49 protein-coding genes (2 of these 49 running past the window's edge) are annotated in these 57,671 nt (G+C 66.1%); 30 read left to right on the top strand and 19 right to left on the bottom strand.

Going from position 1 to position 57,671, the window contains the following annotated elements:
• Window positions 1–121: the final stretch of a HEAT repeat domain-containing protein gene (locus tag WG208_RS03860; RefSeq protein ID WP_337170005.1), read on the top strand. 1,292 nt of this gene lie to the left of the window's left edge; only the last 121 of its 1,413 coding nucleotides appear in the window; its start codon lies beyond the left edge, outside the window; its stop codon occupies window positions 119–121.
• On the opposite strand, the gene gltB is transcribed toward WG208_RS03860, so the two are convergent.
• On the bottom strand, window positions 56–4,687 hold the full coding sequence (gltB, locus tag WG208_RS03855) for a glutamate synthase large subunit (RefSeq protein ID WP_337170004.1): 4,632 nt from the start codon (window positions 4,685–4,687) through the stop codon (window positions 56–58). The two genes, WG208_RS03860 and gltB, sit on opposite strands and share 66 nt — an antisense overlap.
• Before the next feature lie 236 nt (window positions 4,688–4,923).
• Between gltB and WG208_RS03850 the strand changes: the two genes are divergently transcribed.
• The 3 genes from WG208_RS03850 to WG208_RS03840 all read left to right on the top strand — a co-directional run bounded on the left by WG208_RS03850 (window position 4,924) and on the right by WG208_RS03840 (window position 9,472).
• A complete protein-coding gene (locus WG208_RS03850) occupies window positions 4,924–7,422 on the top strand; it encodes an ABC transporter permease (RefSeq protein ID WP_337170003.1) in 2,499 nt (832 codons plus the stop codon).
• Between the two features lie 62 nt (window positions 7,423–7,484).
• The gene (locus tag WG208_RS03845; protein WP_337170002.1) at window positions 7,485–8,729 is read left to right on the top strand and encodes an HlyD family efflux transporter periplasmic adaptor subunit; all 1,245 of its coding nucleotides are present in this window, start codon (window positions 7,485–7,487) and stop codon (window positions 8,727–8,729) included.
• 14 nt (window positions 8,730–8,743) lie between these two features.
• Window positions 8,744–9,472, top strand: coding sequence for an ABC transporter ATP-binding protein (locus WG208_RS03840; RefSeq protein WP_337170001.1), 729 nt, complete (start codon window positions 8,744–8,746; stop codon window positions 9,470–9,472).
• A gap of 185 nt (window positions 9,473–9,657) precedes the next feature.
• On the opposite strand, the gene WG208_RS03835 is transcribed toward WG208_RS03840, so the two are convergent.
• Window positions 9,658–11,679, bottom strand: coding sequence for an EAL domain-containing protein (locus WG208_RS03835; protein WP_337170000.1), 2,022 nt, complete (start codon window positions 11,677–11,679; stop codon window positions 9,658–9,660).
• A gap of 373 nt (window positions 11,680–12,052) precedes the next feature.
• Between WG208_RS03835 and WG208_RS03830 the strand changes: the two genes are divergently transcribed.
• Window positions 12,053–13,321 (top strand): GGDEF domain-containing protein, encoded by a 1,269-nt coding sequence (locus WG208_RS03830; protein ID WP_337169999.1) that lies wholly within the window; start codon window positions 12,053–12,055, stop codon window positions 13,319–13,321.
• Between the two features lie 75 nt (window positions 13,322–13,396).
• On the opposite strand, the gene WG208_RS03825 is transcribed toward WG208_RS03830, so the two are convergent.
• Window positions 13,397–14,410: a PhzF family phenazine biosynthesis protein gene (locus WG208_RS03825; RefSeq protein ID WP_337169998.1), complete on the bottom strand. Its 1,014-nt coding sequence runs from the start codon at window positions 14,408–14,410 to the stop codon at window positions 13,397–13,399.
• 42 nt (window positions 14,411–14,452) lie between these two features.
• Window positions 14,453–16,087 (bottom strand): L-glutamate gamma-semialdehyde dehydrogenase, encoded by a 1,635-nt coding sequence (pruA, locus tag WG208_RS03820; protein WP_337169997.1) that lies wholly within the window; start codon window positions 16,085–16,087, stop codon window positions 14,453–14,455.
• Between the two features lie 85 nt (window positions 16,088–16,172).
• On the opposite strand from pruA, the gene WG208_RS03815 reads away from it, so the two are divergent.
• The 18 genes from WG208_RS03815 (at window position 16,173) to WG208_RS03730 (ending at window position 33,437) form a co-directional block, all read left to right on the top strand.
• Window positions 16,173–17,222: a hypothetical protein gene (locus WG208_RS03815; RefSeq protein ID WP_337169996.1), complete on the top strand. Its 1,050-nt coding sequence runs from the start codon at window positions 16,173–16,175 to the stop codon at window positions 17,220–17,222.
• Between the two features lie 403 nt (window positions 17,223–17,625).
• Window positions 17,626–18,525, top strand: coding sequence for a deoxyribonuclease IV (locus WG208_RS03810; RefSeq protein ID WP_337169995.1), 900 nt, complete (start codon window positions 17,626–17,628; stop codon window positions 18,523–18,525).
• Between the two features lie 312 nt (window positions 18,526–18,837).
• The gene (locus tag WG208_RS03805; RefSeq protein WP_337169994.1) at window positions 18,838–19,254 is read left to right on the top strand and encodes an SWIB/MDM2 domain-containing protein; all 417 of its coding nucleotides are present in this window, start codon (window positions 18,838–18,840) and stop codon (window positions 19,252–19,254) included.
• Window positions 19,255–19,368: 114 nt separating this feature from the next.
• Window positions 19,369–20,190, top strand: a complete 822-nt coding sequence (gene lepB, locus WG208_RS03800; RefSeq protein ID WP_337169993.1) for a signal peptidase I — start codon at window positions 19,369–19,371, stop codon at window positions 20,188–20,190.
• Between the two features lie 18 nt (window positions 20,191–20,208).
• Window positions 20,209–21,246, top strand: a complete 1,038-nt coding sequence (locus WG208_RS03795; RefSeq protein ID WP_337169992.1) for an alpha/beta hydrolase family protein — start codon at window positions 20,209–20,211, stop codon at window positions 21,244–21,246.
• A gap of 111 nt (window positions 21,247–21,357) precedes the next feature.
• The gene (locus WG208_RS03790) at window positions 21,358–21,870 is read left to right on the top strand and encodes a hypothetical protein (RefSeq protein WP_337169991.1); all 513 of its coding nucleotides are present in this window, start codon (window positions 21,358–21,360) and stop codon (window positions 21,868–21,870) included.
• A gap of 106 nt (window positions 21,871–21,976) precedes the next feature.
• Entirely contained in the window at window positions 21,977–23,449 is a 1,473-nt protein-coding gene (locus tag WG208_RS03785) for a M24 family metallopeptidase (protein ID WP_337169990.1), read from the top strand.
• Window positions 23,450–23,461: 12 nt separating this feature from the next.
• Window positions 23,462–23,854, top strand: coding sequence for a co-chaperone GroES family protein (locus WG208_RS03780; RefSeq protein WP_337169989.1), 393 nt, complete (start codon window positions 23,462–23,464; stop codon window positions 23,852–23,854).
• A gap of 47 nt (window positions 23,855–23,901) precedes the next feature.
• Window positions 23,902–24,318 (top strand): BrxA/BrxB family bacilliredoxin, encoded by a 417-nt coding sequence (locus WG208_RS03775; protein WP_337169988.1) that lies wholly within the window; start codon window positions 23,902–23,904, stop codon window positions 24,316–24,318.
• A 128-nt stretch (window positions 24,319–24,446) separates the two neighbouring features.
• Window positions 24,447–25,460, top strand: coding sequence for an SPFH domain-containing protein (locus WG208_RS03770; protein WP_337169987.1), 1,014 nt, complete (start codon window positions 24,447–24,449; stop codon window positions 25,458–25,460).
• Window positions 25,461–25,492: 32 nt separating this feature from the next.
• On the top strand, window positions 25,493–25,951 hold the full coding sequence (locus tag WG208_RS03765; protein ID WP_337169986.1) for an S-adenosylmethionine decarboxylase: 459 nt from the start codon (window positions 25,493–25,495) through the stop codon (window positions 25,949–25,951).
• Window positions 25,948–26,601: a DUF4178 domain-containing protein gene (locus WG208_RS03760; RefSeq protein WP_337169985.1), complete on the top strand. Its 654-nt coding sequence runs from the start codon at window positions 25,948–25,950 to the stop codon at window positions 26,599–26,601. The genes WG208_RS03765 and WG208_RS03760 overlap by 4 nt, the downstream gene beginning before the upstream one ends.
• Window positions 26,602–26,603: 2 nt before the next feature.
• Window positions 26,604–27,923 (top strand): DUF4178 domain-containing protein, encoded by a 1,320-nt coding sequence (locus tag WG208_RS03755; RefSeq protein WP_337169984.1) that lies wholly within the window; start codon window positions 26,604–26,606, stop codon window positions 27,921–27,923.
• 21 nt (window positions 27,924–27,944) lie between these two features.
• The gene (locus WG208_RS03750; protein WP_337169983.1) at window positions 27,945–28,130 is read left to right on the top strand and encodes a hypothetical protein; all 186 of its coding nucleotides are present in this window, start codon (window positions 27,945–27,947) and stop codon (window positions 28,128–28,130) included.
• 12 nt (window positions 28,131–28,142) lie between these two features.
• Complete coding sequence (locus WG208_RS03745) at window positions 28,143–28,352, top strand: DUF350 domain-containing protein (RefSeq protein ID WP_337169982.1); 210 nt, start codon at window positions 28,143–28,145, stop codon at window positions 28,350–28,352.
• 58 nt (window positions 28,353–28,410) lie between these two features.
• Window positions 28,411–29,907 (top strand): polyamine aminopropyltransferase, encoded by a 1,497-nt coding sequence (locus WG208_RS03740; RefSeq protein WP_337169981.1) that lies wholly within the window; start codon window positions 28,411–28,413, stop codon window positions 29,905–29,907.
• Window positions 29,908–29,910: 3 nt separating this feature from the next.
• Complete coding sequence (locus WG208_RS03735; RefSeq protein WP_337169980.1) at window positions 29,911–31,608, top strand: NAD(P)-binding protein; 1,698 nt, start codon at window positions 29,911–29,913, stop codon at window positions 31,606–31,608.
• Window positions 31,605–33,437: a serine/threonine-protein kinase gene (locus WG208_RS03730; protein WP_337169979.1), complete on the top strand. Its 1,833-nt coding sequence runs from the start codon at window positions 31,605–31,607 to the stop codon at window positions 33,435–33,437. Before WG208_RS03735 ends, WG208_RS03730 begins: the two co-directional genes overlap by 4 nt.
• Before the next feature lie 44 nt (window positions 33,438–33,481).
• Here the strand turns inward: WG208_RS03730 and WG208_RS03725 are convergent, their stop codons facing one another.
• Both WG208_RS03725 and WG208_RS03720 read right to left on the bottom strand, forming a co-directional pair.
• The gene (locus WG208_RS03725) at window positions 33,482–34,771 is read right to left on the bottom strand and encodes an ABC transporter permease (protein WP_337169978.1); all 1,290 of its coding nucleotides are present in this window, start codon (window positions 34,769–34,771) and stop codon (window positions 33,482–33,484) included.
• On the bottom strand, window positions 34,764–35,729 hold the full coding sequence (locus tag WG208_RS03720; protein WP_337169977.1) for an ATP-binding cassette domain-containing protein: 966 nt from the start codon (window positions 35,727–35,729) through the stop codon (window positions 34,764–34,766). Before WG208_RS03720 ends, WG208_RS03725 begins: the two co-directional genes overlap by 8 nt.
• A gap of 149 nt (window positions 35,730–35,878) precedes the next feature.
• Here WG208_RS03720 and WG208_RS03715 point away from each other — a divergent pair, with 149 nt between their 5' ends.
• Window positions 35,879–38,002, top strand: a complete 2,124-nt coding sequence (locus WG208_RS03715) for an MASE1 domain-containing protein (protein WP_337169976.1) — start codon at window positions 35,879–35,881, stop codon at window positions 38,000–38,002.
• 172 nt (window positions 38,003–38,174) lie between these two features.
• The gene (locus WG208_RS03710; RefSeq protein ID WP_337169975.1) at window positions 38,175–38,567 is read left to right on the top strand and encodes a hypothetical protein; all 393 of its coding nucleotides are present in this window, start codon (window positions 38,175–38,177) and stop codon (window positions 38,565–38,567) included.
• On the opposite strand, the gene WG208_RS03705 is transcribed toward WG208_RS03710, so the two are convergent.
• Complete coding sequence (locus tag WG208_RS03705) at window positions 38,545–41,406, bottom strand: VWA domain-containing protein (protein ID WP_337169974.1); 2,862 nt, start codon at window positions 41,404–41,406, stop codon at window positions 38,545–38,547. The genes WG208_RS03710 and WG208_RS03705 overlap by 23 nt on opposite strands.
• Window positions 41,396–41,941 (bottom strand): sigma-70 family RNA polymerase sigma factor, encoded by a 546-nt coding sequence (locus WG208_RS03700; protein ID WP_337169973.1) that lies wholly within the window; start codon window positions 41,939–41,941, stop codon window positions 41,396–41,398. The genes WG208_RS03705 and WG208_RS03700 overlap by 11 nt, the downstream gene beginning before the upstream one ends.
• A 180-nt stretch (window positions 41,942–42,121) precedes the next feature.
• Here WG208_RS03700 and WG208_RS03695 point away from each other — a divergent pair, with 180 nt between their 5' ends.
• The 3 genes from WG208_RS03695 to WG208_RS03685 all read left to right on the top strand — a co-directional run bounded on the left by WG208_RS03695 (window position 42,122) and on the right by WG208_RS03685 (window position 45,728).
• Window positions 42,122–44,650 (top strand): penicillin acylase family protein, encoded by a 2,529-nt coding sequence (locus tag WG208_RS03695; protein WP_337169972.1) that lies wholly within the window; start codon window positions 42,122–42,124, stop codon window positions 44,648–44,650.
• 23 nt (window positions 44,651–44,673) lie between these two features.
• Entirely contained in the window at window positions 44,674–45,018 is a 345-nt protein-coding gene (locus WG208_RS03690) for a hypothetical protein (protein WP_337169971.1), read from the top strand.
• A gap of 137 nt (window positions 45,019–45,155) precedes the next feature.
• Window positions 45,156–45,728, top strand: a complete 573-nt coding sequence (locus WG208_RS03685) for a hypothetical protein (protein WP_337169970.1) — start codon at window positions 45,156–45,158, stop codon at window positions 45,726–45,728.
• A gap of 119 nt (window positions 45,729–45,847) precedes the next feature.
• On the opposite strand, the gene WG208_RS03680 is transcribed toward WG208_RS03685, so the two are convergent.
• The 7 genes from WG208_RS03680 to WG208_RS03650 all read right to left on the bottom strand — a co-directional run bounded on the left by WG208_RS03680 (window position 45,848) and on the right by WG208_RS03650 (window position 52,151).
• Window positions 45,848–46,666, bottom strand: coding sequence for a PEP-CTERM sorting domain-containing protein (locus WG208_RS03680; protein WP_337169969.1), 819 nt, complete (start codon window positions 46,664–46,666; stop codon window positions 45,848–45,850).
• 230 nt (window positions 46,667–46,896) lie between these two features.
• Window positions 46,897–47,277: a hypothetical protein gene (locus WG208_RS03675; protein ID WP_337169968.1), complete on the bottom strand. Its 381-nt coding sequence runs from the start codon at window positions 47,275–47,277 to the stop codon at window positions 46,897–46,899.
• 240 nt (window positions 47,278–47,517) lie between these two features.
• Entirely contained in the window at window positions 47,518–48,537 is a 1,020-nt protein-coding gene (locus tag WG208_RS03670) for a carboxypeptidase regulatory-like domain-containing protein (RefSeq protein WP_337169967.1), read from the bottom strand.
• 63 nt (window positions 48,538–48,600) lie between these two features.
• A complete protein-coding gene (locus tag WG208_RS03665) occupies window positions 48,601–49,590 on the bottom strand; it encodes a hypothetical protein (RefSeq protein WP_337169966.1) in 990 nt (329 codons plus the stop codon).
• A gap of 122 nt (window positions 49,591–49,712) precedes the next feature.
• Window positions 49,713–50,936 (bottom strand): tRNA guanosine(34) transglycosylase Tgt, encoded by a 1,224-nt coding sequence (locus tag WG208_RS03660; RefSeq protein WP_337169965.1) that lies wholly within the window; start codon window positions 50,934–50,936, stop codon window positions 49,713–49,715.
• Window positions 50,933–51,559 carry an HD domain-containing protein gene (locus WG208_RS03655; RefSeq protein WP_337169964.1) on the bottom strand — a complete coding sequence of 209 codons (627 nt, stop codon included), beginning with the start codon at window positions 51,557–51,559 and terminating at the stop codon, window positions 50,933–50,935. The genes WG208_RS03660 and WG208_RS03655 overlap by 4 nt, the downstream gene beginning before the upstream one ends.
• A gap of 49 nt (window positions 51,560–51,608) precedes the next feature.
• The gene (locus WG208_RS03650; protein ID WP_337169963.1) at window positions 51,609–52,151 is read right to left on the bottom strand and encodes a VTT domain-containing protein; all 543 of its coding nucleotides are present in this window, start codon (window positions 52,149–52,151) and stop codon (window positions 51,609–51,611) included.
• Between the two features lie 81 nt (window positions 52,152–52,232).
• Here WG208_RS03650 and WG208_RS03645 point away from each other — a divergent pair, with 81 nt between their 5' ends.
• Both WG208_RS03645 and WG208_RS03640 read left to right on the top strand, forming a co-directional pair.
• Window positions 52,233–53,552, top strand: a complete 1,320-nt coding sequence (locus WG208_RS03645; RefSeq protein WP_337169962.1) for a phosphodiester glycosidase family protein — start codon at window positions 52,233–52,235, stop codon at window positions 53,550–53,552.
• A gap of 57 nt (window positions 53,553–53,609) precedes the next feature.
• Entirely contained in the window at window positions 53,610–55,733 is a 2,124-nt protein-coding gene (locus WG208_RS03640) for a M28 family peptidase (RefSeq protein ID WP_337169961.1), read from the top strand.
• Window positions 55,734–55,911: 178 nt separating this feature from the next.
• On the opposite strand, the gene WG208_RS03635 is transcribed toward WG208_RS03640, so the two are convergent.
• The 4 genes from WG208_RS03635 to WG208_RS03620 all read right to left on the bottom strand — a co-directional run.
• Complete coding sequence (locus WG208_RS03635) at window positions 55,912–56,205, bottom strand: YciI family protein (RefSeq protein WP_337169960.1); 294 nt, start codon at window positions 56,203–56,205, stop codon at window positions 55,912–55,914.
• 51 nt (window positions 56,206–56,256) lie between these two features.
• Window positions 56,257–57,078, bottom strand: a complete 822-nt coding sequence (locus tag WG208_RS03630) for a carboxypeptidase-like regulatory domain-containing protein (RefSeq protein WP_337169959.1) — start codon at window positions 57,076–57,078, stop codon at window positions 56,257–56,259.
• Between the two features lie 108 nt (window positions 57,079–57,186).
• Complete coding sequence (gene sufU / locus WG208_RS03625; protein WP_337169958.1) at window positions 57,187–57,636, bottom strand: Fe-S cluster assembly sulfur transfer protein SufU; 450 nt, start codon at window positions 57,634–57,636, stop codon at window positions 57,187–57,189.
• 9 nt (window positions 57,637–57,645) lie between these two features.
• Window positions 57,646–57,671 carry the 3' portion of a SufS family cysteine desulfurase gene (locus tag WG208_RS03620; RefSeq protein WP_337169957.1) on the bottom strand. 1,222 nt of this gene lie beyond the right edge of the window, so 26 of the gene's 1,248 nt are visible here — the last part of the coding sequence; the start codon falls outside the window, past its right edge; its stop codon occupies window positions 57,646–57,648.

The following is a 57,671-nucleotide window of genomic DNA, read 5'->3' as shown; positions in this document are numbered from 1 at the left end:
TCTCGCGGCCATGGCGGCTCTGGCGGCCGGACATCGCCCGGCCGCCGATCCGGTGTTACGAGGGCTGCTCGACGACCCGACTTCGACGATCGCCGAGCGCGCTGCCGCCTTGCTCGGCTGAGACCCGTGCGCGCAGGCGGGTGATCCACTGATCCCTGATGCGTGAGACATGCTCGGCGGCACCACGCGGCTTCACCTTGCGCCAGTGCACATGTTGATGATCCCAGTCGTCCAGCAGCCAGCGGGCCCGCGCGCTTTCCGTGCGGGCCAGATGCAGCCGCAGCAGGAGATACAGCAACGTGTCGTCCTCGGCATCCGGTTCGGCGAGCAACACCATCTCGTGATTGAGCCGACTGGCAAAGGTGTCCCCTTCGTCGAAGACATACGCCACGCCGTTGGACATGCCCGCACCGAAGTTACGACCCGCGCGCCCCAGCACGGCGACCACGCCGCCGGTCATGTATTCACAGGCATGATTGCCCACGCCTTCCACGACCGCGCAAGCGCCTGAATTGCGCACGGCGAAACGGTCGCCTGCCTGGCCCGCGGCGCACAGCACCCCGTCGGTGGCGGCATAGAGCACGGTGTTGCCGAGAATCATGTTGAGATGACTCGCGCCCTGATAACGCGCGAGACGGAAGGGACGCACGACGATCTCGCCTCCACTCAGACCCTTGCCCACGTAGTCGTTGGCTTCGCCGTCGAGCGTGAGCTGCATGCCGCGCACGGCGAAGGCGCCGAAGCTCTGGCCGGCGCTGCCCTGAAACGCGAGCTGCAACGTGCCATCGGCCAGGCCGGTATTGCCGTGCCGTTCGGCCAGCACGCCGGCAATCCGTGCTCCCACCGTGAGATGATGATTGCGGATGGTATACTGGCCACTGAACGGCAGTCCCTCGTTGACGGTGACCGCCGCATCGGCCAGGATCTGCTCGTCGAGCACCTGCAGACCATGCCGTTCGTTGCGTTCCGTGGTGCGGTGACGGGGTTCGTCGATGCGACGCGGCGGAGAGAGCACCTGCGACAGATCGAGCATCGTGGACCGCGGAAGCTCCGGCCGTTCCGCGCGTTGCAACAGCTCCACCCTGCCGATGATCTCCGCGAGGGAGCGGGCGCCCAGCAGGGCCAGTTCCGTGCGCACATCCTCGGCCAGTCTCGTGAAGAACGCGATGACGTGTTCCGGCGTACCGCGGAACTTCGCGCGCAGGTCTTCACGTTGTGTCGCGATGCCGGTGGGGCAGGTGTTGAGATGACATTGACGCGCCATGTCACATCCCAGCGCGACCAGTGGGGCCGTCCCGAATCCATAGGATTCCGCGCCAAGCAGCGCCGCGATGATCACGTCGCGCGCGTTGGTGAGGCCGCCGTCCACGCGCACCTCCACCCGATGACGCAATCCATTGGCCACCAGCACCTGCTGGGCCTCGGCGAGCCCCAGTTCCCACGGAGAACCCGCATGCTTGATGCTCGACAGCGGTGATGCGCCGGTGCCGCCATTGTGTCCGGCGATGAGCACGTAGTCGGCAAAGGCCTTCGCCACACCAGCCGCCACCGTGCCCACGCCAGACTCGGCGACGAGCTTCACGCCGACGCGCGCGCGCGGATTCACCGTCTTGAGGTCGTGCACGAGCTGTGCGAGGTCTTCGATGCTGTAGATGTCGTGATGCGGTGGTGGGGAGATGAGTCCCACACCGGGCGTGCTGTGCCGCAGGCGGGCAATGAGCTCCGTGACCTTGTGGCCCGGGAGCTGTCCGCCTTCACCGGGCTTGGCGCCCTGCACGATCTTGATCTCCAGTTCATCGGCCCGCGCGAGATACTCCGCCGTGACGCCGAACCGAGCCGACGCCACCTGCTTGATGCGGCTGTCGCGACGATCGCCCGCGGTATCGGTATCGGTCTTGGCATCCGCGTACGCCGCGGCATCTTCACCGCCCTCGCCGGAGTTGGAGCGGGCCTGGATGCGATTCATGGCGATGGTGATGGTCTCGTGTGCTTCGGGAGACAGCGCCCCGAGCGACATGGCCGATGCGATGAACCGCGCCCGAATGGCCCCCATCGGTTCCACCTCCTCGATGGGGATGGACTGACCGGGACGCAACGTCAGCAGGTCGCGCACGGACGATGGAGTGGCCTGCTCCGTGTTGCGGGCAAACGTGCGCCACGCTTCGTCCGGATCGACACCGGCGCGGCGTGCGCTGCCAACGGCCTGCTGCAGTACCTGCGCGCGACGCGGAGCCCAGGCGTGCGCTTCGCCATCCTTGCGGAAACGCACGCGTCCGTAGTCCGGCAGTGCCGTGAGCGCGGTGCCGTCGGTGGTGTAGGCCCGTCGATGGCGCAACAGCGCGTCTTCACTGAGTTCCCGCAGGGTGAGACCACCAAGTGGCGACGCGGTGCCGGCGAAGCAGCGGTCGATCACGTCGGCACCGAGTCCCAGCGCGTCGAATGTCTGCGCACCGCAGTAGCTCGCGAGGGTGGAGATCCCCATCTTGGCGAGCACCTTGAGCAGTCCCTTCTCCACGGCCGTGCGATATCGCGACTGCGCGAGGGCCGGCCCCGGGCGTTCCACATCGTTGTCGGCCCGTCCGTGCGCTTCCGCGAACAGTGTGGCAACCGTTTCCATGGCCAGCCACGGATACACCGCTTCGGCTCCGTAACCGAAGAGTGTGGCCATGTGGTGCTGCTCGATCGCATCGCCGGCTTCCACGACGAGACCCACACGTGCGCGCAGACCGGTGCGCACCAGATGTTGGCGGATGGCGCCCAGGGCCAGCAATACGGGAATGGGGGCGCGTTCGGCGCTCACCTTTCGGTCGCTGATGATGAGCAGGCGGGCGCCTTTGCGGGCCGCCACCTCGGCGCGCCGGCACAGTGTATCGAGTGCCGCTTCGAGAGCCTCCGGACGGGCCTGCGCCGTGTAGGTGGCGTCGAGCGTGGCATGCGGCATGTCGGGGAAAGCCCTGAGCGCGGCCATCTCGTCGGGCAGCAGCACCGGATGCTCGATGCGCAGCATGCGGGCATACGAGGACTTCTCCACCAGCGGCGATCCCCGTCGTCCGAGGTGCATGCGCAGTGACATCACCATCGATTCGCGGAGCGAGTCCATGGGTGGATTGGTGACCTGCGCGAATCGCTGCCGGAAGAACGCGTACAGCGGCGGTGTGGTGGACGACAGCACCGCCAACGGCGCGTCGTCACCCATGCTCCACACCACTTCCGCCGCCGATGTCGCCATGGGTTCGAGCACGAGACGGAGATCCTCGTTGCCGTAGCCGAACGCGGCCTGCGTGGCGCGCAACTGATCGCTCGAGCGCACGAGCGGTTCGGCGCCATCGCTGGTGGGCAGTGTGGCCATGTGCTGCGCGATCCACTTCGCGTACGGCCGGCGCGTGGCCACTTCACGCTTGGCCGCCATGTTGCGAACGATGCGCTTGCCGGCCGTGTCCACCAGAAATACGCCACCCGGTCCGAGCTTGCCCGTTTCCACCACGTCACGCGGATCGAAGTCGACGATGCCCACTTCGGAGCCGGCCACCACCATGCCGTCGGCGCGGATCTTGTAGCGACACGGACGCAGACCGTTCCGGTCGAGCGACACCGCCACCTGGATGCCATCGCTGTAGGCGAGGGCCGCCGGCCCATCCCAGGGTTCGATGACACACTGATGGTATTCGTAGAACGCCTTCACCACGGGTTCCACGTCGGGATACTTCTCCCAGGCCTGCGGCACCAGCATCATCGTCGCGTGCACCGGCGACCGGCCGGCCCGTACGAGCAGTTCGAGCGCGTTGTCGAGACTGGCCGAGTCGCTGCCCCGCGGGCGGATGGGATCGCGCAGACGTTCCGCATGGGCACCAAAATCCGGCGCTTCCAGCAACGGGGCGCGCATGGCCATCGCGTTGCGATTGCCCCAAAGCGTATTGATCTCGCCATTGTGTCCGAGCATGCGGAACGGTTGGGCGAGTTCCCAGCGCGGCATGGTGTTCGTGGCATAGCGCTCGTGAAAGACGGCAATGGCCGTTTCGAACGCGGGGTCGCGGAGGTCCGGATAGAAGTCGCCGAGCTGTCCGCCGGTGAGCAGGCCCTTGTACACGACCGTGCGACACGAGAGTGAGCAGATGTAGAACGGTTCGAGTCCACGGGCGAGTGCGCGATGCTCCATCTCCCTTCGTGCGAGATAGAGCTGTCGTTCCCAGGCGTCGTCGTCACTGCCGGCGGGCCGACCCACGAGGATCTGCGCGATGGTGGGCATGGCCGCACGCGCGGATGGACCGAGCACTTCGGGGCGCACCGGCACGTCGCGCCATCCCAGTACGGGGATGCCGTCACCGAGCAGCACGTCGTTCACGAGCGACATGGCTTCTTCGCGCGCACGTTGGTCGACGGGGAGAAAACACATACCCACCCCGACCGCGGCATCGGCCGGGAGATGAATGCCGAGGCGCGAGGCGGCCAGGATGAACAGGCGTCTCGGGATCTGTGTGAGCAGACCGGCTCCATCGGCGGAGCTGTCCGCGGCCGACGCCCCCCGATGGGCGAGACGGGCCGCGGCTTCCACCGCCAGGCTCACCACTTCGTGCGTGCGCTCGCCGCTCTGCCGGGCGATGAAGCCCACACCGCAGGCATCGCGCGGCGCGTAGGGGGAACCCACCGAATCGTCGAACAGGGAACCGCTGACGCGATGCGCTGGCATGGAGAAACCGGAACGGGGTGACCGATGGGCACGCAGCAGCCCGCGACGGTCGTCGCGGGTGGCTACGGCGGAAAAAAGCGGGGGTGAAACCTGGCCGTCCCTCCGCCGTTAGGTGCGCCATCGGCGGAGTCAAACCTTTTGCGACATGCCGCTGTCAGAACGCTCGACCTGAAGAACGTTCGTTACCCAGCAGCGCCGCCTGCCGACGCCGCTACGGGCCTTCCGAATCCCTGCGTATGAGAAACCTCACGCTGGCGTTGCGCATGCTGCGCAAGACGCCCTTTGTCACCGCGATCGCCGTGCTGTCACTGGCGCTCGGCATCGGAGCCAACGCGGCGATCTACTCGCTGTTCGAGCAGTTTCTGCTGCGAAACCTGCCCGTGCGTGCGCCCGGCGAACTGGTGAACCTCTCGGCGCCCGGACCCAAGCCGGGATCGACGAGCTGCAATCAGGCGGGCGACTGCGATGACGTCTTCAGTTATCCGATGTTCCGCGATTTGGAGCAAAAGCAGACCGCGCTGGCAGGCGTGGCTGGCCACGTGAACTTCGGGGCCAACCTCTCGGTGCGGAATGAAGCGTTCTCGGGGCGCGGCATGTTCGTCTCCGGAGGCTACTTCGGTCTGCTGGGCGTCAAGCCGGCGATCGGGCGGCTGCTGCAGCCGACCGACGACGGCGTCATCGGGGCCAACTTCGTGACCGTGTTGAGTCACGAGTTCTGGCGGGAACGATACGGCAGCGATCCCAAAATCGTTGGACAGACGCTGATCGTGAATGGTCAGACCCTCACGATCCTCGGTGTGGCGGAAGAAGGATTCCGGGGCACTACGCTCGGTGCCGAGCCGATGGTGTACGTGCCCGTGAGCATGCGAGCCGCGGTGACGACGTGGCGACCCGACTTCGAAAACCGTCGCAACTACTGGCTCTATGTGTTCGGTCGGCTCAAGCCCGGCAGCTCCATCACCCAGGCGTCCACCCAGCTCAACACCCTGTATCGCTCCCTCCTGCTGGATGTCGAAGTCCCGTTGCAGCAGAGCATGAGCGATGCGACGATGGCGCATTTCAAGGCCAGAACCATCACGTTCACGCCAGGTGCCCGCGGACAGAGCAGCATTCATCGCGAAGCGAAGACGCCATTGATCATGCTCTTCGCGATCACGGCGACGGTGCTGCTCATCGCCTGCGCCAACATTGCCAATCTCCTGCTGGCCCGCGGGGCGAGCCGTGCCACCGAGATGGGTGTGCGTCTCGCGCTCGGGGCGACTCGCGGGCAACTGTTGCGACAATTGCTCACCGAGTCGGTGGTGCTGGGCATCCTGGGCGGCGTGGTGAGTCTGCTCGTGGCCATGTGGACGCTGAAGAGCGTGGCGTCCTTCATGCCTCCCGAGGCATTGACCACGATGGACATCTCCCTGCGTCCGGCCATGGTGGCCTTCGCGGCCGTGCTGGCCGTGGGCACGGGGCTGGTCTTCGGTCTCTTTCCCGCCCTGCACAGTACCCGCGCCGATCTCATCTCCACGATCCGCGCCGGTGCCGGCCAGATCACGGGCGGCGGGCGCGCCGCCTCCCGGTTCCGCACCGCGCTCGTCGTCGTGCAGATCGCCCTCTCGGTCGCCCTGCTCGTATCGTCGGGGCTCTTCCTCAAGAGTCTCGTCAACGTCAGCAAGGCGGACCTGGGACTGTCCATCGATCAGGTGGCGATGTTCGACATCTCACCGATGCGCAGCGGCTACGACAGCACACGCGCCAAGGTGCTCTACGAGCGCGTGGAGCAGGAACTGCGGGCGCTGCCGGGCGTCACCGACGTGAGTTCGGCACGCGTCGCCGTGCTGGGCGGCAGCAACTGGGGCACCGACGTGCGGGTGCAGGGCTTCACCTGCCTCCCCGATACCGACTGCAACGCCCGCTACAACGTCATCGGGTCGGGCTTCCTGACGACCTTGGGCATGACCCTGTTGGCGGGCCGCGAGTTCACCGACGCCGATCGTGTGGGCACGGCGAGAGTGGCGCTGGTGAACGAAGCCTTCGCGAAGAAGTTCAATCTCGGCACCGATCCGCTCGGCAAGTTCATGTCGCGTGATGGACGCGATTCGCTCGACATCCAGATCGTCGGCTTCGTGCGCAACGCCAAGTACAGCGAGGTGAAAGACGAAGTGCCGCCGCTGTTCTTCACCCCCTGGCGGCAGGACAATACGGTCAGCTCGCTCACTTTCTACGTGAAGACGCGACAGTCGCCCGCCGACATCCTGCAGTCCATCAATGCCGTCATGCGCCGTCTCGATGCCACCGTGCCGGTGGAGGATCTCAAGACGATGCCACAGCAGATGCGCGAGAACGTCTTCCTCGATCGCATGATCAGCACCCTCGCCGGGGCCTTCGCGGTGCTGGCCACGCTGCTCGCCGCCGTGGGACTCTACGGCGTGCTGTCCTATTCGGTCACGCAGCGCACGCGGGAGATCGGCGTGCGCATGGCCCTCGGCGCGGATGCCGCTCGTGTGCGGGCCCTCGTGCTGCGGCAGGTCGGTGGCATGACGCTCATCGGGGCCGCCATCGGGATTGCCGCCGCGTTCGCGATCGGACGCGCCGCCCAGTCCCAGCTCTATCAACTGCAGGGGCACGATCCGGTGGTGTTCGTGAGCGCGGTTCTCGCTCTCGTGCTCGTGGCATTCGCGGCCGGGTTCATGCCGGCGCGCCGCGCCGCGCAGGTCGACCCCATGCATGCCCTGCGCTACGACTGATGCCACGATCGATCCCTCGATCGATCCACCGATCGGGCCCCGAGACTCACTGACACAGACACATGGATATCGTCCGGACTCCGAAGAAGTCCTACAGGAAACAGATCCTCATCGGTTCGGCGGTGGCCGGCGTGGTGATCGTCACCGCGGCACTCACCCGTCTCGATCCCGCCGTGCCCACGGTCGAACGGGCCGCCGTGCTGCTCGACACCGTCAAGCAGGGCGACATCGTACGCGAAGTGCGCGGCCCCGGAACACTGGTGCCCGAGCACATCCGCTGGATCACCGCGCAGGCATCGGCGCGTGTGGAACGGCTGCACACCGAGTCGGGGCGCAACGTCGGCAGCAGCGAACTGCTGCTCGAACTCTCCAATCCCGACCTGCAGATCCAGACGATGCAGGCGGAACAGCAGGCGCGGCAGGCGGAGATCGATCTCATCAACCTGCGCACCAATCTGCGGAGTGCCATCCTCACGCAGGAGGGCACGGTGGCCTCCACACGCACCCAACTGGTGAGCAGTTCGCAGGAGGCCCGTGCGGCCGATTCGCTGGTGCGTCTCGGACTCGTACCTCCGTTCGAAGCCACGAACCGCAAGACGGCCGCGGAGGAGTTCACCACCCGCTACCGCGTGGAACAGGAGCGGCTGGCACTCATGCAATCCGCCATCGATTCCCAGATCGCCGTGCAGGCGTCGCGTGTCGTGCAGCTGCGGGCCATCGCCGAGAATCAGCAGGCGCGTCTGCGGTCGCTGCAGGTGCGCGCACCCGAAGAAGGGGTGTTGCAGGAGCTCACGTTGCAGCTCGGACAGTGGGTACCCGAGGGGACCACGCTGGCCAAGGTGGTGCAGCCCGGAAAGCTCAAAGCGGTGCTCCGCATTCCCGAGTCGCAGGCAAAGGATGTGCAGATCGGACAGAAGGCCACGGTCGATACCCGCAACGGCATCGTGCCGGGGCATGTGATCCGCAAGGATCCCTCGGCGCAGGGCGGTTCGGTCATCATCGATGTCGCACTCGATGGGCCGCTGCCCGCGGGCGCCGTGCCCGATCTCAGCATCGATGGCACGATCGTCATCGACCGTCTCACGAACGTGCTGTATGCCGGTCGCCCGGCGTCGAGTGCGGGAACGGGAAACACATCGGTATTCCGTGTGGATGCCGATGGCAAGACGGCGGTGCGGGTGCCGGTGGTGCTTGGACGCAGCTCCGTCAACTCCATCGAGATCCTGAACGGGCTGGCCGTTGGCGATCGCATCATCCTGTCCGATCTCAGCAGCGTTTCGACTGCCGAGAAGATCCGTATCCGATAACCGGAACCCCATTCATGCCGAGTGCTCACGAACCGCAGGCCACGCCGCTGATTCACATGCAGGGCATCCGCAAAGTGTTCTTCACCGACGAGGTGGAGACACACGCCCTCGCCGACGTGCACTTCGATATCCGGAAGGGCGAGTATGTCGCGATCGCGGGGCCTTCGGGGTGCGGCAAGACCACGCTGCTGTCCATCCTCGGCCTGCTGGATGCGCCGAGCGGTGGGGAGTATCAGATCGCCGGCACGTCGGTGGCGCATCTGGGCGCCGCCGATCGGGCGCGCGTCCGCAACAAGGAGATCGGCTTCATTTTCCAGGCCTTCAATCTCATCGGCGATCTGACGGTGTGGGAGAATGTGGAGCTGCCCCTCACCTATCGCGAGATGGACGCCGCGGAACGCAAGGACCGCGTACAGAAGGCCCTGGAACGCGTGGGGATGACACATCGCGCCAAACACTTTCCGTCACAGCTTTCCGGTGGTCAGCAGCAGCGCATTGCGGTGGCGCGGGCCGTGGCCGGCGATCCGGCGATTCTCCTGGCGGATGAACCCACGGGCAATCTCGATTCGCGCAACGGCGAGGCGGTGATGGAACTGCTGCGTGAACTGCACGCGGCGGGGTCCACGGTCTGCATGGTCACACACGATGCGCGGTATGCGCAGCATGCGGAGCGTACCGTGCAACTCTTCGACGGCCGGATCGTTTCGGCGGACGCACCACTCGCGGAGCCGGCCCTGGCGTGAGGGGCGCGGCGTCCGGCTGGCGCGGGCTCGCGCTGGCCGGACGCACTGATGGCATACCGATATCGTACAGCTTCCGTGCCCTGGAATTCCGCGCGTACCGGGCGATCATACCCGCGACTCGTGCCGCCGCTGTCGCCTCAGGCGACACGGAATGATGACCGCACCCTGTTCGACGGGTTCCACCTTCACACCGCGACGGCGATTCCGCCCGTTTGCACGCGCAACCAGCCCGTGATCTCCGCGGCTGGACGCGGCGGTGAAAAGAGATATCCCTGTCCGTCGACACACCCCATCGTCGAGAGCGCGTCACGTTGCAGTGGCGATTCGACGCCTTCCGCGACGGTTCTGAGACTCAGCGTGTTGCCCAACGTGACGATGGTGCGGGCCAGCGCCGTGTCCGATCCTCCCTGCGCCACCCCTTCCACGAAAGCCCGGTCGATTTTGAGGACATCGACGGGGAATTTCTGCAGGTAACTGAGACTCGAGTACCCGGTGCCAAAATCGTCGATGGCGAGCCGCAGCCCCAGCGCCTTGAGGGCCGACAGGGTGCGCAGCGACGACTCGGTGTTGCGCATGATGACACTCTCGGTGATCTCGAGGGTGATACTGCCGGCCGGCGCACCGGTGCGGCGCAGAATCGCCGCCACGTCGTCCACGAAATCGTCTTCGGCGAGTTGACGGCCCGAGATGTTCACCGAAACGCCGGGCACCGAATCGGGCGCGCGTCGCTCACGCCACCAGAGCGTGCGCCATGTCACGAGTTGCTGGCAGGCCTCCTCGAGGACCCATCGGCCCAACGGCACGATGGCGCCCGTATGTTCGGCCACCGGGACGAACACGCTGGGTTCGACCGTGCCACGATGCGGGTGTTGCCACCGCAACAAGGCTTCGAGTCCACGCACCGCACCGGTGCGGAGATCCACGATGGGCTGATACGCCAGATGCAATCCGGATTGCTGCGGCGCGCCCGCCGCCGCACGGACATCGGTCTCCAGTTGCAGGCGCTGCACGATGGCCGCGTACATCGACGGTTCGAAGACGGCATGACGGGCTTTGCCGGCCTCTTTGGCTTCGTACATGGCGACATCGGCGTTGCGCAGCAGGGTGTCCACATCGTCGCCGGCGCTGGCATAGGCCACGCCCACGCTGGTGGCGATGCTCATCAGACGTCCTTCCAGCATGAGCGGACGCCGCAGCGCCACCTTGATGCGATTCACGATAGTCAGCGCCTCGGCCTCGTGGGGCAGGCGTTCCAGCAGCACGGCAAATTCGTCGCCGCCGAAGCGGGCGACGGTGTCCGACGCCCGCACTTCGGCGACGATGCGTTCGGAGATGGTTCGCAGGAGCTGATCGCCCGCCTCGTGCCCCAGACTGTCGTTCACACCCTTGAAATCGTCGAGATCGAGAAACAGCACGGCGAGACGATGGTCCGGATCACGCCCGGCCATGGTCAGTGCGTGTTCGAGGCGGTCCCGGAACAACGCCCGGTTGGCGAGCCCCGTCAGCGCATCGTGAAAGGCGCCGTGCAGCAGACGCGCTTCGAGTTCCTTGCGTTCGGTGACATCGCGGAAGAGCGTCTGCATGGCCGGTGTGCCTTCGAACGCGATCGAGACGGAAACGGCTTCGACTTCGCGAATGCCGCCGTCGAGCCGCACCAGCCGGTATTGCACGCGTGCCGGCCCCGAACCCAGTCGCTGCTGCACCATGGCCAGATCGTCGGGGTGCACAAAATCCGCCGCGCGGCGGCGCAGCAACTGCGTGCCCTCCCTGGCCCCGATGAGCAGCATGGCCGCATCGTTGGCGTAGATGACGCGGCCGTTGCGATGCACCACGATCGCTTCGGGTGAGTGTGTCATCAGCTGCCGGTAGCGCGCTTCGCTCTCCGCCAGCGCCCGCTGCCGGATCTCCAACCGTTCCCGCAGCGCTTCCTCGGCGGCCAGTGTCCGCAGCATCGATGCCTGGCGCGCCATCGCGAACCACGCCGCACCCCCCGCGATCAGCGATCCGAACGTGATCGTGATGTTGTGCGATTCCCAGATCGTCAGATGCGGGAAGATCGCGGACTTGCTCGCTTCGAAGATGAAGAACACGAGCGCGCCGATCATGGTCGCCAGCAACGTGGCACGCCAGCGCCGTTCCGCCGGAACGACGATGGCACGAAATTGCGAGGACGTGTTGGGGCCGAGTGTGGAACCGACAGGCGGCATGTGCCGGATGGGAGAGGGGAAGCGGGATCGGTGTGAGCGGATCCGCGTGACCGGGATCTGCGTGACGGTGCTGGCGTCTAGGGGTATCGGTGCTCCTCTCTCGCCACGGAGGCGTACGCTCTCCACTGTTACGTAACGAATCGATGACGCCGCTCCGTGCTGTCGGTATTCGAACGCATGCGCATTGTGCGCTCTCCGCAGGTTGCTGTGGCACTCTTTGGCAACCATGTTGACCTTGTGTGCAGGGCAGTACCGGCATGGCGGGGGCGGGGACCATCGGGAGCGGGCGGCTATCCAGCGCTGACGAGCGCGTGCGTTTGGCGGGCCTTCGTACGTTCCTTTCGGCAGTCCATCGGGGTATCCTAGGGCACTCATGGCCACCGATCGTCCCCGCACCGATGCCGCCACCGCGGATATCCTGCTCTGGCAGACGGGTTATCGCATCGTGCTGGCGCTGCTGGTGGGCAGCGCGGCCGTGGGACTCCGGCTCGCCGGCGTCCTCTCGCCACCGGAGGTGGTGCTCGAGACGGTGGGGCCGGAACTGGCCGACTGGCTGGTGGCCATCGTCACGGCCGTCTACGCCCTGCTGGCGATCGGCATTCGTGTCTACGTGCGGGCCACGCGTCGGGCAGGGGAGCCCCTTTCCACGCTGATGGTGGCGGCCGACATCGCCCTGGTCTTCTGGCTGGTGTTTCTGCTCGCCGAACCGCCGCACTATCATCGCGGGCTGCTGGTGGCGCTGTTCTCGCTGCAGCTCACGCATGTGTACTTCGGACGCGCGCCGGCGCTGCTCATGCTCGTGGCCACCGCGGCGGCCTACCTGCTACTCATGGACATCGGCGTGCGCCACCGGGCGGACATCGAGTGGAGCGATGCGTTGTTCACGCTGGCGCTGTTCGGGGTGGGCGCGTGGCTGGTGACGCGGGTGCAGACCCACCTGCACGAGCGTCTCGCCAATCTCGTGGCGATGTTCGAGCGCGCGGAGGAAGGGGATTTCAGCGACAGCTACGATGTCGCCGCCGACCGGCGTCCCGACGCCATCACGGCCGTGGGACGGGCCTACAATCGCATGCGCGGACAGTTGGCCACCATCGTGCTGACCGATCCGCTGTCAGGGTGTTTCAACCGCCGCGGTTTCGAGCAGCAGTACCGTCGCGAGCTGTCACGGGCCGCGCGCGCCCACACCGATGTCGCCCTGCTGGCCATCGACCTCGATCATTTCAAGCAGGTGAACGACACGCAGGGACATCTGGTGGGTGATCAGGTCATTGCCGAAGCGGGTGAGCTGCTGCGCGCGAGCGCCCGCGCGCAGGACGTGGTGGCGCGCACCGGCGGGGAGGAGTTCACCATTCTGGCGCCCGATACCTCGCTCGACGGGGCCCAGCATCTCGCCCTGCGTATCGTCGAGGCCTTCCGCCGACGCACGTTCGCCGAGCCCGACGGCCGGGTGAATGTCACCGTGTCCATCGGCGTGGTGGCGGACAACATCCGCGACGACGGAATCGCCGAAGCCCTGCGCGCCCGCGCCGACGAAGCGCTCTACGCCGCCAAACGCAGTGGACGCAACCGGGCCGTGCTCTGGTCACGCGGACTCAATGCGCTGCGGCTCAAACAGTCCGGCGATTCGGCGGTGGTACAGTAGCCGGCCGCAAGACTACAGTGCAGTGCACTGCAGTCGCATGTCGGCGCGGTGACCCGTGATACGGTGAGAAGCCGCCTACCCGCGCAACGTCAGCGTCCCTTCGCACATGATCACCGAGGCGCCGCCCACGCGCACGGCGGCGATGGTGCCCTGCTTCTTCTCGGCTTCGATGGACAACCGGCTCGGTCGTCCCATCTCGATGCCCTGCGCCACTTCCCACCGCAGCGTGCCGTCGCGCGGTGTGCGTGCGGCCAGATAGCCCGCCAGCGCCGCGTTGGCCGAGCCGGTGGCGGGATCTTCGGGTACGGTGCTGCCGGGCACGAACACACGCGCGCGGATGTCGCATCCCCGCACATGATCGGGCAGGCCGGCACCGTCGTCTTCACGGGTCATTGCGAACACCATCGGCCACGGCGCCCAGGTGCCGTCGAGCACACGCCGCCACATCGCCTGATCGAGGCGGGCGCGTGATACTGCCGCGGCGTTGCGCACGGGAATGATCTGAAAGGGCAACCCGCAGCTCGCGCCCACGGGGAGGTGATTGCCACCCACCAGATCGTCGCGCGTGAGTCCCACCACCGCGGCGAGCGCATCGAGGTCGGTCACCTCGGTGCGCTCTTCCGGCAGTTGCGCCGTGGTGAGCTGCGCATGCACGGGCACGCCGTGTTCGAGACGCACGGCCACCGGCACCGGCCCGACGTTCTCACCGAGCACCACTGTCATCGTGTCTTCCGCGACCCCATCACGCGCACCAACCTCGCCGGCACGCGCTTCGTCAGCACGCGCTTCGTCAGCACGCACTTCGTCAGCACGCACTTCGCCCGTGGCCACCAGCACATGCGCCGTCCCGATGGTCGGATGGCCGGCAAAGGGCACCTCCAGCTCGGGCGTGAAGATGCGCACCCGACGGGTCGTGCGCGCGTCCTCCGCCGGCAGCACGAACGTGCTCTCGGCGTAGTTGAACTCCCGCGTGATCGCCTGCAGCGTCTCGGTGGGCAGCCCATCGGCGCCAAAGACCACCGCGAGCTGATTGCCCGAGAAGGGAACCGATGTGAACACATCGGCGGTGACATAACGCAACGTCCGCATGCAGGTGCTCCAGGCGTCCTCGAATCGAGTGGTCGCGGCGCGTCAGGCGCCGAGGAACGGATACTTCCAGTCGAGCGGCGCAACGAACGTTTCCTTGATGGTGCGGGTGCTCACCCAGCGCATCAGGTTGCTCTTGGAGCCGGCCTTGTCGTTGGTGCCGGAGCCGCGGGCACCACCGAACGGCTGCTGTCCCACCACCGCGCCCGTCGGCTTGTCGTTGATGTAGAAGTTTCCGGCCGACTGGCGCAGCGCCACCATGGCTTCCTGCACGGCATGCCGGTCGCGCGCGAAGACCGCGCCGGTGAGGGCATAGGGCGACGTGCGATCGACCGTGGCGAGGATCTCGTTCCACTTCGCGTCGTCGTACACATGCACCGTGAGGATGGGACCGAACAACTCCTCGCACAGCAGGCGGTAGGCCGGATCACTGGTCTCCACGATGGTGGGCTGGATGAACCAGCCCTTCGAATCGTCCGCACCGCCACCGGCCACGATGGTGGCATTGGCGCGGGCGTCGTCGAGCGCACCCTTGAGTCGCGTGAACGCGCGCTGATCGATCACCGCGCCCACGAAGTTCGAGAAGTCGCGCACATCGCCCTGCTTCATCTCGGCCATCATCGCGATGCACCGTTCCTTTACCGTGGGCCACAGCGACGCCGGGACATACGCGCGGCTGGCCGCCGAACACTTCTGCCCCTGGTATTCGAACGCACCGCGCACCATGCCCACGGCCAGCGCCTGCGCGTCGGCGCTCGGATGCGCCACGATGAAATCCTTGCCGCCCGTCTCACCCACGATGCGGGGATACGACCGGTACTGGTTCATGTTCCGACCGATCGTCTCCCACATGCTGTTGAAGACCGCCGTCGATCCGGTGAAATGCACACCGGCCAGGTCGCGATGCGTGAGCGCGATCTCGGAGATCATCGCCGCGTCGCCGGGAATGAAGTTGACCACACCCGGCGGCAGTCCCGCTTCCTCGAGGAGCTGCATGGTGTACCACGACGAGAGCAGTGCGGTGGCCGAGGGTTTCCAGAGCACCACGTTGCCCATGAGCGCCGGCGCGCCCGGCAGGTTGCCGCCGATGGCCGTGAAGTTGAACGGCGTCACCGCATACACGAAGCCTTCCAGCGGACGGTAGTCGAGCTGGTTCCACATCGTGTGGTCGGAGAGCGGCTGCTCGTGATAGAGGTCCTGTGCGAACTGCACGTTGAAACGGAAGAAATCGATCAGTTCGCAGGCCGCGTCGATTTCCGCCTGGTGCACCGTCTTCGACTGGCCGAGCATGGTGGCGGCGTTGAGCGTATCGCGCCAGGACGTGGTCAGCAGTTCCGCGGCGCGCAGGAAAACGGCGGCACGATCCTCCCAGCGCCAGCGGCTCCAGTCGGCGGAGGCCTTCGCGGCCGCGTCGATCGCTTCACGGACGAGCTCGGGTGTGGCTTTGTGGTACCGGGCGAGCACCTGCTGGTGATCGCAGGGATTGTGCACCGTGCCCGTCTCGCCGGTGTGAATCCGACGTCCGCCGATCACGACCGGGATCTCGATCGTTTCCGTGGCCATGTGTGCGAGGCGCGCCTGGAGGGCGGCGCGTTCGGCGGAGCCCGGCGCATAGCTCCGCACGGGTTCGTTCACGGCGACGGGCACACGGCGCACCCCGTCGAAAGGGGCATAGGACATCGGGAAATCTCCGGCAAGATTCAGGAAAAGGAGAACCGCTGACGGAGAAAGCTAGCGTCGGCGCGTTCCCTGAGTACCCTTCGCCATGGTCTACTCGCGCATGGTCTCCAGGCTCCTTCTCGGGGCGGCGCTGTGTCTCCCGCTGGTCGCATGCGAACAGCCCGCCGTCACCTGGGCCGACGCCGTTCCGGAGCGCACGGCTCATCCGTCTCCGCTCGCGCATCCGCCGTTCGTGCCCTACGACTCCACGCTCGTGGCCACGACCCCGTATGCCGCGTTTCTCGAAACGCAGGACCGGTGGCGTGAAGCCGGTGCGACGTCGCTGCTGCTGACCCAGCTCGTGGGCATGCCCGAATCCCGCGAAACGCTCACCTCCGCGGCGACGATTCCGTCCATGGGGACGGGGCCGGCGGCCGAAACACCGCTGGGCGAGGGCGCGGCGCCGATCGACACGCTGCGTTGTGCGCGTTCGCTGCGCATCGTGACAGCGGGGGGGAAGGATCCCCGACAGGGACACGGACAGGTCGCCGTGTGGTGGACCCGGGCCACCGGCGGACGGGTGCATCTGATGGCGGCGTGGCGTGACTCGGTGCCCGGCGAGCCTATGCAGACGGCGTGGCGTGGACCCATTCCCGTGGACACGCTGGATCAGGGACCACGTGATGCCCAGGCGGCGGATCGGGGAGCGTATGGGTGCGCCAGGCCGGCTCCCAGTCTGGCCGTGGACAGCATCAACGGATACGTGCACGTGGCGTACGCCCTCACCGGCCCCGAAGGGCCCGGCATTTTTTACGCCCATCAGATGACGCCGCACGCGCTGTTCGAGCCTCCCGTGGCGGTGCTGTACGGTGCGCACCTGGGCGTCGTGCGTGTGGCATCCGACGGTGATCTCGTGGCGGTGGCCTATGAAGATCCCAACAGCCGCACCCGCGGACGGATCGGCCTCGCGATCTCCCGCACGGCCGGACACATCTTCGAAGAGCGACAGATGGTGAGCGTGGGCAGCACGGACTCCCGCGATCCGCACGTCGTCGCCCGGGGGCGCGCTGTCGTCGTCGGCTGGAGCGAGTTGGCCTCGTCTCCGGCGTCTTCAGCCGAACCCACGTTTCTCACGCGGCGCGCGCGGGTGCACTGAGCGGTTTCTGACCTCTGGTTTCTGGCCTCTGACTTCTGACTTCAGATCTTCAGACAGGGTCAGAGGTCAGAACTCAGCCGGTCAGAACTCAGACGGAGATAGAATGATGAGAGATCAGACAACCACGAGGTCAGAGGTCTGAGCACTGACGGTCGAGGGGATCGTGCGCGCCACGAGCTGCTGGCCGGGCGCCCGCAGGGTCCCTCGGGGCGCTTCGCGCCCCGCAAACGCAACACTCTCGCGTCAGTACCCACTCCGCGGACGAAGTGCTCTGACCTCTCATCTCGTAGGTCATCTGATTTCTCATTCCTCTATCTCCGTCTCAGTTCTGACCGGCTGATCTCTGATCTCTGACCCCGTCTGAGAATCAGACCTCTGATCCCCCAACTTCTCCCTCCACACCATGCTCCTGCTCGGATCGCACTGTATCGATGCCGGCGGCATTCCGATGGCAGCCCGGCGGGCCGGGCGCGCGGGAATGCAGGCGCTGCAGATCTTCAGCGCCGTGCCCAAGTACTACAACGACAAAGTCGGCGTGAAGCCCGACCGCCTCGCCCGTTGGCAGGAGGCGCTCGGCGTGGCCGGTATCCGGCCCGAGCATGTGATCGTGCACGCGGCATATGTCATCAATTGTGCCACGCCCGACGCAGAGAAATGGGCCCGGGCTGCGGCCGGTCTGGCCAAGGAGTTCGAGCGTTCCACGCTGCTGGGGGTGGGTGGGGTGTGCTTCCATCCGGGTGCCGCCACCGACGGGGATCGTGAGACGGCGTGTGCGCGGGTGAGTGAAGCGATGCGTCGGGCGCTGGCGGCGGTGCCCGAGGGGCGGACGCGTCTGCTCATCGAGAATACCGCCGGGGCCGGAACCACCGTGGGACGCACACCCGACGAGGTGGCGGCGATGTTGCATGGCATCCCCGACGCCGATCGGCATCGTACGGGATACGGACTCGACACCTGTCATCTCTTCGCATCGGGGTTCCCGATCGCGGAGTCGCGTGCCGCGCTGACCGGTGTGCTCGATGCATTCGAGCAGGCCACCGGCGAAGTGCCGGCCTTCTTTCACCTCAACGACAGCGAAGGTGCCTGCGGGTCCAACAAGGACCGCCACCGCTGTATCGGCGAGGGATTGATCGGCACCGCGCCCTTCGGCTGGTTGCTCCAGGACCGGCGGGCCTCCGGCGTCCCGCTCATTCTCGAGACGCCGCAGGAGGTCGAAACCGTGGCCGACGACGATGACACACCCGATCCGTGGGATGTGCGATCGATCGGATTGCTGCAGACACTCGCGCGCGAAACGGCGTGAATGCCCCCGTGAATTCGCGGTGAATCCCCTCGGGAATCCCCGGCATTCCGCGTCGCGCTGCGAGTGCATTTCGTCACGCCGCCGCACAGTGCGGTGCACGCGGAAGGCTTTTTCGAGGGGGATGAGTGCGTTTCTGAGGGAAAAACGCGGAAATTTCGCGATTCCCAGAGGGAAAACGTCTCGGGCCCTATTGCGCGCGGAACCCGTGATTGTAGTTTGTGGCCGTCCGCGAAGACCGTTCCGACTTCGCGCGATCTGTCGAGAGCAGTGATTGCTCGACTCGACCCACACGGTCACCACTCAGGAGACGACATGGCTGCTGCGAAGAAGTCCGCGAAGAAGGCTGCGAAAAAAGCCGCCCCCAAGAAAGCTGCAAAGAAGGCTGCCCCGAAGAAGGCGGCGCCGAAGAAGGCTGCTGCCAAGAAGGCGCCGGCCAAGAAGGCTGCCCCGAAGAAGGCCGCCAAGAAGGCTGCGAAGCGTACGCCGAATGCGGCGTTCATGAAGGCCCTCACCCCCAGCGCCGATCTGGCCGCCGTCGTCGGTGACAAGCCGCTGCCGCGCACCGAAGTCGTGAAGAAGCTCTGGGCCTACATCAAGAAGAACGGGCTCCAGGACAAGACCAACAAGCGCAACATCAATGCCGACGACAAGCTCAAGGCCGTCTTCGGCGGCAAGAAGACCGTCAGCATGTTCGACATGACCAAGCTCGTGTCGGCGCACCTGAAGTAACCTTCGCCGGTCTTCGCCGTATGTTTGAAGGGGCGCGTCCCGCCGGGATGCGCCCCTTTAGATTTCCCACCGCTCCACGATCGACCGTTTTCCGTCACTCCATCCGCTCCGCCTGTGGCCTCGAAGAAGCCCGCGTCCGAACGTTCCAGCGAACGCACCAGTGAACGCTCCAGTGTCGCCGCCCTGCGCAGTGGCAAGGCACCCGCACGCGCGCCGGGGAGTGGCGGGGCCAGTGCGTGGGAGAACATCAAGGCGGTGCTCGTCACGGTGGCGATCTTCCTCGCCATCCGGACGTTCCTCATCGAAGCCTACCGCATTCCATCGGGCAGCATGATCCCCACCCTGCTGGTCGGGGATTGGCTCTTCGTGAACAAGCTGGCCTATGGCCCGCACGTGCCGTTCACCAGCATCAATCTGCCGGGGTACGACGAACCCGCGCGCGGCGACGTGGTCGTGTTCGTCTCCCCCACCCAGATCGATCAGCCGGAGGACCCGCACCCCACGCTGGTGAAGCGCCTGGTGGCCGTGGCCGGTGACACGATCTGGATGCGCGGCGGGCTGCTCTACGTGAATGGCATGCCGCAGCGTCAGGGCGTCGCGGCGCAGCAGAATCCCCGCGGGGACGGCGGATTCTCGCATCCGCTCTTCCAGTGGCAGCATCAGTTCGAAGTGCGCGGCACCGCCGCCGGTGACCCACCCGTCTCCCCCACGCTCGACGACTGGGGGCCGCTCGTCGTGCCCGCCGGCCATCTCTTCATGCTCGGCGACAATCGCTACGATTCGAAGGACGGTCGCTACTGGGGCATGGTGCCCCGCGAGAACGTGCGCGGCCGGCCGGTGTTCGTGTATTACTCGTACAACGCCGACGACAGCGATCGTCCGCTGCCATTCCTCACCGACATCCGGTGGGGTCGTATCGGTGATGTGATCCGCTAGACCCGTTCAGGAACGCTCATGCGCCGCCCCCGTCCGCTCGCTTTTGTCATGGCGGTCTGCCTCACCGCCGGGGTGCTGTTGTCCGCCGGGACGGCGCAGGGGCAGGGGGCCGGGGGGACCGGCACCGCCGGCAGCACCGGGACGGTGCGCACCGACACCCTCTGGTCGATGGCGCTGGGTGTGTCCAAGGCGCTCACCGTCTATCTGCCACCGTCGTACGACCGGGATCGCTCGCGACGGTATCCGGTGCTGTACTACCTGCACGGCAAGAGCGGCAACGAACGCAACTGGGTGGATGTCGGGGCACTGCATCGCACGATGGACTCTCTCGTGGCCGCCGGTGCGCCCGAAGCCATCATCGCCATGCCCGACGGCGACGACGGATGGTACACCACCTGGGGGGTGCTGCCCGATCTGGCCGCCTGCGAGCGCGATACCACGCGGCGGGAGCCGGTGTCCACGTTCTGCGTGCCGTGGACGCGCTACGACGACTACATCACCTACGACATCGTCCGCTGGATGGACGGGCATTACCGCACGCGTGGTGATCGTGCGCATCGTGGTATCGCCGGTCTGAGCATGGGCGGATATGGCGCCATCACCCTGGCGCTCGCGTATCCGCAGGTGTTCGGCGCCGCGGCGAGTCATTCCGGCGTGCTGTCGCCGCGACTGCTGCCCGATTCCGTCCAGAAGACCCGGGGCGTGCGATACGCACGGAATCGGGAGGAAACGGCGTTGGCCGCCCGCACGCTCTGGCCGCAGCAGTGGACCGCCTTCGGCCGCGACACCATTGCCTGGCGCGCCCGCGATCCGCAAACGCTCGCCGCACGACTGGCGGAGCAGGTGAAAACCGGTCGCGCTCAGTGGCCCGCGCTGCTGATCGATGTCGGTGTGAATGATCCCTGGTACGCCCAGAATGTCGACTTCGATGCCTCCCTCACGCGACTCGGCGTGCCGCACGAGTATCACGAATGGCCGGGCACGCACAACTGGGACTACTGGCGGACCCATTCCCGCGAGAGTCTGCGCTTTCTCCTCGACCGGGTGGGTCGCTAGGGCCGGTAGCACCAGGCCGGACGGGCGGCGCCTCTCCGGTGGTGGTCCCTCCGGTCGTGCGCCTCTGGGGGCACCTCTGGCGGTGCGCCCGGGACGGCGTAGCTTGCGGGGATGTCCCGGTTCTTTCCGCGCGATGTCATTCACTGGGGCGAAGAGCGGCTGCATCCGCTGCGCGCCTTCGCCATCCGTACCATCGAACCGGCCGGGATCACGGGCATCGTCCTCCGGCTGTGGCGCATGGTGCTGCTGGGCACCGATCAGTGGCTGATGTTCGTGGTCGGACTCACCGTGGCCATCCTCTTCCTCTGCGGGATGCTCACCTGGCACCTGGGCAACTTCCCGGTCAGACGCTGGCCGCTCCGGGTGCTGGCGTTCTGGCTCGTGGAAGTCGCCGTGGAGCTGGGGATGAGTTCGCTGCTCATCGCCTTCGGCCGCGAGCGCCTCGGTTCGCAACTCGCAACGTGGAGCGACTGGTGGCCGTTGGCTGCACAGACGGTGCTGCAACGTGGCGTCATCATCGTGCCGTTTGCGCTGATTCTCGCCCTCGTCGTGCAACTCGTCCGGCGCACGATCGATCAGCGGGTCGATCCACGGAGCGATCCGCATCAGGAGCCCGTCCGCTGATCTGATCCGGTGATCCGGTGATCCGGTGATCCGGTCGCGAGTCTGCTCCCGTGACCGGATGCCGATGTCGTGCGCCGGTCACTCTCACCTTCACCCGACCGTGGACATGGTTCGTACCCGCCCCACTCTGCGTCCGCCCGCGCTGCCCTTCGCGCTTCCGCTGGCTTTTGCCTGCCTCGCCGCCCCCCTCGTGTCGACGGGCCTGGGGGCGCAACCCGTCGTCACCCCCGCCACGCCCGGCGCACGAACCTCCGGGTCTTCCGCGGCCGACACCCTCCGGCCTTTTGGCACATTGCGGGAACAGGCGGCACAGCAGCAGAAGTGGCTCGAACTGCGCATGGAACGCACCCTGCCGATGCTCATGCGCCGTGAGGGTGTCGACATGTGGGTGGTGCCGATGCGCGAGTACAACGAAGACCCGCTCTTCAAGGCCATCGTATCGCCCACCACGTTTTCCGCGCGTCGCCGCACGATCTATGTGTTCTTCGATCGGGGTGGCGCGCAGGGGGTCGAACGCATCGCGCTGGGCGGGACGTCGCAGGGCAACGTGTACAAGGCCGTGCGCGCCATGAAGCCGGTGCCCGCGCCCGCCGCCGGCAGTCGCGGCAACGAGCGCCAGGCGGAGCTCTGGGGCGACGACCAGTGGAACGTGCTCAAGCAGGTCATCGAGGAGCGCAAGCCGAAGAAGATCGCCATCAACACCTCGCGCATCTTCGCCTTCTCCGACGGCCTCTCCAGCGGCGAGAAGGAAGGGATGCTCGAAGCGCTCGGTCCGCAGTGGGCGGCGAAGGTGGTGAACGCCGAGGCGCTGGCGGTGGACATGATCGCCGCGCGGCAGCCCGAAGAAGAGGCGATGTTCCGCGAGCTCAATCGGGTGGCCTGGGAGATCATCTCCGAAGCGTTCTCCAACAAGGTCATCACGCCCGGCGTGACCAAGGCCGACGACGTGCTCTGGTGGATGCGTCAGCGCGTGAACGACCTCGGACTGGGCACCTGGTTCCAGACCAGCGTGGAAGTGCAGCGGCAGTTCGGCAGTCCGGAGCTGGTGGGGGTGAATCCCACCATCCTGCCCGGCGACGTGCTGCACTGCGACTTCGGCATCACCGCGCTCGGTCTCAACACCGACACGCAGCACATGGCCTATGTGCTCAAGCCGGGCGAAACCGACGTGCCGGCGGGGCTCAAGAAGGTGCTCCTGGCGTCCAATCGTCTGCAGGACATCACCGTCGCGGAACTCCGCCCCGGTCGTACGGGCAACGAAGTGCTCGCCGCCGCGCTCAAGCGCATGCGCGACGAGAAGATCGACGGAACGCTCTACTCCCATCCCATCGGTCTCAACGGTCATGGGGCGGGCGCGCTGATCGGTCTCTGGGACTACCAGGACGGGGTGCCCGGCCGCGGCGATCACAAGATCATCCCCGGCATGTGGTATTCCATCGAACTGCAGGCCACGGCGCCGGTGCCCGAGTGGAACAACCAGCTCGTCCGGTCTGCGCAGGAAGAGGACGTGATCATCGACGCCAACGGCAAGGTCCGCTGGGCGTTCGGTCGGCAGACCACGTTCCATCTGGTGCGCTGACTAGATTCCGGTATGGCCAACAACCGTTCGCACAAGCGTCTGATCGTCGTCGGTGACCGCGTCCTCGTGAAAGTCGAGGACGGTGAACAGCGGTCGAAGGTGGGACTCTATCTGCCCCCGACTGCCGTGGACAACCAGGCGGTGCAGGGTGGGGAGATCGTCTCCACGGGTCCGGGGCTCGCGCTCCCGGACCTCGCCGATCAGGGCGACGAACCGTGGCGGATCGGGGGAGGCAACCGGGAAGCCCGTTTCGTGCCGATGCAGGCCCAGGTGGGCGACTACGCCCTGTTCTTCCGCAAGGCGGCCGTCGAGATCACCTTCGAGAACGAGCAGTATCTCGTGGTGCCGCAGGCGGCCATTCTCGCGCTGGTGCGTGAGCCGCGGGAAGACATTCCCGACTATTGATCGATTCCCCGATCGATTTCCTGACCGCGTATCAACCGGATCGGACGATGTATCCCGAACAACTGCTGATTCCCATGCGTCAGGAGCTGACGCGTCTCGGGGTCGAGGAACTGCGCTCGGCGGCCGAGGTGGATGCCCGTCTGGGCGACAACACCGGCACCGTGCTGGTGGTGGTGAACTCGGTGTGCGGCTGCGCGGCGCGGAACGCCCGGCCCGCCGTGGCGATGGCGCTGGAGCACGACGTCACGCCCGATGTCAGCGCCACCGTGTTTGCCGGCCAGGACCGCGACGCCACCGAACGGGCGCGCGAATATTTCACCGGCTATGGCCCGTCGTCGCCCAGCATTGCCCTCATGAAGGGGCAGGACGTGGTGTTCATGCTGGAGCGCCGTGACATCGAAGGGCGCAGTGCCGCGGAAATCGCCGGTGACCTGACGGCGGCGTTCGATCGGTACTGCGTGTAAGGCTGTGCAGGGCCGGCGTAGGGCGGCTGGTGCAGGCCCGCCGGCAAGGCCGGCATGACACCACCGACGCCCGATCGTCGTAGGATGCTCTGACCCCGTTCGTGTCACCCGTCTTCCGGAGCCGCTCCATGTCCCTTGGTGATTTCCTGCGCAAGCAATTCATCGACGTCATCCAGTGGACCGAATCCGGTCCGGGTGTGCTGATGTACCGCTTCCCCATGCAGGACATGGAGATCCAGAGCGGGGCGAAGCTCACGGTGCGCGAGTCGCAACTGGCGCTGTTCGTGAACGAAGGGCGCGCGGCCGATGCGTTCGGTCCGGGGCTGCACACGCTCATCACGTCCAATCTGCCCCTGCTCACGAACCTCCTGAACTGGGACAAGGCTTTCGAGTCGCCGTTCAAGAGTGACGTGTATTTCTTCTCCACGCGCGTCCAGACGGGACAGCGGTGGGGCACGCAGCAGCCCATCACCATCCGCGATCGGGAGTTCGGCGCGGTGCGTCTGCGGGCGTTCGGCATGTATGGCTTCCGCGTGACCAATCCGGCGGTGTTCCAGCAGAACGTGGGCGCCACGGATGCGGAATACACCGTGACGCAGCTCGAGCCGGCATTGCGCAACGCCATCATCGCGGGATTCACGACGGCCTTCGCGAATGCGCAGGTGCCGTTCCTGGACATGGCCGCCAATCAGGCGCAGCTCGCCACGCAGATCGCCGCGGCGGTGCAGCCGGCGTTCGAACAGCTGGGGCTCCGGCTCGAGTCGTTCACGGTGGAGAACCTCTCGCTCCCCGACGAACTGCAGAAGCGGCTCGACGAACGCATCTCGATGAACATCATCGGCGACATGCGCACGTACACGCAGTTCCAGGCGGCGCAGGCCATCCCGATCGCTGCGGCCAACGAAGGGGGCATGGCCGGTCTGGCCGCCGGCCTGGGCGCCGGGGTGGGGCTCGGTGGTGTCATCAGCAACGCCTTGACCGGTGCCGCCGGTGCCCCACAGGCGCCGGGTGTGGCCGTTCCGCCCGAACGCATGGCCGTGCCGGTGGCTCCCACCGCCGATGCGAAGTTCTGCACCAACTGCGGAACGCGACTGCCGTCCATCGCGAAGTTCTGCTCTGCCTGCGGTACGGCACAGAGCTGACCGGCTTCCCCGGAACCGCACGGGACGCGTCGGTGAAGCCTTTCGCAACCGCGATCGCAGGACAGGAGTGGGTGGTGGAGGCGTTCGGGTGTGATCCCGGGCGCCTTGCCAGCCTGCCTGCATTGCAGGCGCTGTTCGACGCGATGACCGACGAACTGTCGCTGCATCCGGTGGCACCGGCGCAGTGGCACCGGTTTCCCGCGCCAGGTGGCATCACCGGCATGGTGATGCTCGCCGAGTCGCATCTGACGGTGCACACATTTCCAGAACACGCGTCGGCCTGCATCAATCTGTTCTGCTGCACGCCACGCGCGCCGTGGAATTGGTCCGACCGACTGCACGATCTGCTCGGCGCCGACGGGGTGCTCGTGCGCGCACTGACGCGGGAGTACGTGCCCACGGGGACGGGCGCGGTCGCGGCCACCGTCGCGGCCACGGCCACGGACACGGACACAAGCGCGAGCGCGATCGCCGCGGAGTCGTCGCGATGACGGTGCCACAGCCGCACGGCGCGACCTGCCCCAACTGCGGTGCGCCGGTGCGGTTCCTCTGGGCGCAGGCCGTGCAGACCACATGTCCCTACTGCCGCTCGGTACTCGTGCGGCAGGATCTCGATCTCGCCAAGGTGGGCGAGCAGGCCGATTTTCCGGCCACCGGTTCGCCCATTCAGATCGGCACCGAAGGGCGCTGGCGTGAACGCACGTTCGTGGTGATCGGCCGCCTCACGTATGGCTGGGCGCGTGGGCGCTGGAACGAATGGCACTGCCTCATGAACGACGGACGCAGTGCGTGGCTGTCCGACGCGCAGCTCGAATACGCGATGACGGTGGAAGTGGGCGCTGGCGCCGACATGCCCGATGGGGCGCGTGTGCAGGTCGGCGAGCGCTACACCTGGGGCGACACCACGTACCAGGTCGCCACCATCACCACGGCCTTCTACCTCGGCACCGAGGGCGAACTGCCGTTCACCAGCTACGATCGCGGCACTTCACGATTCATCGATCTCACCAGCGTCGACGGTCGGTTCGCCACCATCGACGGCTCCGAACATCCCCCGCTGCTCTATCTGGGTGAATATCTCGGCTTCGACGACCTCGCGTTCCGCAATCTGCGCGAGTTCGAGGGATGGCGAGAGACATGACGATGCCCACGCCTGCCCTCCGGGTCCCCAGAGCGGCGGCACTCAACTGCAGCGCCTGTGGCGCGGCCATCGAACTGCATGCGATGGGATGGGCGGTGAGCGTGGTGTGTGCCGCATGCGGCGCCACACTCGACGCCACCGACGCCAATCTCCGCATTCTGCAGCGGGGTGGGCAGCTTCGTCTCACACCGCGGATTCCCCTGGGCACGCGCGGCACCTGGAAAGGAGCCCCGTGGGAAGTGATCGGCTGTCAGATGGTCACCATCACCGTGGACGAGGTGGACTATTCGTGGACCGAATACGTCTGCTTCAATCCGTGGCGCGGGTTCATCTATCTGTCGGAGTATCAGGGCCACTGGAACGTCATCGAGAAGTTGCGTCGGCAACCCGAACGTGAGCGTGGTGGCGCACAACCCACCGTGGACTACGGCGGGCTTACCTACAAGCATTTCCAGACGGCGCGGGCGCGCACGAGCGCGGCGCTGGGAGAGTTCCCCTGGGAATTGCAGGTCGGCGATGAGGTCATCGCGCGGGATTTCGTGTCGCCCCCGTATCTGTTGAGCGCCGAAGGGTACGATGAGGAGATCACCTGGTCGCAGGGGACGTACACACCGCCCGACGTGATCGCGAAGGCGTTCAATCTCGACCGGAACGCCCTGATCCGCCCCATCGGCGTCTTTGCCAACCAGCCCAACCCCTACGGCCACCTGCCGAAGCAGATCTTCGGGCTCTTCGCGATGTCGATGGTGGTGCTGGTGGTGATGTTCCTGGCGAACATCCTGCTGGCCAGCAATCGCACGGTGCTGAGCAGGCCCTATTCGTTCACCCGGGGCACGGAAGACCAGGCGGCGTTCGTGACGGATGTGTTCGAACTGGACGGACGTCCGTCGGTGGTGGCCATCGATATCGATTCGCCGCTCGACAACGACTGGCTCTATCTGTCGTTCGCGCTGATCAATGAAACCACGGGCGAATCGCGCGAGGCATCCCGGCAGGTGAGCTACTATCACGGCGTGGACAGCGACGGATCGTGGACCGAAGGATCGCGGCACGAAACCGTGCGACTCGCCTCGGTGCCGGCGGGGCGGTATTTCCTGCGGGTGCAGCCGGAGGGCGGTGAGCCCGCGAGGCGTGTGGTGAACTACACGTTGCGCGTGCGCCGCGATGCGCCGGTGTACGGATTCTACCTGGTGGCGTTCATCGCCCTGCTCGTTCCCGTGATCTTTGCCGTGGCCCCCTCGGTGTCGTTCGAGCGCCGGCGCTGGGCCGAGAGTGATCATGCGCCGGCCTCGAGCGACGATGACGACGACGATGATGAATAGCGTGACGGGAGGTCCGTGCTGATGGGACCGAAAGTGTATGTGGTCTGGGCCGCGCTGGTGCTCGGCCTGTTGGGCACCGCGCAGTATCGCGGGTGGTCGCTCACGCGGGCCACGGTGAGCAGGAACAATCCCAAGTCGGTGCGCGACAACCCCGGCGCGTACCGTTCCAGTTACTACGTTCCGGGGCGGACGCCCCGCGGCAAGTGAGGCGAGCGGCACATGGACACGTTCATGCAGAACCTGATCAACACGGCGGTCTACGGCCTCATCGGCGTCGTCATGTTCATCGTGGCATTCGTCATCATCGATGTGCTCACGCCCGGCAAGCTGTGGGATGAGATCGGCACGAAGCAGAACACGTCGGCGGCCATTCTCATGGGATCGGTGGCCATCGCGCTCGGCATCATCATCGCGGCGGCCATTCACTGAGCGGCGCCGGCCGCACCCGCCGGGACGTTCCTCGCGCCGCTGACTTTTTCCGAACGCCGTGCCACTCGCGCTGTTTCTTTCGGTCTGCCTGATCGCCGCCTGCGGGCTCATCTACGAGCTCGTGGCCGGTGCGCTCGCGTCGTATCTGCTGGGCGACAGCGTCACGCAGTTCTCCACCATCATCGGCACCTACCTGTTCGCGATGGGCATCGGGAGCTGGCTCTCGCGCTTCGTGGTGAAAGGCGTCGTCTCGCGGTTCGTGCAGGTGGAGTTGCTGGTGGGCGTGGTGGGCGGTCTCTCGTCGCTGCTGCTCTTTCTGTCGTTCGCGTACACCGATGCGTTCCGGCCCACGCTGTACGGCATCGTGCTGCTCATCGGCATTCTGGTGGGGCTCGAGATTCCGCTGCTGATGCGCATCCTGCGGGATCGTTTCAGTTTCAAGGACGTCGTCGCCAACGTCCTGACGTTCGACTATATCGGCGCGCTGTTCGCGTCCCTGCTGTTCCCTCTGCTGCTCGTGCCGCGGCTCGGACTCGTCCGCTCGGCGCTGCTGTTCGGTGTGATCAATGTGCTGGTGGGCCTGTGGAGCACCTGGCTCTTTCGTGACGCCCTGCCGCGGCGGCGGTCGTTGCAGATCACGGGGGTGCTGGCGCTGCTCGTGCTTGGCGGCGGACTCTGGAAGGGGCAGGCCATCACCACGCTGGCCGAAGAAGGGATGTACGCCGACCCCATCATCCTGGCCAAAGACACGAGGTACCAGCGCATCGTGCTGACCAGTTGGAAGGACGATCTGCGGCTGTACCTGAACGGACATCTGCAGTTCGCGTCGCGCGATGAATACCGCTATCACGAGGCGCTGGTGCATCCGGGGCTCGCCGCGGCGCGCGCGCGCGGACATGTGCTCGTGCTGGGTGGCGGCGACGGGTTGGCCGTGCGCGAGATTCTGCGGTACCCCGATGTGCAGCGCGTGACGCTGGTGGACCTCGACGAGGGGATGACCGCGCTCTTCCGCACGCATCCCCGGCTCACCGCGCTCAATGCCGGTTCGCTGAACGATGCCCGCGTGCAGGTGGTGAATGCCGATGCCTTCACCTGGCTGGATGCCCACGCCATGCAGTTCGATTTTGTCGTCATCGACTTCCCCGATCCGTCCAACTATCACGTGGGGAAGCTGTACACGAGCGCGTTCTACCGACTGGTCCAGCAGCACATGACACCAGGCGCGGCGCTGGTCGTGCAGAGTACGTCGCCGATGTTCGCGCGGCAGTCGTTCTGGAGCATCGTCACCACGCTGGAGGGCGCGGGGCTGCGCACGTGGCCGTATCACGTGTACGTCCCCAGCTTCGGCGAATGGGGCTTCGTGATCGCGAGCCGGGAGAGTTATGCTCCGCCGGCCAGTGTGCCCGCCGGCCTGCGGTATCTCACGGCCTCCACCATTCCGTCGTTGTTCGACTTTCCGGCGGACATGCAACGGGTGCCCGCACTTGCCAACCGGTTGAACGATCAGGTGCTCGTGCGCTACTACGAGCACGAATTCGATGCCATCAACCGTTGATCGGTGACACCCAGTCGACGGGATCTGCTCAAGTCGCTCGGCGCCGTGGTGCTGGCGCCGGCACTCGTGGGGCTGTCGCGCAAAGGGCAGGTGATCGACGGTGGCTTCGTGCCCGATGGCAGCGAACAGGGCCATGCGGTGCGTGATGAACGCTGGAAATCGTCGGCCTCGTCATCGCCATCCACGCGCGCCGAGCACCGCACCGCCGTTGCCATCGTCGGTGGTGGCATGGGCGGCCTGTCGGCGGCATGGCAACTGGACAGCCTCGGCGTATCCGATTGGGTGCTGCTCGAGATGGATGCGCATACGGGCGGCAACGCACGGTCGGCGCGTCCCGATGGGGCATCGCTGGCCGGGGCACCACAGGCGCGCGCGCCGTGGGGGGCACACTATGTGCCCGTGCCGGCGGTCGATGCGGTCCATGTGCGGCGTCTCTTCCGCGAACTGGGTGTGCTGAGTGAACACGGCGAATGGGACGAGCGCACGCTGTGTCACACGCCGCAGGAACGTCTCTGGCAACACGGGCGCTGGCACGAAGGACTCGAGCCGCTCGACGCGATCGGCGCGGCCGATCGGGCGCAGTTCGCACGATTCGATGAACGGATCGCCGAATGGCGCGCGAGCCGCATGTTCCGCGTGCCGGGCGCGATGGGCCATCGGGAGCGTCGGCGGGCCGTGGCGGCCGGTGGTGCTGCCGCGCGGACGGCGCGTGCGGTGGAAGCGCTCGACACCCTCACCGCCGATACCTGGTTGCGACAGGAGGGCTTCACGGCGCCTGCGCTGCGCTGGTGGGTGGAATACGGCACCCGCGACGATTTTGGCGCCTCACTCACGCAGGCCAGCGCGTGGGCAGCGGTGCACTACTTCGCGGCGCGTGACAACGACGAACACGGACCGCTCACCTGGCCAGAAGGCAATGACTTCATCGCACAGGCGCTCACGGCTCGGCTGAATGCCCGCACGACACGCCAAGGCACACCTCGCATTCGCACCGGCCAGACCGTGTGGCAACTGTCGCGTTCCGGAAACCGCTGGATCGTGGACACACCCGACCGACGCATCGTCGCCGATGCGGTCATCTGGGCGGCACCGCTGTTCGTGCTGCCGCGTGTGTATCGCGACGCATCCATGCGGGTGCCGGTGACACTCGATCACGCGCCGTGGGTGGTGGCCAACATCGTCCTGCACCGGTGGCCCGACGAACGCGGGGCGCCCCTGGCCTGGGACAACGTCCTCTACGACAGTCCCTCGCTGGGATACGTGAACGCCGGTCATCAATTGCTCGGTCACCCCTCGCTGCCGGCCGTATGGACATGGTATCATGCCGTGGTCGATCGGCCATCCGCGGAGGGTCGGCAGTGGTTGCTGCAACGTCCCTGGAGTGCGTGGCGTGATGAGATCGTGAACGATCTGTCGCGTGCGCACCCCGATATCGCGTCCTGCATCAGCCGCATCGACATCATGCGCTGGGGGCATGCGATGGCGCGTCCGGTGCCCGGGGTGCTGGAACGCGTGGACGTGTTGCAGCGTTGGCAACCGGCGCCGGGACTGTTTCCGGCCCACGCCGATCTGAGTGGCATGAGTCTGTTCGAGGAAGCACAGTGGCATGGCATCGCGGCAGCGGAGCGTGCGGCTGAACTGGTCGGACGGAGTGGCAGCGGCCGCGCACCCGTCGCACGGGAGGAGCTGGAGACACGATGAACACCGACGCATTGCAGTGGGCCGAACCGGCGCCTTCGTTGGCGCGCGCGGTGGCCGCGGAGTTCCGTCTCCTCAGTGAGATCGGTCGCGGTGGCATGGGGGTCGTGTATCTCGCCGAAGACACGCGTCTGTTGCGTCGCGTGGCCATCAAGACGCTGCTGCCGCATCTCGCCAGCGATGCGCTCGTGCGCGAGCGGTTCGTGCGGGAGTCGCGCACCGCCGCCGGACTTTCGCATCCGGGCATCGTGCCGATCTATGCCGCCGCCGAGCAGGCGGGGGTCGTGTATTTCGTGATGGGCTATGTGCAGGGCGAGTCGCTGGCCGATCGCTTGCTGCGCACCGGTCCGCTCGATACCCGTGAAGCGCTGACGATCGCGCGCCAGGTGGCCGAGGCGCTGGGATTTGCGCACGCCGCGGGTGTGGTGCATCGGGACATCAAAGCCGAGAACGTGCTCGTCGATGCCACGGGGCGCGCCGTCATCACCGATTTCGGGATCGCCCGCGTGGGAGAGGCGCAGCCGCTCACCGCCACGGGTACGGTGCTGGGGTCGGTGTATTACATGAGCCCCGAACAGGTGACGGGTGAGGCGCTCGACGGCCGCAGTGACCTCTATGCGCTGGGTGTGCTGCTCTATCACCTGCTCACGGGGCGGTATCCGTACGAGCGTGCGCAGGCGTCTGCGGTGCTGGTGGCGCATGTGACGGTACCGGTGCCGAGTCTGGCGGACCACCTGCCCGATGTGGACCCGGCGCTCGATGCACTGGTGCAGCGCATGCTGGCCAAGTCGCTGGCCGATCGCACCGCGTCGACATCGGTGCTGCTGCGGCAGGTCGACGAACTGTTGCGCGGACTCCCATCGACCGATGCCGGCGCGCCGGTGCGGCCTGTGGCGGTGGCGGCGATGCCGACCGTGGTGCCAGCGGCGATGCCGACGGCGGTACCGGCGGGGATGCCGGCCGCGTCATCGTCCGCTGCGGTGTCCACGCCGAGCGACGGCACGCTGTCGTCCGACGAAGCCCGCCAGATCTGGGAGCGTGCCGCGGAGTTGCAGGCGCACACCGGCGTGATCGTGCCACCGCCGGCGTTTGCGCTGCGCACCCCGGATGCCGCCGAACCGCTCACCCGCGGTTATGCGGCCGTGGTGGTGAAGGATGCGGCGGTGGAAGCGGGTATCGATGCGCGATACGTGGAGCGTGCACTTTCGGAGCGTGCGGTCGCGCAGGCCCAGGCAGAGCAGCAGGCGCTCGCGGAACGCGTCCCGATCGAACTGCGTGTGGGTGAATTTCAGCGCTCGGCACCCAGCCGATGGATGGGCGCGTACAACAAACTCGAATTCGAAGCGACCCTCGACGGTGAAGTGCCGCTCGAGTTCTTCGACGAACTCGCCGACGAGGCCCGTCGTGCACTCGGTGAACTCGTGAACATCAGTGCGGTGGGGCGCACACTGTCCATCACCACCGGCGGCTCGCGCCAGCGAGGCGGCAGCATGCCCCGGATGGCGCAGATCCAGGTGTCCGTGCGCAACGGCCGCACGTTGATCCGCGCATTCGAGGACCTCACGCAGATGTCGGGAGGATTGTTCGGCGGCGTGGGATTCGGCGCTGGCATGGGTCTGAGCCCGCTGATGTTCGGTGTGGTGCTCAAGGCCACGCATGAACCCATGCTGGCCGGGCTCGGGGTGCTGGCCACGTTTCTCACGGCGCAGATCACGGCCCGCACGATCTTCACGCGAGCATCCCGCAAGCGCGAGAAATCGCTGCGGGAGCTCGTCGAACGGCTCGCACGCCTCGCGCAGACGGAACTCGCGAACAAAAAACTGCGCCCCTGACTCGTTGGAGTCAGAGGCGCAGGAGAGCGTGATGCGACAGGCCGCTACTTGCGGTTCACCCAGGTCAGCATCTCGCGGAATGTCGGACGCTTGCCGTACATGAGCAGCCCCACGCGATAGATCCGGCCGGCGAACCAGGTCGTGAACACGGCGCCGAGCGCCACGGACACGAGCGACAGCACGATCTGCGACGTCGGCACCGGCGCCACCGTCATGCGCAGCGGCATCACGATCGGCGCGCTGAAGGGCAGCGTGGACAGGATGCGTGACAGCGCCCCATCGGGCTGCATGAGCACGTTCTGGACGAACATCACACTGGTCACGAGCAGCAGCACCACGGGCATCTGCGCCTGCTGCGCTTCCTGTTCGCTGTTGATCGTGGAGCCCACGGCGGCGAAGAGACCGGCATAGAACATGAAGCCCAGCACGAAGAACCCGAGCAGCGTGAACGCCGTGGTGAAGCCCACGTCGGGAATGGCCAGCGGCGTGCTGGCGGCGCCCAGCGAGGCCAGGATCGGCGCCCGCAACTGGTACATGAGCACACTCATGACCATCCACAGCACGATCTGCGTGAGCCCCACGCCACCCACGCCCACCACTTTGCCGGCCAGCAACCGGGTGGCCGGAATGCTGGCCACCACCACCTCGGCCACCCGGGTCTGCTTCTCCTCCAGCACCCCGCGCAGCACGTTGAGGCCGTAGATGAAGATCGTCATGTAGAGCGTGAGGGCCACCGCCAGCCCCACGAAGAAATTGAGCTGACCCGAGCCGCCGCGTCCCTGCTTCGTCAGCCGCTCCGTGGCGATGGTGGCCGAGACGCCGGTGAGCGCACGACCCACATCGGGATCCACACCCGCCTGCTCCAGACGCAGCGAGAAGAGTTCGCGCTGCAGCGCCCGTTCGAGCCGCTGCATGTCGAAGAGTGCGGTGGTGTTGCTGCCCGCATAGCGCGCCCGCCCGCTGGTGAGCGACAGACTGTCGATCACCAGATACCCCTTCGCCCGTTCGCTCATCACTTCGCGCGTGGCCAGCGATTCGGCGGCGGCGATGCCGGCACCGGTCACCTGGTTCACCCGCGGCGCATGATCGCCCGCCGTCACTCCTCCGGCGATCTGCGTGGACACCCGCGAGCCGAGATCGGAGCCCGTGGCGTCGATGATGATGATGTTGGTGGCGTCGGCCGCGCCCTTGTCCTTCGAGGCGATCAGCGCCGGCAGGATCATGAGAGTGCCGAACAGCAGTGGGCCGAACAGCGTGGCCACGAGAAACCATCGGGTGCGGACACGCTCCAGGTACTCACGGCGGACGACCGCCAGAAACTTGCGATCAACCATGGCCGCTCATCCCCGCTTCGACGTGGGTGGCCCCGACTTTCTCGAGGAAGATGCGGTGCAGTGAAGGACGGACCCGCTCGAACCGTTCGATGGACGCGCCGGTCTGCACCAGCGCGGTGAGCAATGCCGAGGGTTGCACCTCGTCCGGCAATTCCAGTTCGAGATACCGATGGGAGTCGTCGCGCCGCGTCACCCATGCCGGATCGTTCAGGATGGCCTCCGTGGCCGCCGATGGCGCCCCGTCGAATGCCAGCGCCACGAACCGTCCGCCGTGGGCATCCCGCACCTCGCCGATCGTGCCATCGAGCACTTTTTCGCCCGCCGCGATGATGCAGACGGCATCGCACAGGCGTTCGGCGTTGTCCATGAGATGCGTGCTGAAGATGATCGTGCGCCCCTGACGACGGAGATCCACCACCGTATCCTTGAGCGCCTGCGCATTGATCGGATCGAGACCGCTGAAGGGTTCGTCCAGGATGACCAGTTCGGGATCGTGCAGCAGGGCACCGATGAACTGCACTTTCTGCTGCATGCCACGCGAGAGTTCGTCCACCTTGCTCGTGCCCCAGTCGGCGCCATTGCCCTTCAGGGACAGGCGCTCCAGCCAGGCATCGATGCGGCGGTCGAGATCGCGGCCGGACAGCCCCTTCAGCTCCCCGAGGAACCGCAGGACCCGACGCACCTGCATCTTGCGATACAGTCCGCGTTCTTCGGGGAGATAGCCGATGCGATCGACGATGGAGGGATCGTGACTGGGGGCACCGAGGACGGAAATGGAGCCCGTATCGGGTGCGATGATGTTCAGCAGCATGCGGATGGTGGTGGTCTTGCCGGCACCGTTGGGGCCGAGCAGACCATACACCGTGCCGCGGGGGACACGAAGCGAGAGTGTCCGCACCGCAATGTGGTGCGCATACCGCTTCGAGATGCCCGAGACTTCTATGGCAGGGGAGGACATGCGATCGAGGGCAAATATCCGTTGCACAAGGACCTGACGTGCAGATTCCGGAAAGGCGGTGGACCAATCCGGGGCGTCGGTCGGATTCCGGGAATGTAGGCGTCGAGCAGCGAATTGCCTCTTCTCACGGTGAAAGCGATCATTTCTGCATGCGTTCAGGTCGATGGATCCCGTCACCGCTGGAACCGGGGAAACTGGCGATACTCGCGCTGGTGTTCTTCATCTCGCATGCGGCGTCCCTGGCGCTCATTCGATACGGGGGACCCCTGGCGCCGGCGTGGCCACCGGCCGGTGTGGCCGTTGCGGCGCTGCTGGTGTTGCCCCGCTCCCATCGCCCGCTGGTGTTCATCGGCTATGTGGTGCTCGACACATTGTCGAATCTGCTGCAGGGGTACGCCACCGGGGTGGGATTGATGTTTCTGGTGGCCAGCCTGTCGGAGCTGGCGCTGATCGATCTCCTGCTGCGCCGCTGCACCGATCGACCGCTCCGGTTTGCCCGTCTTGGGGAGGTGCCACTCTTTCTGGCGGTGGTGAGTGTCGCGACGGCCATCGCCAGTGTGCCGGCCGGCATCGTGGCACAGTGGGCGGACGGCAGCACCATCCTGCGTGGTGGGGTGGTGTGGTGGATCGGCGACATGCTCGCCTATGCCGTCGTCACGCCGCTGGTGGTCCTGAGCTTCTACCCGCCGCGTTTTCCCATCCGCCGCTGGACCGTGGCTCGCCTGCTCGAGGCATCGGCACTGGCCGCGATCTCCATGGCCATGGCGGTCTTCGCGTTTCGTGGCACGCGTCTCATCGGACCGCTGCAGGCTCAGCCCTACATGCTCATTCTGCCCGTACTCCTGGTGACGCTGCGGTTCGGTCAGCTCGGGACGCTGTGGACGGTGCTGGGCATCGGTATTACGGGCGTGCTGTTGCTGATCGACAATCAACCCGCGGTGCTGTCGATCTCGGCGGGGGGCGACGCACTGACCATTCATCAGACCTTTCTGGGTATTCAGGCCGTCGTGGCACTCGTGCTCTCCACGGCGCTGCGCGAGCAGGAAGAAACCGCCGTGGAGCATGCGCGCACGGTGGAAGCGCTCACGGCCAGCGAACAACGGCTCCGACAGAGTCAGAAGATGGAGGCCATCGGGCAACTCGCCGGTGGTATCGCGCACGACTTCAACAACGTGCTGGCCGCGATTCTGATGCAACTCGAGGAACTGCGGTTGGTGCGCGATCTGCCGCGGGTCGGACGGGAATTGCTCGTGGACGTGGAAACGGCCGTGCAACGGGCCGCACGCCTCACCCGCCAGTTGCTGGTGTTCAGCCGGCAGCAGGCCATGCAGCCCAGGGTGCTCGATCTCAATGTCCTCGTGCGCAGTCACGTGCGACTGCTGCGACGGGTGGTGCCGAGTTCGTACTCCCTCGTGGTGTCGTCGGCCCCCGCTCCGCTGGTGGTGGAAGTGGACGGTGGCATGATCGAACAGGTGCTGATGAACCTCGTGCTCAATGCGCGTGATGCGCAGCAGGGCGGCGGGGCGATCGTCATCACCATGATGCCGCGCACCCTGCCGCCCGATTCGCCCAGCGGTCTGCCGCCCGGCAACTACGCCGTGCTCAGCGTGCGCGACACCGGCAGCGGTATTCCCGAGGATCATCTGCCGCGTCTCTTCGAGCCGTTTTTCACCACCAAACCCACGGGGCAGGGCACCGGCCTCGGACTGGCGACCGTGTACGGCATCGTGCAGCAGCATGGTGGCACCGTGCGGGTGGAGACGACGCTCGGGCTTGGCACGACGATGGAGGTATGGCTGCCGGCAAGTACCGAGGCGCTTCCCGAGCAGGCCACGGGCGCGACGGACGACCTCTCTCCCGATTCGGGTGAACACCGGGCTCCCGGCACCATCCTGCTCGTGGAAGACGAGCCGACGGTCCAGCGTCTGCTGCAGCGTGTGCTGCAGCGCGAGGGGTATCAGGTCCACGTCTGCTCGAGTGGCCGGGATGCGCTCGAACTCTGGCCGCATATCGGGGCCACCATCGACATGGTCATCACCGATCTGGTGATGCCCGGTGGTGTGAGCGGCACACAACTGGCCCGGGAGCTGCACCGGCTCGATCCGTCGCTGCCCATCGTCTTCACCAGCGGCTACGACCCGGAGTTCGATACCTCCGACGTCACCATGATTCCCGGCGAGAATTTTGTCCCCAAGCCGGCCCGGAGCGAGGAACTGCTGTCGGTGGTTCGGCTTCGGCTGGGACGGCGGGAACCCGCCGCGGAGACGGAATGACCCGCCCCCCTGCGAACGGGGCGTCCATGGTGCATATCTTTCAGGAATATTCCGCGGCGGCTCCCCGCAGCGCCGACGCTGCCGGTACCGTATGGCTGACGTTCCATCACGGATCTCCCATCACGGATTTCCATCGCGGAAATCCATCACGGATCTCCCCACCATCCTTCCCATGCTCCGTCGACTGCTCTCTTCCACCGCGATCGTCTGCGCTGCCACCACGATCGCCGTGAGCGCTGCCGTGGCCGCGCCACGTCTCTTCGCCGACCTCTCGGGCAAGTGGAATGTGAACATCGCCACCCCCGATCAGGCCCGCACGTCGCTCATGACCCTCACGCAGAAGGGTGACTCCATCAGCGGCACCACCGAATCCGAACTCGGAGTCGCCCCGGTGAAGGGCGTGGTGAAGGGCGACTCCGTCCTCTTCGGCTTTGCCCTCGACATGGGCGGTCAGCAGATCGTCATCAATGGCGCGGCCGTGATGAAGGGCGAGCACAACATGGAAGGCCTGCTGGATGTCTCGGGCATGGGCGCCTTCCCGTTCAGCGCCGCTCGCCAGCCCTGACGCCCAGGTCGCGGTACCGCTCCACCAGCCGGACGAACTCGGCGCGGTATCCGCCCTCATCCTCTCCCAGCGCCGCGCGGGCCTGCTCCAGCACCTGCGCGGCGCTGGTGTTTCCCTTGTACGGCGAGTCGCGCAGCAGCATGCCGAAGGCCGCCACACTGCTGGCAAACCGCATGTCGGTGCTGCCGCGTCCGGTCTGTGCTTTCACCGGCTGTGTGAGCAGGCGGCTGGTCGATTCGCCGGGGCGCTTGTAGCGCAGATTCACGAACAGCAGCTCGCCGTCGTTGGCCGGTGTGCGCGGGGCGGCTTCGGGCTGTTCATACCGCCGCGCTTCCGACTCCGGGAGTGAGATGGTCCCGCTCACGCCCACGGGAACGATCTCGTACAGCGCGGTCACCTGGTGACCGGCGCCGAGGTCGCCGGCATCCTTGCGATCGTCGGTGAAATCCTCGTTGCGCAGCAGCCGGTCCTCGTAGCCGATCAGGCGATAGGCCTGTACCCGGCGCGGATTGAACTCGATCTGCAGCTTCACGTCGTTGGCCACGGTGAGCAGCGTCGCGCCCATCTCCCGCACGAGCATCTTGCGGGCTTCGTCGATGCCGTCCACGTAGGCGTAGTTGCCGTTCCCGCGCTTGGCGAGCTTCTCCATCTTCGCGTCCTGATAGTTCCCGGTGCCGAAGCCCAGAATGGTCAGGTACGTGTCCTCAGTGCGGCGGCGCTCGATGAGACGTTCGAGTTCACCGTCGCTGCTCACCCCCACGTTGAAGTCGCCATCGGTGGCGAGGATCACGCGGTTGTTGCCCTGCTCCAGGAAGTGTTCGCGCGCCGTGCGATAGGCGAGTTCGATGCCCGCGCCACCGGCGGTGGATCCACCGGCTTCGAGACGATCGATGGCCTGCATGATGCGCTCCTTCTCGTCTCCGCTGGTGCTGGGCAGTACGAGTCCGGCCGCACCGGCATAGGTGACGATGGCGACCCGATCCTGCGGACGGAGCTGGTTCACCAGCAACTGCAGCGAGGATTTCACCAGCGGCAGTTTGTCGGGCGACATCATCGAGCCGGAAACATCGATGAGGAAGACGAGATTGTTCGGCGGCAGCGCTTCCGTCGCGATGCGCTTCGACTGCAGCGCGATGCGCACGAGCTGGTGCCGGGGTTGCCACGGTGCGGCCGTCACTTCGGTGGTGATGGCCACCGGATCGTTGCCCCGCGGTTCACGCAACTCGTACGGGAAGTAGTTGATCAACTCCTCGATGCGCACGGCATCGGCGGGCGGACGCTGTCCACGCTGCAGGAAACGACGCACGTTGCCGTATGAGGCCCGGTCCACGTCGATGGAGAACGTGGAGAGGGGATTGTTGCTCACGCCGAGGAACGGGTTGTCCTCGATGCGGTCGTATTGTTCACGGTTGCCCGGCTGGCCCGGGTAGGGACGTGGCGGGCGTGCGGCATCCGTGCCGTTCATCGCCGCATCCGCTGCGGCGCGACGACGGGGGGCGGTCATCTCGATCCCGCGCGCGACGCCACCCATCACGCCATAGGCGGGAGACGGAGCCGTGGCGGACGGTGCGACCGGAGGCGCGGCGGCCGTGGCCACAGCCGACAGGCGGGCGGTCTCCTTGCGCACGGGTTCCGCTGCGGTCACCACCCCGCTCAGTGTCATCGTCGCGCGCGTCAGGCGCACGGTGACCCGCACGGTGTCGCTCTGGACGGTATGCTGGGTCGTGGCAATTTCGTATCCGATGCTGTAGGTACGAATGCTCAGGACCGTGTTGGGGACGAGCCGGTCGAACGTCACCGAGAATCGACCCAGCAGGTCCGCCGCCGTCGACTGCGTGAGCAGCGCGCGGCCGCCGCCCTGCGCCGCCGTGATCTGCACGCGCGCCTGCTGGAGTGCCTGCGCGGTCGAGGCATCCACGACGGTACCGGTCACGACCACGCGTCGTGGTGCGGCGTCTGCGGTTCCGACGTCCGTTGCCACGGGCACGGCGGTCGCGGACGACATGGCGAGCGGCGCCCGCGCCAGGGCAGCGGCGGGGGCAGGTGCAGCCGCTGGGGCGACCACTGGCGGCGGCGCCGCTGGTGAGGCTTCGGCCACGGCTGCGGCCCGGCGTTCGTTGCGCGGTTTGTCTCGCGGTTCGTCCCGACGCGCGGCCAGATCACCGGTGACCGCGACAGGGGATGGTGCGGAAGCCGCTGGCGCAGGTGCTGGAACCACCAGGCGCGCCACGGCGGGCGACTCCGACGAGGCTACGGGCGGCGCCACGGGGGCTGCCATGGGTGTTGCCACGGGCGGCGTCGCCGACGGCGCCACCACCGGCTCCTCCGCCTTCTTCGCGATCTGCGGGGAAGCACCCTCAGTCGTGTCGTTCGCGAGCTCCTTGCCACCTCGCAGCCACACCGTGCTGCCGAGACCGAGCACCAGCACGGCCGCCGCCGCGGCGGAATACCACCACGGCCGGATGCCGCGTCGCGTGCCCGCGTTGCGCGCCCGGGTGTTCAGGGGCACCACATCCCGCGGTACATCTGGCGGTACATCCGGCACCGCATCCGCGATACGCGCTGCCGTGCGCGCGGCGTCTTCGGCAGGAACGACACCCGCCGGTGTCACGTCGAGCGCGGCGAGAATCCGCGAACTCCCGGCCATCAGCCCGCGTGCTTCGGCCACCAGGGCCGCACACGATGCGCAGCCGTCCACATGCGCCGCCACCACTGCGGCCGCGTCCACATCGAACGCGTCGTCGAGCCAGGCGTGCACCGTGCCTTCTTCGAGATGCCCGTCCGCCGTGAATTCCGGCAGCAACCGTTCGTCGGGCATGATGAATTCCTCACGCGACATCGGATCCCTCCCGCGCAGCCTGTTCCCGCTGCAGCGATTCGTAAACGTCCACCAGGCGACGACGGGCCCGCGACAGTGTGGTGCCCACACTGCCGACACTGAGTCCCAGCGCCGCGGCGATTTCGTGATAGTCGAGCCCTTCTTCGCGCAGGAGCAGCGCCATGCGATCGCGTTCGGCCAGTGCGTCCACCGCCGACCGGGCCAGCGCCTGTTCGCGCAGGGCTGTCTCTTCTTCGTCCACCTGTCGCTCGAGGCGGAGTACGTCGGGCTCCTCGTCCGCGTCGTGCTGCAGCTCCCCGCGCAGCCGCGACAGGCGCCGCCGCTCGCGGACCGCGCGACGGGCTTCGTCGCGCATGAGGTTGGTGGCCACGGCGAAGAGCCAGGCGCGTTCCTTCGCCACGGGCCCGTGACGCAGTGCGCGCATGAAGGTCTCCTGGGCCAGCTCCTCGGCGAGATCACGGTCACCCAGCCGGCGCGTCAGATAGCGCACGACCGGGGCGTGATACTCCCGGAACAACCGTTCGAGATCGTCCATTGTGAGAATGGGATGAGGCGTTCCGCGACCCGATCGAGGGTCGCTGTCCGGAGACGCCATCGTGCTCAGAACTTGCACACCGGGGGATCCGGCGGGATCCTTGAGGCTGCCGTGACTTCCCGGAGCGTTTGTGACGCCGTCGTCACTTCCCTCGCCCGCCACTGATCTCCCCCTGATCGCATGGCCCGGATTGCCCTCGCAGTTGCCTCGCTCGCCGTTGGACTGGGTGCCACCTGGATCGGCGTACGTGGCGCCGGCCCGCTTCCGCCCCTCGGCTCGGTGCTGTCCCCGTCGGTGGGGCTCTGGGCCAACGCGGCCGACGATCTTCCCGCCGACGCCGATGGCCGGATCCCCGCGCTCGGGTCGCAGGTCGATGTGCGCTACGACCAGCGCAGCGTGCCGCACATCTTCGCGACCACCGAACTCGACGCCGTGCGAGCGCTGGGGTACGTCGTGGCGCGGGACCGGCTCTTCCAGCTCGAATTGCAGTCGCGGGCAGGGGAAGGCACGCTCACCGAACTGGTGGGCAATGTCGCGTTGCCGGCCGATCAGGAGACCCGTCGCCTGGGCATGCCGCGTGCCGCCGAACAACGCCTCGCGTCATTCGATCGCAATGGCGAGATGATGCAATTGCTGCAGGCGTATGCCGATGGCATCAACGCCTGGCGTGCGTCGCTGTCGCCGGCGCGGTATCCGGCCGAATACAAGCTGTTGAACAAGACGCCGCGGGAATGGTTGCCGGTGCACACGCTGCATCTGTTCAATCGCATGGGGTACACGCTGGCGCATGCACCGGTGGAACTCGATCTGCTGCGGGCGCGCGCGCTCGTGGGCGATTCGGCGGCCGATGCACTCTTCGACACCGATTCGCCGGTGCAGGAGCCCATCCAGCCCGCCCCGCGGCACGAACCGCGCGAGATGTTCACCCCGCTGCCGGCGCCCGGGGCCCCCGACACCGCGGCCGCACGACTGGTGACCGCACTCGGCGGCGTCGAGCAGACGCTGTTCGGCTGGTCGCGCGATATCGGGGCCTCGGCCGACGAGCGCGCGATGCTCGCGCAGGAACGCGCCTTCGCCAGCAACAACTGGGCGGTGGCGCCGCAACGCAGTGCCTCGGGCAGAGCGCTGCTGGCGGGTGATCCGCATCTCGAACTCACGCTGCCGAGCATCTGGTATGAAGTGCACATGGTGGTGCCCGGTGTGATGGATGTGGGCGGTGTGACCATTCCCGGTCTGCCGGGTGTGGTGATCGGGTATACACGCGCCTTCGCGTGGAGCTTCACCAACACGGGCGCCGATGTCATGGACTTCTGGCGCGAGACCGTGGACGATGCAAAACATCCCACGCGCTATCAGCTCGATGGCGAGAACGTGCCCTTCGTCGACACGCGCATCGAGACGTATCGTGGCCCGCAGGGCACGGTGATCGGTGTGGACACGGTGTACTACACGCATCGTGGACCCATGCAGCGGGTTGGCCGCGAATGGCTGTCGATGCGATGGACGGTGCTCGAAGCCGGCAACGAATTGCTGGGCTTTCGCGCCGGACAGCGTGCGCCCTCGGCGACGGCATTTCTCGATTCGATGGCGGTGTATTACCAGGCACCGGCGCAGAACATGATCGTCGCCGATACGGGCGGCACCATCGCGATCCGGTCCACCGGGCGGTATCCCATCCGTGCCGACAGCGGACGCGGCACGGCCATTCGTGAGGGCAATACCCGCCGCACCGACTGGATCGGTTTCCGTCCGGTCGATCGGTATCCGCAGAGCGTGAATCCCGCACAGGGCTTTCTCGCCTCGGCCAATCAGGAACCCATCGACCCGCTGTACGATCCGCTGTACTTCGGCGTGGATGCGCACTACGAGATCTGGCGCGCGCTGCAGATCAATCGTCTGCTGCGTGGCGACAGCAGCATGACCGCCGATCGCATGCGGCAGTTCCAGACGGATCCCGGCAGCGTGCGCGCCGACCTGCTGGTGCCGGCATTCCTGCACGCCGCCGAAGTGCGCCGTGCGACGGGAGCCGGCTCGCCGTCGCTGGAAGCCGCCGAAACGTTGCTGTCGAAGTGGGACCGCCGATACACACGCGACAACACCGGTGCGCGTCTCTTCGAGATGGCGCTGTCGTTCACGACGGCGCTGATCTATGACGAGCTCACGCCGCCGGGTGCGCGGCAGCGTGTTGCCACACCGTCCGAATCGCGTCTGCTGCAACTCGTCGCCGATTCCACCAACGGCTGGTGGGACGATCGGCGTACTCCCTCGGCGCGTGAGGATCGTGACGTGGTGCTCTCCACGGCGCTGGCCACGGCGTACGATTCGCTGGTCACGCAGTATGGCGACCCGGCGCAGAAGCCCTGGGTCTGGGGCACGGTCTCGCCGGCCCGGCCCACGCATCTGCTCAAGCTCGAAGGCTTCGCGGCGCCGTTCACGCCCATCGACGGAGGACGCGGCACACTCAATCCCTCCGTGGCCTCCAAACGCGCGAACTTCGGCTCCAGTTGGCGCATGGTGGTGGAGTTCGGCAAGGAACCCGTGATTCGCGCGACGTATCCCGGCGGACAGAGCGGCAACCCGGCGAGCAGCCGCTATCTCGATCGACTGCCGTTGTGGAGCAGTGGGACGCTGGACAGCGTGCGCACCCCGCGCACCGTCACCGACCTGCCCGCGAGCGATGTGCGCGCAGTGCTCACCCTTACGCGCTGACGCCGAACAGGAGGAATCTTCGCATGCCCAGTGGATCGGTGTTCATCGTGGCGTTGCTGGTGCAGGTCGCGGCACAGGCGTTTCTCGGCGTCTGGGGCGCCGCGATCGGTGGGGTCTTGATCGGACTCGCCGTGCGCGGGCCGGGCGCATTCCGTGTGGGTTTCTTCTCGGCCATCGTCGCAGCGGCATTGTTGTTGGGCGCCACGGCGATGCGTGGTGCGCCGGTATGGCACTGGGCCGGGATGATCGCCGGCAACTTCCGGCTGCCTGCCTGGGGCATCATGGCGATGACGCTGTTGTTGCCGGCGCTGCAGGCGGGCGGGATTGCGGGGGGGATCGGGCGGGGGCTCGCGGTGTCGCGGCGGTAGTGGAGGGCCGTGCGGTTGTGGGTTCTGGGGAGTTGGGTTTGGAGGGAACAGACGGGTGGTGGGTCGCGCCTCCGATACGCGGTGGTCTCCATAAATAACCCACCAACCCACGACCTCCTCCTTTTCCGGAAAGTCCAATGATCAACAGCAACCGAAGTCGTCGTAACTGGCTGCGCTACCTGGTCGCCTGTGGTGCGGGAGCGATGGCGATCACGGCACTATGGCTGAGATTGAATCGGGAGCAACGAATCGAGCAGGCGTTGTTCGGAGCACAAAGCGCCGCCTCCGGATATTGGTCCGCATTGATCGTTGCGGGTGTTCCGAGAGACAGCGCCACAGCCCTCACGGCGCGAAAAGTCAGAGCCCGGTTCTCGCCAGTACGAGAGCCGTGGGGAGAACTCCCTTTCATCGAGCATCCATCGGATACGCTCGTATGGGAAGGCTTCTCGCTCAATCCCTTCAGCGAGGCAGCTCCCGAAGCACTGTGGAACGCACTGCCGCAGCGGGATCGATTGATGCAGGACAGAAGCATCGCCCGCGAAGCGATGCAGGAGGCGCGGGAGCATCTCCAGCACCGTGAAAAACAACGACAGCGCATACTCCTTGTGATGGTATGCGCTGCATTGGCATTCACCGCGTTCGTTTGGCGGCGAACGGGACGAGTGGATTCCGATGTGGGAGAATGGATTGGGAGACGAGCAGGCGCCTGAGTCGGGCGGGTATCGAGCAGGTGTCCGCGACTACGCACGGGTTCAAAATGAGCAGAGCCGATCCCTGAGGACCGGCTCTGCAGATGATGTCGTCGCCTGCAGCGCGGCGGTCTTGATGCTCAGGCCGTCCGTCTGCGTCGGGCGATACCGAAGATCGCTGCCAGCCCCGAAGCCATGAGCGCATAGGTGCTCGGTTCGGGAACCGTGGTTGGCGGCGTGCTCGTCCACGGCGACGGGATGGGTGAGTTGGGGTCGGTGTGGTCGGTGTCGACGTAGAAGACGTATGCGGTGCTTCCATTTGCACCGAAATTCCTTCCCGTGAAGTCGATCAGCAATTGCTCATAGATGTCCCCAACCGGCGCAATTCCGCCGATTCCCACAATGTTCGAGTACGTAAAAGTTGGTTCGTTTCCAAAGCCTGCGTTCTGGGCTGACCAGCCCTTGTCCGATCCCGACGTGCCAACCTCGGTTGCCGTGTTGCCATTCTGCTGGCACGAGTTGCCTGTCCACGCACAATCGAACACCGTACGGCTCGACGCACCGTTGAGCACGACAGTCGAAAGTTCACCATGCAGTTGTTCGCCTGTGAACTGGTCCTTTCCCGCATAGCTCAGCAGCCAGGTGTAGCCCGCATAGGACGAGTAGGTGTCCTCTTGACAGGTAAAGCGCAAAACGAACCGGTACCCTCCGTCTGAGGACATCACGCCGCACTGGCCTGCATAGCCACCGCCCAGTGCTCCCCAGGTCAGTGTCTCGGTGAAACCCGAGAATGTCGTATACGTCACCTGCATCCCGGCCATGCTCGCGCCGGTCGCTACATGGTTGCCGAGTCCGGCGACATCGTACTGCGTTCCGGGGGTGTAGGTGACGGTCTGGGCAGACGCCGGAAGCGCGATCGCTCCGAGGGTTGCCGTGGCGATGAGGGCGGCCTTGCTCAAGGGATGCATAGTCCGAAACGGTGGAGGGAAACAAAAAGAAACAGAAAGAACAGTCAGCAATAAGCGTACCTGGTGATTTCCGTATTGTGGAATCTTTTATGTGCAGTACTGGTAGGCAGATAGACCGGTTGGCGCTCCCATCATTGGCACGCCGTACCGATCTGTTGTTGCGACTCAACTACAGCCTGTAGCAGGGGTATTCCACCTCTGTTTCGTGCCGTCGTCTGCTTTTACGGTACGTCGCCGTGCTCTCTGAGCCTCGCCAGCCAGGCCGGAACCGGCTTCCCCTGTTCTTCGAGCAGACTCAGCAATTGAGCAGCACGCTCCATTCTCATTTCGGCTGGCAAATGCCTTGTCAGGATATCGAGCGCCGCAGCCGCCAACGGCCCGGTCACCTCGAGCTCCGACCGCTCGGCCCGGTCCATCACGTACCATGCTTGCAGCCGTCGCTGCGTCTTCAGGTACGGCGAGGTACCGCCGATGAATCGCCACAAGCCTGTCGGGCTCATCCCGGTTTCCTGAGCGACGACGCGAATGGACTTTTCCGCAACCCGTTCCCGAACGGCGTTGCGCAACTCCTCGACTGGGACGTCCGCACGATTACCGGACACGGGTAACGCCGGTCCGGGGGAGGCTTGGGTGTTCTAAGTGTTTCTTTTTGACTGGGCTACACGTCTGACGCTAAAGGACGCCAACCTGAAATACAAGACTGTGGGCTCCCCGGGCCGCTCCCGGGAGCCCACAATGCTACTTCAGCGTCCATCCCAACTCCCGGCACACCCGCCGCACGGCGATCGGCCCCGGCTGATTCACCAGGAACCAAGCACTGAGGCGTCCCCACCTGGCCTGCTTCATTGTCGGGTCCATATGACGATCCATGCGATGGTGACGGAAGGGTCGGGCTTTGAAGCAACTCCTGTCGATCCGCACTCACGGCCCGGGGGCCACAACTGACCCAGTGCTCCGTGCGTATCGGATGCCTTGGTGTAGACCTCCAGTGCCTCGACCTCCGCAGTGTTCAACATGGACAGGCCCAAGTCCGGCATCGGCCTTCCGTTCAGGAAGATGCAAACCGATCGGCCAAGTCGGAGCCCTTTTGCGCTCGTGGTTCGGTTCTGCATCAGTGCGGCCACGAGCCCATCGGATTTCGTTTGTCTCAGCTCTTCACCCGAAACCACGACCGACATGGGGCCGCGCGCATTCAGCCTGGTATAGGCGTCCGTCAGTGCGGCCTCCAGCACGATGGAGCTTCCCTTCTGCCCAGTCGCCAGCAACTCCACCACCTCGGTGACTGTATCCCGTCTGACGAGGATGCTGCGGAGCGACGGTCGGAAACCTGGTGCCGAAATCCGCGCGATGTACGCTCCCGGGCGAATACCGATGAGAAACCCTCCGACTGAGTCGGTCTTCGCTCGCCCACTTGTGCCCATGATGGCGACTTGTGCCCCAACAATAGGCTCGAGGGTCGAATCCGCTCCTACGACACCGCGAACGCCCGAGAACGAACGCCGGACCCGGACGCTCTGCAGGACCTGCGTCGAAGGGGCAAGCCGCACTGTGACGGAGGCCGTTCCGTCCTGAACATCAACCGTGAGCGAGCTGGGCAAATAGCCCAATCGTCTCACCTGCAAGCCATGACGCCCGTCGGGAACCCTGTTGATCGAAAACTGCCCACGCTCGTCGGTTCGTGAAATCCGCGTGCCGGATCCAATGGTGAGGAGGATCTCGGCATCGACGACGGGTCGACTATCGACGGAGCTGACGACCTCGCCGCGCACAATACCATTGGTCTCTGCGCTCTGACCAGCAAGCGCAGATGTGCACGAGACAAATAGGGCGAGTCCGATGACACGCGGCACCATGGACCACATCGTTTCCTCCCCGGTGCTCCACCGGCCGTTCACCCCCAAACCCTGAACCCATAACCCACCACGCTACTTCAGCGTCCCATCCAACGCCGCCCACACCCGCCGCACGGCGATCGGCCCCTGCTGATCGGCCAGGAACCACTCGCTCAGCGGCCCCCACTTTGCCTGCTTCACGGCGTCGTCGAGGCTCAATCCCGCCGCCTTGAGCCGCTTCACTTCATTGATCACGCTCACCGTCGCGTCGCGGAACGTCACGAGCTCCTCGCGCGACACTTTGCGGTCTTCGATGAAGCCGTGTCCGGGGATGTACCAGTCCACGTTCTTCAACGCGAGTGCGGCGTTGATGGTCTTCACCCATTCGCTCGGATACGCCGACCGCATGGCCGGAAACACCCGATTGAGATAGGCCTCGCTCATGAAGAGGATCTTCTCCTTCGGCAACTGCACCATGAGGTCGCCGCCGGTGTGTGCGCGGCCCAGGAACAGCACCTTCACCTTCGTGGTGCCGACGTCGATCGTTTCTTCGGTGCCGGTCATGGCCTTGGGTGGGACGATGACCACACGTCCGCCCGTGGCCGCCGCCGAGTCGCGCTTGAGTTGCGCCAGGGAATTGGGGTGCACCACGTAGGTGATGCCTTTGGGCAGCACGCTGTTGCCGGCCGTGTGGTCACCATGATCCGAGCCCACGATGTACCACTTGATCGGCAAGGGAGTGAGTGTCCTGATCTTCTCCACCATGGTCTGCGTGGCGTCCGGCGATCCCTGGCCGTCGGCGATGAGCACACCATCCTTGCCGATCACCACGAGGCTCACCGTGGTGAAGCCCGGTTGCCGGATTTCCTCGTAGCCGTACACGTTGTCCGTGAGCTTCACGAATCGTGGGAAGGCGCTCAGCGGAACACCGCGTTTGGCCGGATCGGCGGTGCGCACCACCTGCTGTGCACGTTGTGCATCCAGGCGGGCGAATGGCGTCGGAAACAGCGCGGCGAACGTCAGCGCCGAGGCGAGCGCGATGCGCGCGCCGATCGTGAATCGGAGGGGAAGAGAACGAGGCATTCCACAAAAATGCGACCGCCGGCACCACACCCGCTACCCGTCTCTACTGCCCGCCCCCGTCGTCAGCGTGCAATCCGCGTCTGCTACGGGTGTCTGTCATCTGCGCCGGTCATCCGCCGGCTCTATCGTCCGTGCCGATACCGCGCCAGCCACTCCGCGCTCCATGACCCGAACCGCCCATCACGCAGCGCGTCACGGGTCTCCCGCATGAGCTCCAGCAGAAACGTCAGGTTGTGCAGCGCCAGGAGACGTGGGCCGAGGGGTTCTTCCGTGACCATGAGATGCCGCAGGTATGCACGGTCGTACTGCGTGCACGCCGGACACGGGCAGGACTCGGTGAGCGGCCGGCGATCGGTGCGGTTGCTGCTCTTCTGGATCTGCGTCTTGCCATCGGGCGTGAAGACGGTGCCATGCCGTCCCATGCGCGTGGGCGCCACACAATCGAACAGATCCATGCCACGCGCCACGGCTTCCAGCAGATCGTCGGGGAATCCCACGCCCATCAGGTAACGCGGCTTGTCCGCGGGCAGGAGCGGCGAGCACACCTCGAATGTCTCGTACATCGCACTCTTGGCTTCACCCACCGAGAGTCCACCCACGGCCACGCCAACCCAATCACCAGCCTGCAGAATGCCATCGATGGACGCCCGTCGGAGGTCGGCCCAGGTGCCACCCTGCACGATGGGGAAGAGTGCCTGCGGCGGCGCCACGATGTCGCGCGCGATGTCGTCCGTAGCCAGTGGCGGAGCGCCCGCCGGCACCGTGAGTGCGCGCACCGGCGCACGTCCGTCGCGCGACAATCGGTCGAATTCCACACGACACCGCTCCAGCCACCGGAGGCTGCGCTCCATCGCCGATCGCGACGCATCGTACGACGAACCACCCGCGATGAGTTCGTCGAGCTGCATGATCACGTCGGCGCCGATGTTGCGCTCGATCTGCATCACCCGTTCGGGGGTGTAGTGATGCCGCGCACCATCGAGTTTGCTGCGGAACTCTACACCGTCTTCGGTGACGGTGCGATACCGTGACAGCGAGAACACCTGATACCCACCAGAGTCGGTGAGCATGGGCCCATCCCAGCGCGCGAAGGCGTGCACACCGCCGAGTGCCCGCACCATCTCGTCGCCCGGACGCAGATAGAGATGGTAGGCGTTGGCCAGCACCATGTTTGCACCGGCATCGCGCAGTTCGTGCATCGCAAGACCGCGCACCGAGGCATGGGTGCCCACCGGCATGAAGGCCGGCGTTTCCACGGCGCCGTGTGGTGTGGTGAACCAGCCCAGTCGTGCGTTCCCGTTTGACGCATCCGCGGCAAGACGGGTCGTGAACAAAAACCCGCTCACGGGGCGTGCGGCCGGTGTTCCGTCGACTGCTCTCGTTCCAGTGCCCGCGATCGCTCCTGCGCCCGCCGCTCCGTCTCTTCATCGAGCACGGCGCGGATCACACGGAGAATGGGATCGTCCGTGGTATATCGCGCGCCGTACTGCAGGTTGAACCGGAAATCGAAGTCGTCCGGCATCACGCCCTGATTGTGCTGCAGAATGGTCTCCAGCTTGTCGAGCCCCTTGGCGAGACGCGCTTCCGGCGACATGGCCTGCTCGTACTCGTCCCACAGGGCCACCATGTCGTGTTGCGCCGATGCGGGCAGCGGCGCCACCAGTTGCAGCAGATCGCGGCGTTCCTGATCCGCCTTGCTTGGTGCACCTTCCTGCAGCACCGCCGAGATGTCGCCGCCGATGGCCTCGCCAAGATCGTGCACGAGACAGATGCGCAGCAGCTTGCCGAGGTCGATGCCAGGGAATCGCGGTGCCAGCACCAATGCCATCAGACACAGGCGCCAGGTGTGTGCGGCGACGGTTTCCGGTGTGCCGGTGGACGTCCACGAGGTGCGTGTCGTGTGCTTCAGCGATTCGGCGGCGCGCAGAAAATCGAGAATGCCGTGCAGTTCGTCGGCGGGAATGGACATCGGAAGAGGACGGAAGGCGGTACGAAGATCTGTACGAAGAGCTGTACGGTCAGGCCGGCGGCACGTGTGTCCATCGCGCGACGGCCTGGGCGCCACCATGCCGCACGAGCCACGCCAGTGCGAAGGTGCGCGTGAGGCGGCCCGCCAGCAGGGCGCCGGTGAACGCGGCGAACGGCACCCCGATGGCGCCGGAAGCCAGACTGGTGAGTTTCGTGGACAACGGACTCATCGTGCTCGCAAAAATCGCCCACGCGCCGTACTGCGCGAGCCGCGTGCGATACTCGGCGAATACATCCGGCGAAAAATCGAAGAAACGGGCCACCGGCCCTTCGAGCAACACCAGCGCCTCGGCGCCGATCCAGTACAGCACCACGCTGCCGATGAGCGTGCCCGCCGTGGCCACCAGCGCCAGACGGTAGGCCCGTTCGGGACGTGCCAGCGCCAGGGGCAGAAAGAAGAGATCGGCGAGCCCCGGAAAGATGCCGCCCTGCAGCAACCCCCACCCGAAAACGACGCTGTTGGACCATCCGGCGTCGGCCCACCGCCGGAGGCGGAGCAGGAATCGCGTGATGAATGGCGGGGCCTGGGGCATCCGGACAAGATAGCAGACGGCATATTCCCTGAAACGCCTCTGAAATTCCCGGAACGTTCCCTCAACGATTCATATCCGTCCATGTCATCGATGCGCCACTCGGTATGCCGTCCCGGTGTCCGGCGTGTGGTGTCCCTGTCGACACTCTGCGCGATGTCGGGAGTGATTGTCGGCTGTCGCACGGGAGCGGGTATTGCCGGTGCGGCAATCACATCGGCAGCCACGACGGCGGCACCGGCCCCGCTGGTGCTGCCGGCCGCGTTCGCCGATTCCGTCCACAGCGAGCGGATCGCGCCCATCGCCACACTGCACACCATCGTCAATCTGCGCGCGCCGTGGCGTGCCTGGGTGCTCGAAGTCGAAGCGCGTCCCTGCTTCGATATCCAGGCCGTGAAGGGCGCGGCCATTGCTCCGGGGCGCAACACCACGTCGGCGCTGCTGGGCACGTTGCCGCCATCGTCACGGGCCATCGCCGCCGTCAACGCCGATTTCTTTCTCTTCGCGCCGCCGGGTGTGCCCACCAACCTGCACATCGGGCAGGGGCATCTCATCGCCGGACCGGGCCCCAATCCCGTGGTGTGGAGTGACCAGGAAGGGCGTGTCCACATCGACACGCTCGTGGCACGCGGCCGGGTGACCACGGCGCACGGGACCATGCTGTTGACGGCGTGGAACCGGCCGAGTGCCCGAACGGCCGGCATCGTCGACGCGGCGTGGGGCATACCCTTCGATTCCACGATGCGATCGACGCTGGTGTATCGGCTCGTGCCACTGGGCGCCGACAGCCCGGCAAGCGGCGCGCGGTATCTCGTGCGTCAGGTGCCTGTCTCCGATCGTGGTCCGGGAGGGCAGGTGGTCCACGGTGACACGCTGTTGTTGCATGTGCCGTCCACAGCTGCCACCGGCTCTGCTCCGCGGGACGGCGATACCGCCACGGTGCAGATCGGCCTCGCGCTGCGTTCGGCGGGCGGCAATGCAACCATCGACGTGCGCAATGCCGTGGGTGGGCGCCCCATCCTGCTGGTGGACAGCACGATCGTCCGTGATGTGGACACCGAAGGCAACGACGGCTTTCGCGCGCTCAATCCGCGCACCGCGGTGGGAATCGATCGCAGCGGACGCCGTCTGTGGCTGGCGGTCATCGACGGGCGTCAGCAGGGGCGCAGCATGGGGATGACGCTGCGACAGACCGCCGAACTGCTGCAGGCGGTGGGCGCGACAAAAGCGCTCAACCTCGATGGCGGAGGTTCTTCCGCGATGGTGATCCGTCAGTCCGGCACCGACACCGTGAACGGGACCACGAAGGACACCCTGCGTGTCGTGAATCGCCCCTCCGATGCCGGGGGTGAACGATCGGTTGCCAATGCGCTGGCGGTCACCGCGACGTGTGCCGTCCACTGACGGAGCGTTCGACTATTGTTCAGGGTCAACGACGTTTCACCTCCCATCCCTCTCCCCATGAAATCCCTCGGCGCCCTCCTCCTGGCCGCCATGGTTGCCACCCCGGCGTTCTCCGCGTCGACGTTGTCCGCGCAGGAACGCGAGGATCGCACGCTGCTCACGCAGGAGCAGATGACCGCGATCATCAACGAGGTGTCCGGCGAACGGGCCATGCACCACCTGCTCGAACTCGTGCCCTATCAGCGCGTGCGGCCACCTTCGGAATACAAGGAACCGTTCCGCGAAAGCCGGGTCATCGAACAGTTCGCGAGGGACTACGGTTTCAGCAACGTGAAGACCGTGGTGTATCAGCAGGGTGGTACGGCATGGCAGCCCACACAGGGCGAGCTGTGGATGACCACGCCCAAGCTCACCAAGCTGTTCGATATCCACGACCTCGCGTTGTCGCTGGCTTCGCTCAACGCGAACGGCGATTTCACGGCCGAACTGATCGACGTGGGCCCGGGTCGCGCGCAGGACTTCGAAGGCAAGGACGTCAAGGGCAAGTTCGTGCTGTCGTCGGGCGCGACGGGCGCGGTGTACTCGCTGGCGATGCTGCGTGGTGCCATCGGTGTGCTGGCCGTCAGCGCCATCGGGTACCAGCGCTCGGTCGACTTCCCCAATCAGATCGTGAGCAGCACGGTGCAGGCGCAGCCGGGCACGGTGGCCTGGTCGGTCACGCCCGAAGTGCAGCGCAATCTCTCTGCGCTCATCACGCGCGGCGAGAAGATCACCATTCGCTCCATCGTGAAGAGCGAACAGGTGCCCATGAAGGCGGAATACGTGTGGGCGCAGATCCCCGGTGATGGCAGCACCACGCAGGAAGTGGCCATCAGTGGTCACCTGTACGAAGGTGTCATCAAGCAGGGCGCGAACGACGACAATTCCGGGTGCGCGCTCATCCTCGAAATCGGCCGTGCCTACATCAAGCTGATCAACGAAGGGAAGCTGCCGCGTCCCAAGCGCACCATCAACTTCCTGTTCGTGCCGGAGATCCAGGGTACCAACGCCTTCTTCCAGGCCAATCCCGACAAGCGCAAGACCATCATCGGCACGCTCAACTTCGACATGGAAGGGCTCCGGGTCGCGATGAGCCGCAGCTTCTGGGTGCTGCAGCGCACGCCGGACACGTTCCCGTCGTATCTGAACGACATCGCGCAGAGCATGATGGAATACATCGCCGACGTCTCGCGCGAGCGGGTGCGTTTCCGTCGGTCGCTCTCGGGGTACGCACCCACGCAGCCGGTGGAATCGGCGCGTGGCAGCAAGGATGCGTTCTACATCAAGATCGACAAGCACTACGGGTCCAGCGACCACGTGGCCTACATGAGCAACGGCGTGCCGGCGGTCATGTTCATCACCTGGCCGGACATGTGGTACCACTCGACCGAAGACACACCTGACAAGCAGGATCCCACGCAGTACAAGCGGGCCGCGGCAGTCGGTCTCGGCTCACTGAGCGTGTTGAGTGTGGGCACCGACGACATGGCCGCACGCATCACGCAGGAGAACCTGGGTCGTGGACTCGGACGCATGGGAGAAAGCCATGTGAAGGGACTCGGGTACATGGCCGATGCGAAGGACGGCACGGGTCTCACGCGCGCGTACGCCGAAGCGCGCAACGCGATTCGTCATCAGACGAACATCGAGAAGGCGGTGCTCCGTTCCGCGGCCGTGTTGTGGACGGACACCACGCTCGGCGCGAAGCGGGTGGCCGGTTTCCTGCCGCTCCTCGACCAGCGTGCCACGTCGCTGCTCAACGAGGTGAAGGCCGTCTATCAGTTACAGGCGACGCAGCGCAATGTGACGGCGGCGGAACCGGTGCTCAGTGCCGCGGAAAAGGAAGCGGCGCTGCTGCGCGTGGAACTCCCGACGGCGGCCAATGCACCGGCCGCGGGTGGTCCTGGCGGCCCCGGTGGTCCGGGCGGTGGTGCGCGTGGCGTGGGCGGTGCCGGTGGCCCGCAGCTTCCCGACGAGTTCAACGCCGAACTGTCGCTGCTCTTCCGCAAAGGCATCACCGCACTCGAACTGCGCGACTTCCTGAGTGGCGAGTTCACGCCGCTGCCGATGGAAGAGGTGATGGCCGTGCTGCGCGTGCGTGAAGCGCAGGGGCAGATCCGGCTCGTGCCGGTCAAGAAGTAAGACCGCACCAAACAGCAACTGCTTTGCCGCGGATTACGCGGATGGGGCGGAAACCGCACGGATGAACAACGGAAAATGATAGGGTTCGTGCTCACCCAAAGTCTTGTCCGTGCAGTATCCGTGTAGTTTCCGCCCCATCCGCGTAATCCGCGGCAAAGCAGTTGCTGTCGTTTGCCGTCTACAGCCGATCGAGGTCTTCCTTTCCGATCACCGGCGCCCACGGCAGCATCTCGTATTGGGCCACGGAATGCCGGGTGAACGGATCGCCGTTCCGGATACGATCGAGGGTGCCATGCACATCGTCGTCGGGAACGCGCAGCAGCAATCCCCCGCCGGAGCGGGGATCGAACGGACCGGAGGCGATGAGCAGCCCCTGGGCTTTCAGGTCGCGCAGATACGCGCGGTGTTCGTCGACGTGCGGCGCCACCTCTTCGAACGGGCGGCGATAGCGGATGAGGGCGAGTGCGTACATGTGTGCAATCGAATCGGTCCGTCGCCCAGCGTCAACGTCGACGTGGCAACGTCATCGCCCTCTCCACAGCACCAGCGTGCCACATGGCGCATTCCCGCCGCGATTGAACTGCAGTGGTGTCTGCGAGGTCGTGTAGTACTCTGCCGCCACGAACGGGCCTTCCATGTTGTTGACGTCGAGCAGAGGCTCACCCATGCGGCTGCCGTAACGCTGGATGCCGTCCACGATGATCTGGATGTAGCACGCTTTCGGAGCGCCCTGGCTGCGATCGGCGGCATCCCCCGAGGGAACATTGTCGAAGGAGATCTGTCCCCGCGTGCTCGCGAACGAACGATGTCCGCTGTAGGCCATCAGACGGATGCCGGGAATCCGCTCCAGGACCACACTGGCCCATCGTTTCGGATCGGCATCGGCCAGGACGGTGGAGTCGAGGAACCGGCCCGCGCCGAGCTTTCGCCGCTCCTCGAAGCCGTTCAACATGAAGGTCGTGAGGCCGCCAGTCGCCCTGACGTCCACCTTTTCCAGTTCCGTCGCCGCGCGCTTGAGCGTCATGTGCACGTCATCGACGCCATCCGATGGCACGTCCACGTTGACCGTGATGGACTGAAAGCCCACCGCCCGCACGATCATCCGGTGTCGCCCCGCTGGCAGCTCGCGGAACCCGAAGGCGCCGGCAGAGTCTGTTCGTGTGGTGCGCCCGACGCTGGTGAGCACGAGCTCCGCGCCCACGATCGGCGCGTTGGTCGAATCGGCGCGCAACGAACCGAGGACAAATGCCGGCCCGGTCACGCCCTGTGCGACGAGCGGCCGAAGACCCAGCACGGTCAGGCAGACGACACCGAGGAGTATCAGGAGGTTGCGGCGCGCACGCATTGGATTCGCCGGGAGGTAGGGCATTGCCGGAACGGCAACCCGCAGATCATATCCGCCGGGAAACGATTGGCAAGCGTCGCGCCGGGTGATCCCGGCGCTCCTGCCGCGCTATTCCGGCGTCTGTTGCGGCGTGTCCTGCAACGCATCCCGCAATGCCTGCCAGGCCATGCGTACGCAGCCATGACGGCCGGGAAACGGCGCTACGGCTCGCAGCGGCGCCAGGGCGGCAGGCAATACCACGTCCTGATCGGGCGACACCAGCATGCGCTCGAGCGACAGCGCGATGTCGAGCACCTCGGGCACGGGAAGACCGGTCACGACATCGGTCATCATCGACGCCGACGCCGTGGCCACCGAACATCCGCGCCCGGTGAACGACACCTCCAGCAGACGGTCCTGCTCCACGCGCACGAACACCCGGATCTCGTCGCCGCAGACCGGATTTTTGAGTGCCGCCGAGGCCGTGGCCCCGGGCATCTCGCGGCGATTGTGCGGCGCCCGGTGATGCGCCAGGAGGGCGTCCTGGTACATCGCGGTGAGAGCGGCGGAACTACCCATGGCTCTCCCTCAGCTCACCGCCGAAAACAGCGACT

This window comes from Gemmatimonas aurantiaca, assembly GCF_037190085.1.
Classification (GTDB): Bacteria; Gemmatimonadota; Gemmatimonadetes; order Gemmatimonadales; family Gemmatimonadaceae; genus Gemmatimonas; species Gemmatimonas aurantiaca_A.
The sequence above is the reverse complement of the archived record's forward strand: the minus strand, read 5'-3'. Positions and strand labels throughout refer to the sequence as shown.

Bases quoted from the DNA above. Each gene is read 5' to 3' on its own strand.
- WG208_RS03670 (WP_337169967.1), bottom strand. From the start codon at position 48,537: ATGTGGTCCATGGTGCCGCGTGTCATCGGACTCGCCCTATTTGTCTCG.
- WG208_RS03835 (WP_337170000.1), bottom strand. From the start codon at position 11,679: ATGCCGCCTGTCGGTTCCACACTCGGCCCCAACACGTCCTCGCAATTT.
- WG208_RS03650 (WP_337169963.1), bottom strand. From the start codon at position 52,151: ATGCCCCAGGCCCCGCCATTCATCACGCGATTCCTGCTCCGCCTCCGG.
- gltB (WP_337170004.1), bottom strand. From the start codon at position 4,687: ATGCCAGCGCATCGCGTCAGCGGTTCCCTGTTCGACGATTCGGTGGGT.
- sufU (WP_337169958.1), bottom strand. From the start codon at position 57,636: ATGGGTAGTTCCGCCGCTCTCACCGCGATGTACCAGGACGCCCTCCTG.
- WG208_RS03770 (WP_337169987.1), top strand. From the start codon at position 24,447: ATGTCCCTTGGTGATTTCCTGCGCAAGCAATTCATCGACGTCATCCAG.
- WG208_RS03805 (WP_337169994.1), top strand. From the start codon at position 18,838: ATGGCTGCTGCGAAGAAGTCCGCGAAGAAGGCTGCGAAAAAAGCCGCC.
- WG208_RS03790 (WP_337169991.1), top strand. From the start codon at position 21,358: ATGTCCCGGTTCTTTCCGCGCGATGTCATTCACTGGGGCGAAGAGCGG.
- WG208_RS03715 (WP_337169976.1), top strand. From the start codon at position 35,879: ATGCGTTCAGGTCGATGGATCCCGTCACCGCTGGAACCGGGGAAACTG.
- WG208_RS03785 (WP_337169990.1), top strand. From the start codon at position 21,977: ATGGTTCGTACCCGCCCCACTCTGCGTCCGCCCGCGCTGCCCTTCGCG.
- WG208_RS03635 (WP_337169960.1), bottom strand. From the start codon at position 56,205: ATGTACGCACTCGCCCTCATCCGCTATCGCCGCCCGTTCGAAGAGGTG.
- WG208_RS03710 (WP_337169975.1), top strand. From the start codon at position 38,175: ATGCTCCGTCGACTGCTCTCTTCCACCGCGATCGTCTGCGCTGCCACC.
- WG208_RS03720 (WP_337169977.1), bottom strand. From the start codon at position 35,729: ATGTCCTCCCCTGCCATAGAAGTCTCGGGCATCTCGAAGCGGTATGCG.
- WG208_RS03750 (WP_337169983.1), top strand. From the start codon at position 27,945: ATGGGACCGAAAGTGTATGTGGTCTGGGCCGCGCTGGTGCTCGGCCTG.
- WG208_RS03695 (WP_337169972.1), top strand. From the start codon at position 42,122: ATGGCCCGGATTGCCCTCGCAGTTGCCTCGCTCGCCGTTGGACTGGGT.
- WG208_RS03830 (WP_337169999.1), top strand. From the start codon at position 12,053: ATGGCCACCGATCGTCCCCGCACCGATGCCGCCACCGCGGATATCCTG.
- WG208_RS03645 (WP_337169962.1), top strand. From the start codon at position 52,233: ATGTCATCGATGCGCCACTCGGTATGCCGTCCCGGTGTCCGGCGTGTG.
- WG208_RS03730 (WP_337169979.1), top strand. From the start codon at position 31,605: ATGAACACCGACGCATTGCAGTGGGCCGAACCGGCGCCTTCGTTGGCG.
- WG208_RS03630 (WP_337169959.1), bottom strand. From the start codon at position 57,078: ATGCGTGCGCGCCGCAACCTCCTGATACTCCTCGGTGTCGTCTGCCTG.
- WG208_RS03725 (WP_337169978.1), bottom strand. From the start codon at position 34,771: ATGGTTGATCGCAAGTTTCTGGCGGTCGTCCGCCGTGAGTACCTGGAG.
- WG208_RS03775 (WP_337169988.1), top strand. From the start codon at position 23,902: ATGTATCCCGAACAACTGCTGATTCCCATGCGTCAGGAGCTGACGCGT.
- WG208_RS03850 (WP_337170003.1), top strand. From the start codon at position 4,924: ATGAGAAACCTCACGCTGGCGTTGCGCATGCTGCGCAAGACGCCCTTT.
- WG208_RS03795 (WP_337169992.1), top strand. From the start codon at position 20,209: ATGCGCCGCCCCCGTCCGCTCGCTTTTGTCATGGCGGTCTGCCTCACC.
- WG208_RS03780 (WP_337169989.1), top strand. From the start codon at position 23,462: ATGGCCAACAACCGTTCGCACAAGCGTCTGATCGTCGTCGGTGACCGC.
- WG208_RS03840 (WP_337170001.1), top strand. From the start codon at position 8,744: ATGCCGAGTGCTCACGAACCGCAGGCCACGCCGCTGATTCACATGCAG.
- WG208_RS03685 (WP_337169970.1), top strand. From the start codon at position 45,156: ATGATCAACAGCAACCGAAGTCGTCGTAACTGGCTGCGCTACCTGGTC.
- WG208_RS03705 (WP_337169974.1), bottom strand. From the start codon at position 41,406: ATGTCGCGTGAGGAATTCATCATGCCCGACGAACGGTTGCTGCCGGAA.
- WG208_RS03700 (WP_337169973.1), bottom strand. From the start codon at position 41,941: ATGGACGATCTCGAACGGTTGTTCCGGGAGTATCACGCCCCGGTCGTG.
- WG208_RS03755 (WP_337169984.1), top strand. From the start codon at position 26,604: ATGCCCACGCCTGCCCTCCGGGTCCCCAGAGCGGCGGCACTCAACTGC.
- WG208_RS03760 (WP_337169985.1), top strand. From the start codon at position 25,948: ATGACGGTGCCACAGCCGCACGGCGCGACCTGCCCCAACTGCGGTGCG.
- WG208_RS03845 (WP_337170002.1), top strand. From the start codon at position 7,485: ATGGATATCGTCCGGACTCCGAAGAAGTCCTACAGGAAACAGATCCTC.
- WG208_RS03815 (WP_337169996.1), top strand. From the start codon at position 16,173: ATGGTCTACTCGCGCATGGTCTCCAGGCTCCTTCTCGGGGCGGCGCTG.
- pruA (WP_337169997.1), bottom strand. From the start codon at position 16,087: ATGTCCTATGCCCCTTTCGACGGGGTGCGCCGTGTGCCCGTCGCCGTG.
- WG208_RS03640 (WP_337169961.1), top strand. From the start codon at position 53,610: ATGAAATCCCTCGGCGCCCTCCTCCTGGCCGCCATGGTTGCCACCCCG.
- WG208_RS03810 (WP_337169995.1), top strand. From the start codon at position 17,626: ATGCTCCTGCTCGGATCGCACTGTATCGATGCCGGCGGCATTCCGATG.
- WG208_RS03825 (WP_337169998.1), bottom strand. From the start codon at position 14,410: ATGCGGACGTTGCGTTATGTCACCGCCGATGTGTTCACATCGGTTCCC.
- WG208_RS03745 (WP_337169982.1), top strand. From the start codon at position 28,143: ATGGACACGTTCATGCAGAACCTGATCAACACGGCGGTCTACGGCCTC.
- WG208_RS03655 (WP_337169964.1), bottom strand. From the start codon at position 51,559: ATGTCCATTCCCGCCGACGAACTGCACGGCATTCTCGATTTTCTGCGC.
- WG208_RS03690 (WP_337169971.1), top strand. From the start codon at position 44,674: ATGCCCAGTGGATCGGTGTTCATCGTGGCGTTGCTGGTGCAGGTCGCG.
- WG208_RS03665 (WP_337169966.1), bottom strand. From the start codon at position 49,590: ATGCCTCGTTCTCTTCCCCTCCGATTCACGATCGGCGCGCGCATCGCG.